Source organism: Sphingomonas sp. Sph1(2015) (assembly GCF_001970915.1).
Taxonomy (GTDB): Bacteria; Pseudomonadota; Alphaproteobacteria; order Sphingomonadales; family Sphingomonadaceae; genus Sphingomonas; species Sphingomonas parapaucimobilis.
The window spans coordinates 1-50,574 of the sequence record NZ_MQUI01000027.1; the positions used below are offsets into that span (position 1 = coordinate 1).

Genomic DNA, 50,574 nt, shown 5'->3' on the forward strand with positions numbered 1-50,574 from the left:
CGAACCGGCCTCGTGCCAGTATCGTCACATGACATCGTCATGGCTGTAGGCCTTGCTGCTATCCAGAAAGGCCAATCCGTCCCCGGTTATGCCGCCATCAGCAAGGTGACCGCGCAACAGCGCTTACACAGAACCAGCGCATCGAGCGTGAAGACCGCTGCATGCATCGCATCGCCGCTATCCATGTCATGTCCGCGTGCCAGAACTACCGCGTCGGCGTTCCGGGCTCGCTCGGTGACGACTTCTTCCTGTCGCCCGACCACACACTGCCATTCGAATGGCGTGTCAGGATGGGCCTGTCTCCACGCAATCACTGCAGCATGAGTGGCGGCTGTCCGCTCAGCCGGTGTTCCTTCGCGCTTCTCACGAAGCTGCTGAAAGTCGATCTCCTCCGGTGACGCAATGATGTGATCGGGATCGACATCGACGTGGAGGGCTTCGATCTGGCAACCAGGCAATGCCGGGGCGGCCAGCGCCGCGGCATCGAGGCAGGCGGACACCGTAGCCGGATCGGTCAGCACGGCAAGCAATCGGTGGGTCATAGCGTCAGTTCCTGAACAGATTGGATGCGGTTGATCCCAGCCAGACCGCGAACAGGCACAGCACGATCGATGCGGCGACGTTGACACCTGTGCTGCGCGATGGCGTTGATGATGCCGTCTGCCTTCGCTGTGCGGATCAGCTTGCGATAGAGCGGCCTTGCGCCCCAGAAGCGGCGCGGGCCGATCTTATCAGACGGCTTCAGATAGATGCACAGCATCCCGACCTCGCGGTGCTGGACGATAAAACGAGCAGGCATGGCAGGGCTTTCGACAGGCAGCAGAAATCAGACGCGCGTGCGTCGGCGGGAGGCGCGGTGTGTGCGGGCATCGCGCAGGGTCACGCCGGATGTGAGGTGTACGGCAGGCACTTTCGGCACGGCGACGCGCTGCGACAGGTAGATGCCGTTGTGACCCGAGCAAAGATAGGCGACGAAGCACGCGACCGCGATCGGCACCGCATAGGCAGCGCCGAATAACTCAATCCCCATGAAGGTGCAGGCGAGCGGCGTATTGGCTGCGCCAGCAAACAGCGCGACGAAACCGATCGCTGCGAACACCCCTGTCGGCACCCCGAACATGGGCGCAAGCGCGTTGCCGAGCGCGGCTCCGATGAAGAACAGCGGTGTCACTTCCCCGCCCTTGAAGCCTGCGCTCAGGGTGACGACGGTGAACAGCAGCTTCAGCGCCCAGCTCCACGGATGCGTTTCGGGACCGAAGAAGCTGGCAATAGTCAGGCCTTCCGGCGTCGCCGCCAGTGTGCCGAGGCCGAGATAGTCGCGCGTGCCGAACAGCCAGACGAGGGCGATCACGGCCAGCCCGCCGATAACAGGGCGTAGCGGGCCATAGGACACCACGCGCTTCAGCCATCCGCCCAGCGCATGATTGGCCTCCGCAAAGACAAGCCCGACCAGTCCGAAGGCGACACCGGCGACACCAGCCTTGGCGATGAGCAGCGCGTCGACGGGCACCAGCGTATCGACCCGGTAGATGCCGTGATGAATACCCGTTGCCAGGCAGGTCCAGTCACCTACCAGCGCGGCGACGAGACATGGCACCAGTGCACGATACTCGACGCGGCCGATCGCCAGCACCTCCAGCGCGAAAACCGCGCCGGCGATCGGTGTGCCGAACACCGCGCCAAACCCCGCTGCGATGCCGGTCATCAGCAGGATGCGTGTCGCTTCCGCATCCAGCTTGAGCACGCGTCCGAACCCGCTGGCGAGGCTGCCACCCAACTGGACGGCGGTGCCTTCGCGTCCGGCTGACCCGCCGAACAGATGCGTTACGACGGTTCCGAAGAAGATGAGCGGTGCCATGCGCAGCGGTACGCCAGCGCCCGGTTCATGGATTTGCTCAACGATCAGGTTGTTGCCGCCCTCCACCGAACGCCCGGTCAGATGGTAGAGCAGCCCAACGACGAATCCGCCGACCGGCAACAGGTAGAAGAGCCAGGGATAGGCGAAGCGGAGCCGCGTCACCGCATCGAGGCTCCACAGAAATGCGGCGCATAGCAGCCCGACCGTCGCTGCCATCGGGACCAGGATCAGCGCCCAGCGCAGAACCGACATCGCATGATCGTGACGATCGCGAACGAAGCCCGCCACATTGAACTGGTCGTAGAGATTGCGAAACGTCGCGCGCACAATTCCTCCTTGCTGCCTTATGGCGCCTGGTAGGAATCATCGGCCCCTGCGAGGGCGGTTCGGCCAGATGGCCCGGCGGAAATCCATCGCCGTGCCCACGCATATGCCGTCTAACCGCAATTTCGTCAATCAGCGCGGAATCTCAGAGCATTCTCCGAATGGAAAGCCTCCGCCGTCTCGCCACGCCCTTCCCTCCAGAGTGAAGGTCTGGGCACCGGGCGGGTGATGCCTCGGTGCCCCCTGACTGCGATATGGGACCTATTGCTCGACCTGCCGCTGAACGACGTTGCTCGGCGCCTCAGGCTGACCAGCAGCAATGACCAGATAGCGACGTGAGCCTGCGGGTGCGGCCGGCGTAACGATCTGCCGCAGCGGTCCGACCGCGTTGACGATCGCGCCGCCTGCGGGGTTGGTCATGAACTTGGCGAGCGGTTCGACCGGGCCGTTACCATCGGGACTGGTAGACAGACCCAGTACGAACGGCATCTTCGGCGGCAGGCCCGCGACGGCGGCCTGGAGGATCTGCACCTGCCCCTGATCGAAGAGCGTCACCTGGCTTCGTCCCGTACCCGAGAGCATCAGCTGAACCTTCTCGCCTGCCTTGGCGAGCGGCTGAAGATTGTCCATGCCGGTGCCGGATGGCACCGCGCCCGGAACATAGGCCACGCCTTGTGGGCCTTGCCCGATCGGGATGGTGGCGATGACCTTGTTCGTCGCAGTGTCGATCGCAGCCACTGCATCGGCATTCTCCAGGCCAACATAGATGCGGCTGCCGTCGCCCGAGGGCCAAAGGCCGTGCGGCAGCGATCCGACCGGGATCGTCGCGACCTGGGCAAAATTATCGGTGCGGAACACCTTCACGACATTTTCGGTGCCGACCGTCACATAGGCGAACTGCCCACGCGGCGTCTTCGCGATGTTGACGTGGTTGGTGATCGCGCCCGTCGCGAAGCTCTTCAGCACCGCGAACGGTGGCTTGGCGTCGAACACCATGACCTTGCCGATGTCCTTCAGCGTCAGCCAGACCTGCTTGCCGTCCGGTGTCGCCGCAATGTCAGGGCAGAAGGGGCTTTCCTGCTTCACCCGACCGACGATCTGCTTCGACGCGGTGTCGATCACGACGGTTTCGGGCGAGAAGCTGGAGCAGACATAGCCGTACTTCCCGTTCGGCGAGAAGATCGTCATGCCGGGGCCGTTGGGAACCGGGATGCGCCCGGTCTCCTTGTAGGTCGCGCCATCGAGGACGGCGATATAGTCCTCGCCGCGCACGCTGACCCAGACCTCCCGGCCATCGGGGCGGAAGAACGCCTCGTGCGGGCTGCGGCCGACATAGGTCGTGTGGCGGACGCTGTTGGTGGCGGTGTCGATGAAGCTGACGGCATTCGATCCGATCGACACGACGGCCAGCGTCCGCCGGTCGGGCGAGAAGCCCATGCCGTGGACCAGCAACTGCCCCCGGTACAGCGGGCTGAGGTTCATCGGCGTCGGATCGCCCAGCTTGATGACGCCGAGCAGGCGGTTGCTCGACGGATCGATAACCGACACGGTGTTGGAGAACTGGTCCGACGTATAGAACCGGTCGCTGGGCGACACGGCCATGTCAGGCTGCGCGTTCGGCACCTGCTGCGCGGTCGCCGCGACGGGGGCCAGCATGGTGCCGACAAGGGCTGCGAGGATCAGCTGCTTCACCGATGGGTTCCTTCCGAATGGTGGGATGGGGGCATGGCGGGGGCACCGCCTTTCTCGTTCAGAATGGCTTGCATCACGGCGATCTCCTGGCGCTGCTCGACGATGATGCCTTGCGCCAGGCGGCGCAGCCGCTCGTCCTTGCCGAAGCGGAGTTCCGCCTCGGCCATATCGATGGCGCCCTGATGGTGGGGGATCATCATCGCGGCAAAGTCGCGGTCGGGATCACCGGTCGACGGGACCGCCATCGCCTGATGCATCCGCTGCATCGCGCCGGCCATCACAGTAGCGAAGTCGCCTGTCTGGGCCAGCGCCGCGCCACTGGACAGAACGGCCGCGACGATGGCCGTCTTGCATAAAATCCTCACGTTATCGGCAACTCCATAGGGTCGGACGCAGCGGTCCATGACCTTGGCTGAACATGAACCCATGTTATTCGATCCGCCCCGGCCCCAATCGACCATCAGGCGATGTGCAACAGGATCAGCAGGGTCAGGCTGATCGCGCCAAGGCCGAGCAGCGACAGCACGACGGCAGCCGTCACCTTGCCACCCGCCTTGGCGACGGTGCGAACGTCGACGCCCAGTCCCAATGCCGCCATCGACACTACGGTCAGCAACGTCGCCACCCGGCCGATCGGTGCGATTGCGCCGGTCGGGACCAGCCCCATCGACCGACAGGCGACCATCACGAGAAAGCCGACGATGAACCACGGGACCAGATGGGCGAGATTGAACCTCTTTGCCGGTGCGGTGCCCGACACGACCTCTCCGGCATTGCCCTCCTGCGGGGCAAGAAGCGGCGCGATCAGTGACAGGACAAGACAAACCGGCCCCAGCATCAGCACGCGGACGAGCTTCACCAGCGTGCCCATCTGCACGGCCGCAGCGCCCAGCGGCGAGGCGGCCGCGATCACCTGCGGCACGGCATATACGGTCAGCCCGGCCAGCGCCCCGAAGGCGATGCCGCTCATGCCGAGCGCGATCCCCAGCAGCGGCAAGCCCAGCACCACGATGACGCCCAGCACGGCGGTGAACGCGATGGAGGCGGCGACATCGTCGCTATCCGCCCCGATCACCGGCGCGACCGCCGCGATGGCCGAATTGCCGCAGATCGAATTGCCGCATGCAATCAGCAACGCCATGCGTGTTGGTAGGCCGAGCAGGCGGCCGATGCCGAAGCTGAGAAGGATCGCACCCGCCACCACGCCGGCAATCCCGACGAGCAGCGGTACGCCAGCGGCCAGGATGGTGGCGGCGCTGACGGAGGCCCCGAGCAAGACGACCGCGACTTCCAGCAGGTACTTGGCGCTGAACGCGATGCCGTCGTGCCATGTGTCACCGGGCGTCCACAGGCTGCGGATTGCGGTGCCGATCAGAATGGCGAGCACCAGCGCCTCCAGCCAGGCTTTGCCAGCCAAGGTGCGCTCGCCTGCTTCCAGGATATAGGCAGCGCCAGTCACGGTCAGGCAGAGACCGATGCCCGGCAGGAGTGTAGCCAGCCTACCCGACCGGGCGATGCATGAGGTAGCGTAGGTTCGGGCAACGGTGGTCACGGCGATGTTCCTTCCGCCGCATCATCTATGCCACCATCACCGATCGTTCCAACGCATCTATATTGTCGTTTCAATCGCCAAATGTGATGATTACAGGTATAGGTGTGGCATGACGCTGGAACAGCTCCGCATTTTTGTCGCCGTGGCCGAGCGGGAGCATATGACCGCTGCCGCCCGTGCGCTGAACGTCACGCAGTCGGCCGCCTCGGCGGCTATTGCCGCATTGGAGGAACGGCATGCAATCAAGCTGTTCCACCGCGTCGGCCGCGGTATCGCGCTGACCGAGGCCGGGCGACTGTTCCTGACCGAAGCGCGCGGGGTTCTGGCACGGGCGGAAACGGCTGAGACGGTGCTGCGCGAATTTGGCGGGCTGGCACGTGGCACGCTCAGGGTCGTCGCCAGCCAGACCATAGCCGCCTATTGGTTGCCGCCTTTCCTAGCGACCTTCCATGCGCGCTATCCCGCGATCGATATCGACCTAGCGATCGGGAACAGCGAACAGGCGGCCGCGCGCGTCCATGATGGCGAGGCGGACTTAGGAGTAATCGAAGGGCAGATCGACGATCCGGCGCTGGCGCATTGGCCGATCGGCGAGGATCGGTTGCTGATGGTCGGGGCCCGGCCGTTCGGGAATGCGTCGATCGACGCCGCCTGGCTGCGTCATGCGCGTTGGGTGCTGCGCGAACCAGGGTCCGGCACGCGCTCGACCTTCGACAGCCACCTGCGCCGCCTGGGCGTCGATCCGGCCAGGCTCGACGTGGCGTTGACGTTGCCCTCCAACGAGAGCGTCCGCACGGCCGTCGAGGCGGGCGCCGGCGTCGCCGTTCTGTCTGCGCTGGTGGTCGAACCAGCCATCGCCGCAGGCACGCTGCATGCCGCCCCGATCGCGTTCGAGCCGCGCCCTTTCTTCGGGTTGCGACATAAGGAACGCTATCGCACGAAGGCCGCAGATGCCCTGTTGGACGTGATCGGGCACAGCCGAGGCGGCCCTTAAGCGGCACGTCCAAGGGCGCGAACGCTGGCGAGATATGCGCATTCCTGTTTCGCCATCTTTCGGGACGCTCGTGAACGGCTGCTCTCGGTTGAACCCGCCGTTCGGCTCGGCCTCCGTAGATGGCGGGTTTGTCCCACAGGCCGACATTGTAGCGATGCGCGAACGACCAACGCGATTGGTTTTGGAAATTGCTAGGACCGCCACATGGCAACGCACGAAGTCGGGGCGATCATATTAATCCCCCGTGCCGTCAAAGCGCGGCGTGTAGATTTCGCCAGGGGTTCGCCAGGTAAGCAGCGCCTCGACAGGATCTTGCCCTCTCAATAGGGCACGGCCGCTTTCTAGCCGTTGTCTTGCAATCTGCGCATCGCGTTCAAGGAGGTCAGCAAGCTGCGTTTCCACGGCATCGAAGAAGCGTCGAATGCTCATCGCTCTGGTCCAGTGCTCGATGACCTTGTCGAGCTGAGAAGCGCTATCGACCTTGGACTGTTCGATCCGCTTCTTGTCCTCAGCCCGATCGCGGGCTTCCAGCTCGGCCAGCCATTTCTTGTGCGCGATCTCGGCGCGGAGCCGAGCCGCCTCGATACGGGCCACCAGTTCGGGGGCCATGTCTTCGACAGCGCGAACGAGGCCGGGTATCTTGGATGCCAGGCTGGCCGAGCCGGCTTCCTGCCATTGGTTGGTCCAGAAGACGTTGTGGTAGGGTGAATAGGCGATGAGCCGCAGGCGGCCTGACGGCATGTCTTTCGCGGTGGTGAAACTGTAGCGGTTCTCCCCTCGCTTGGGCGCCACATAATCGCGTTCGGGAATATAACTGCCATCGATGTATCGCACGGTGATGTTCTCGGACATCTCGACGATCGCGAGGCCGATCGCCACCGACCCGATATAGACGACCGTCGGACGCTGGGGAGACCAAAGACGTCTTGCGCTCCATCGCTCCTTGGGCTGGCCGACGGCTTCGCGCTCATCAGCCGATATGCCCCAGAGCTCCTCGCCTGGCGGTGCCATGACCACCCGATGCCCTTTGGATTCGAAGGCATTGAAGAGGTCATTGGCAAAGGCGAGCGCCCTTTCAAGGCCCGATGCCGAGGCGTTCACGTCAACGAGCAGGCGCTTGTGCGGTTTGAGATGGGAATTCTTGTCGACTGGTCGGCCGCTTTCGAAATGATGCCGTGCCCCGCTGATCATGCGGTGGATGGTCCCTGCCGCGATCCGCATGCGCCGCTTTGCTATTGGCGCAGCCGGCGTACGGGGCCGGGGCGCCGCAGCTTCAGCCGTTGGCCATTGCATATGACGAGACCAAGTAAGCTGATCACCGGGCTGTGCTTCCGGCAGGCATGGAGGCGGCGGAGCCTTGCCGACCGCAAGCTTGGCCCAATAGCCCTGCGGCGGCCTTGGCACATTGAGCATGGCACAGACGCGAGCGAGATAGCTGCCGGATACGCCGAAGCGCTTAGCGGCATGCATCATCGGCTCGGACCAGACGATGTCATAGAGTTCGTCGCGGCCGCAGCCATCACGAGCGGTCATCGGGGCCATGCTCCTTGCAGATCACAGGCAAGATAACATGGTCGGGATGACGGCTCGGTGGCGTCGGACCGTCATCGGGAAGGATTCCAGCGAGAACGCTTCGGCCCGCCGCCGCCGCTTTCTGCCGAAAAGAGCGAAGGTCTCAAAGGGACGGCGGCTATAGGACCGACCCTGCGCCTAGTCGCGCAGGAGTGCGCGGACGATTTCGGGGGCGAGCCGCTGGCGCCGCTGGTGATAGCGGCGCCAGCCGATGCGCACCGCGGCGCCGTCGGCGCACTCGGCCGCCGCCGCAAGCCGCGTAAGTTCTTGGTCGGTATCGGCGATCAAGTTGCCCTCGACGAGGCGGACCGCATGCAGGCGGGCATTGATGTCGCGCATGGCGCGCAGGTGTTCCTCGTTGCCCGATGCGCGGGCAAGCCGCTCGGCGAACGCGGCCGTCGCGACCGCGATATCGCCAGCATGCTCCTGTTCGCGCGTGTCGACGGCAATTCTGCCACCCGTCGATCGCAGGATGATCCCGATGACCTCCTCGTTCCAGCGATAGAGGTCGGCGAGCGCGGGAGCGTCGATCATCGGGACATGGAAGCCCCCACCGGGCCGGGCATCGACCAGCCCTGCGCCACATAGCTGGTTCAACGCCTCGCGCACGGGTGTCGCGCTGGTGGCAAGGCCATCCGCCAGCACGGCCGGGTCGAGCCGCGCGCCGGGTCGCAGGCCGCGCGTCAAGATCATTCGCCGGACCGCGTCATGGACCCGCTCGGTCGTCGCGCCCGCGTTCATCCGCCCGGCCGTTGCCCGGCGACGAAGGCCGCGACCATCTCGGCCTGGTCGGGCCTCAGCGCGTCGACCGCGCCGATCGCCGCGTCGATGTCGTCGCCGAGCAGGATCGAGGGGCATTGGCCCTCGTAATTGCCGAGATTGGGGCGATGCTGGCGATAGCCGACCAGCGCCGCCAGTTCGGGCGTGAAGCTCCGCGCCACCGCCGGTGGATAGGCAAGCCACTGGTTCTCATAGGGCTTGAGCCATCCCAGCGCATAGCCGGCCACCACGCCCCGCCGTACTGCAATGCTCCGGTTCGGCCCCGCGCCGTGCAGCGTCGAGCCGAGGAAGAGCAACGCCGAGCCGGGCGCCATCACCGCCGCGCACGGCGGCGTGGCGGGGTCATGGCTCGCAGCATGCCGGCCGTGGCTGCGCGGCCATACCAGCGTTGCGCCATTGTCGGCTTCGAACGGCGTCAGCGGCCAGATCACGTTGACGAGATACTCCATCGCGCCCGGCTCGACCCGCCACATGTCTTGGTCGCGGTGCGGCACCTGCTGCGGCGCGCCCGGATGGACGGCGATCGCCTGCGCGACATTGAGCTGGATCGTGTCGCACCATGGCGCGAGCAAGCCCTCCACCACCTCGCGCACCAGCGGATGCATGACCAGCGCCTCGGCATGCCGCGACCGCGCCAGCAGGCGGCCGAACCGCTTGGTCGTCTCCCCGTAGAAGCCGCCGCGCCCGAACGGTGTCGCCGCGAAGGCGGGCGCAAGATCCGCGTCCAGTTGGGCAAGCGTCTCGCCCGGCAACAAGTCGGGGATGATGCAATAGCCCTCTCGCAGCAGTTGCACGCGCCAGGCCTCGGCATCCTTGTCAGGCCATGGCGCCACGGCGAGCCCGCTCATGCCGCGACCGCCACGGGCGCTTCCGCCCCGATAATCCCGGTCGCAGCGAGCAGCGCGCGCGTGTCCGGCTCGATCGCGATCTCGAGCGCCGTGACCTGCTCCCCGCCGATCGCCTGCGGAGGTCCAAGCGGGCGGCAGCGCCACCCGAAGGCGAGGATCTGCCGCGACCAGCCGAGCCCGGCGATCGCGCTGTAGCGCGTAATCCCATGGGCCAGGGCGTGGTCGACCAGCGCGACCACCAGCGCATCGCGTGCCTCGCGGCGGGCGCGGGCATCGAGCGACCGGTCGAGGCAGAAGCGCGTGACCTCGAAGATCGCGGGCCCCGTCGGCGGCGCGTCGGCGCACAAGCTGGGGAAAAGCGTGCCGAGCAGATGCGGGCGGGTCGTCGGCAGCAGCCGTGCCGAGGCGCGATGCCCGCCCGCCGCATCGGTCACGACGAGGTAGCGCGCGTCGCCATCATCGAACTGGTCGAGCTCGAACCGGTCGTCGACCACTGGGACGTTCCATCGCAGGAGATCGACGAACACCTCCTTGCGTGCCGCGAACATGCGCCGGAGCACCGGATGCTCCAGCGGCCGTGTGATATGGCGGATCAATTGTATCATGACGGCTCCCCTTGCTGTGCCGCCATGATCATCACGGGGACGGTTGCCGCTCGCCTATCCCGGAAAAGGGGGATGGCCGGGGCGAAGCACGTCCCGGAAGCTGATGGTCCCGTCGAACAGCGTCCGGATAACCAGCGATGTCCGCTTGCTCACCTCGTACCGTTCGCAGGCCTGCCGGACATGGCAGTTGATCGTCTCCTCGCTCACCCCGAGGATTCGGCTGGTCTCCCAGTCGGTCTTGCCACGCGCGATCCACAGCACGCAGTCGCGCTGCCGATCGGTCAGGCTGGGCGCAGGGTCGGTTCGTTCGCCGCGTGCCATCCACAGCCGCCGCGCCGCCTCGAACGCGAACGCGCCGGCCAGCTGGGCGAGCGGCAACGCTTCAGGGGCCATGACATGACCGGTGCCGAGCGCGAACGAACAGGACCCATGCGCTTCGCCGGGGACGTTCGCTGGCACGGTGAAGCCATCGCCGATCCCTTGTTTGCGCCCCAGCGCCAGCGTCCGGCGATCGGCCGCGGTCAGCGGGATCATCGCCGGTATGCGCGACCACTGGAAGCCGACGCTGGTCACATGGCTGGCTCTGTGGACCGGGTCCGAGACGCCCAGCCGGTTCGCCTCGTAATAGTCGACCCATTCCGGCGGATAGTCGTGCAGGAGGATCGCCTCGCCCTGTGCCGCGCGCAGGTCGACATGATGCGCCAGCGCGAAATGGTCGAAGCCGAGATGGCGGGTGATCCGCCTCATCGCGCCAGCCAAGTCGTCGGCGTCGCGCGCGGCGTCCACCAGGTCCATCAGCTCGAACGCCATCGCACGCATCTGCATCGCGCGGCACCCCGGCCCAGGGCGGCGTTTCAAGCCACCGGCGATCCCCCGGCCGTCCTTTTCTTCCCCCTTGCGCGCCTTTCCGGCTTCTCACCCCGGCCGCGCGGCTGCTGCATGAGCCCGGAAGGCTATCACATTCATAACCTTGGCGAAACGAAATACCTTGACCTGCCACCAAGCGGACACCCCCGCCCGGCAACGGCGTGACTAAATGGCCGCATCCGATCGACTGGCGCGATCCCGCGCCCTACCGACGGCTCGCCCGCACCGATCGCGCCGGCCTGATGTGGGAATGGCTCCGCCGCGATCCCGCTTATGTAGCCTGGTATACCCAAGCCAGTCCCGCCACCCGCGGTGCGGTGCCGCCCTCCCCTGGCCTGCAACGCTGGGGGGTGCACTTTTGCAGAGGATCCGGGGATCGGCGCGCCCGCGGCACGGATCCTGTGGCATGAAGCGCTCGATCCCGGCACGCTGTCCGTCACCGTCACGCCGGCCTCCGGTTCGGATCCCGACGCCGTCGACCTCGACCGGCTGGCGCCGTGGCTGACCGTCGTCGAAGGCCGGGATGCGCGCGAGCATGCCGTCCTGTCCGACGGCTGGCGCCGCATCCGGGTCGATGTCGAGGCCGGCACGCTTCGGGAAGGCGGCACCGTCATCCTGGCGTACCGATTGCGCGGGCTATGCTCCACCGAGTCCCGGCTGCTGCCGCTCAGGCGGCTCGTCACCCTGTGCCGGGGCGGCTGCTTTGCCGCGACACTCTTTCCGCCCGACCGGCGCATGCCGCGCTGGATCGAATTCCTGCGGGTCGCCGACGCCCGAGCGAGCGGGGCCAGCTACCAAGACATTGCCGCCGTCCTATTCGGCGAGGCGCGCACCCGACGGGACTGGCATGCCCCCGGACGGTCGCTGCACTCGCAGGTCCGCCGCCTCGTGGCCGGTGCAAGCGCCATGTCCGCCGGGGGGTATCGCGACCTGCTGCGCCGGCGTGGCGCAGGCCAGCGGTCAAACGGGTGCGACATCCGCAGGCCGGAAGACTGAGCCGGCCGGGCGGCTTGGTTCCCATTTCCGCCTGCGCGGGCTAGATTGGCACGCGATGCGAAGCGACCTCGAACACCTGCCGGACAAGAAGCGCCGCGATCTCGACCGGATCGTCGAGGTGCTGTTCGCCGAGTTCGAACAGGCGACGTCGCTGTCGACCCAGAAATGGCGGCGACAGGGCCGCATCCTCAAGGTCATCCTGTACGGCTCCTATGCACGCGGCGACTGGGTCGATGATCCGATCGGCGGCTACCAGTCCGACTATGACATCCTCGTCGTGGTCAGCGACGAGCGACTGACCGAGCCAGGCGAGTTCTGGGCCAAGGCCGACGACCAGTTCGTCCGCGAGGTGACGATCTCTAAGCGCATCTCGGCACCGGTCACCTTCATCGTCCACAGCCTCGCCGACGTGAATAACCAGCTGACGCAAGGCCGGCCCTTCTTCATCGACGCGATCAACCAGGGCATCGCGCTCTACGAGGTCGAGGACTATCCCTTCGTCACGCCCCAGCCGCTTGAACCCAAGGCGGCTTTGGCGGAGGCGCGGAAGCATTTCGACCAGTGGTTTCCATCGGCAACCAAGCGGTTTGAGGGCGCACGCTTCTATATGGAGAAGGGCTACCTCAATGACGCGGCGTTTGACCTGCACCAAGCAACCGAACGCTTCTATCACTGCCTATTGCTGACCCTGACGCTGTACAGCCCCAAGTCGCACAAGCTGAACTTCCTGCGCAGCCAGGCCGAGCCGCTGGTCCACGAGCTCATCGCCGTCTGGCCGCGCGACACCAAGTTCGCGCAGCGCTGTTTCGAACTGCTGCGCCAGGCCTATGTCAACGCGCGCTACTCGCCCCACTACAAGGTGACGCCCGCCGAGCTCGAATGGTTGGCCGAGCGCGTGGCGCTGCTCCAGCAGCTGGTCAAGGATGCCTGCGAGGCACGGCTCGCCTCGGGCTGATCGCCTGATCTCCAGGCAAAGCAGGCAGTTGGCGCCCCGGGCGCTGGCGCACCCGGTCGTGCTCTCGCGGCACGCCGCCGAGCCGCGGGCGCGTCTCGGCCATTCGGCTTCGATCACTGGCGCGAGGGTGCGGTCGCCGCTGGCGCGGCGGCGTCGTGGGTCGGGGCCTCCCCGGTCAGCGGGAGTGGCCGGCGCGCCCTCCTAGGCCCGGCGCGGCCGGCGGCAACCCGCAAGCCTTGCGGGTGCTCCAGTGCCTTTCGCCCTGCGGTGCCGCCGCCCGCTCGAACCGGGCCTTCCGGTCGCTCGTCGCCGCCCACCCCCCGCTGTCCGGGGAGCCATGCTGGGCGGGGGAAAGGAGATCGGGACATGCACAGGAACACCAATGAGCGTCGTGTTTCGGGAGAGCGCCGGGACCCGCGCGAGGATCGCGCATCGCTCTATGACGATGTGACGGGGCGGATCATCGCCGACCTGGAGGCGGGGCATGTGCCCTGGGTCCAGCCATGGGGAACCGACGGATCGGGTATCGGTCCCGGCCTGCCGCGCAATGCGCTGACCGGCCGGCCCTATTCGGGGATCAATATCCTCATTTTGTGGGGCGAGGTCATCGCCAGGGGCTATCCGTCGCAGGGCTGGCTGACCTTCCGGCAGGCGCTGGCGGCGGGTGGCCATGTCCGCAAGGGCGAGGTTGGAACGACCGTCGTCTATGCCGACCGCTTCGTGCCCGAGGTGGAAAAGGAACGCGCGCTCGCCGAGGGTGGCGATGCCCGCGCCGTCCCCTTCCTCAAGCGCTTCACCGTCTTCAACGCCGCGCAATGCGAGGGGCTGCCCGCCGATCTCGCCGCGGATCCGGCGCCCTTGCCCGAGCGCGAGGTCGTGCCGGTCGCCGAGGAGGTCATCGCGGCCTCCGGCGTCGCGTTCCGGGTCGGTGGCGACAAGGCCTATTATGCGCCGTCGCAGGATGTCGTCGTCGTGCCACCGCAACCGGCCTTCTTCGACCAGGTCAATTACTACCGGACCTGCCTCCACGAACTGACCCATGCCACCGGCCATCCCGCGCGCCTGGGCCGTGACCTGTCCAGTGCCTTCGGGACGCCCGGCTATGCCCGCGAGGAACTGGTCGCCGAGATCGGGTCCGCCTTTCTCTGCGCCACGCTCGGCATCGTGCCGACCGTCCGCCATGCCGACTATATCGCGGCGTGGCTCGCCGTCCTGCGTGAGGACAATCGCGCCATCTTCCGTGCGGCCGGGGCCGCGTCGCGCGCCGCCGACTGGCTGCTCGCCCGGCATGCCGAGGCGCAAGCCCGGAGGGCGGCGGCATGACGCTCCTGACCCCCGACCTGCGCTTCGCCCTGCGTACCAACGACCTGGCCCGCCGCGCCGCCGCGCGGGCCGGCCAGGCCGAGCCGGACCCCGTGCCGGTGGTGAAGCTGTTCAATCCGCTCGGCGCCGGAACCTGGCTGGCGACCGAGCTCTGGGAGGATGGCGACACGCTGTTCGGCCTCGCCGATCTCGGCTTTGGCTGTCCCGAGCTCGGTGCCTTTTCGCTGCGCGAACTCGCCTCGCTTCGCTTGCCCTATGGGCTCGGCATCGAGCGCGACATCGGCTTCGAAGGTCGCGCACCGCTTTCGGTCTGGGCGGCAACTGCGCGGAGCGCCGGGTCGATCATCTGGGCGGAGGCGCTGCTGCGGCGGCCCCAGCCTGCCGGACCGGGCGGCGGATGACCCGGGCGAAGGGGAGCCGGTCGCCGTCGCACCGGCTCCCCCGATAGGGCGCGGAGGCGCGGGACATGGCTCGCGCCGCGCTGCCGTGGCGGGAGATTGCGGGCAAGGCAGAAGATCGCGCGCCGCCGCCCCTTTCGGGGACGACGGCGCGCTGAGAAGGAAACGATCGCCCATGGTCGCGATACCCGCCATCGACAAAATGACGGCTTATCGACGCGTACCAGGACGTGCCGCCTCGCGGGCGTCGATGTCTGCCGTGAGTATGACCGGGGCCAGCGCCACGACGATCATCTCGACCTGCTCGGCAAACATGGCGACGGCGGGTGGTGGTAGGCAACGGACCATGCCACCCGGCGCTGACGTATCTGAACCGCATTCTTCCGCCCGTCGGGATGTCACCACTCGGAAGGATCACGGCTCACGCGGGTCGATCAGGCCAATTGGGCGGTCGCTCTCCTCATAGCCTATGGTCTGTCATTCCTAGTCGTCGAACCGCTGCCGGACATGGGGTGGCCGGGCTTGGTAATCGGTCTATTGGCGGCAGGATCGAGGCCTGGGATCACGCCAATGGGGAACTGCCGGGCTGGCGAATCCGGCATCGATCATCACGGCGCTCCCGACCTGTCCGGCGCCTGATCCCTGCCCGCAAGAGCCGCCCTCCCACGGCCTCGCCGACGGCGGGTCTGGCAGGCCCGCTCCTGTTCCCGCGCAACGGCTGCGCCGTCCTCCACGTCCGTTTCGGCCTTCGGTGCGCGTCGTCGCACGCCTGCCGGTCGACCGCCTGTCGAGGCCGCAAGAGGGCGGCTCTCGCGAGCAAGGAGACAGTGACATGGCACAGATCGGCAGCTTCGTCCGTGACGACAACGGCATCTTCGCGGGCACCATCCGCACCCTGACGCTCAACACCAAGGCGACGATCCGCCCCTGCGAACGCGACAACGACCGCGCCCCCGACCACCGCATCCACGCCGGTGCGATCGAGATCGGCGCGGTCTGGACCAAGGCCGCGCGCGAGAGCGGCACCGAGTATCTCAGCCTCAAGATTGACGATCCCTCGCTGCCCGCACCGATCTACGCACAGCTGGTGCAGGGCGATGGCGCCGAGTGGAAGCTCATCTGGTCCCGCTGACCGGCCCAGGGGGTGTCGAAGACCACCGATGCGGTTTCCGACACTCCCGCCGCGAGGCCCAATTCCGCAGTCCTGGGGTCCCAGGCGACCGGTCCCGGGTCGCCGCCTTGCGAAGGACATCGGAAGCATGGACCTCGACGACGAGATCACCCGCGCGGACCGCGCCAAGCGCGGCTCACCCTTCCTCAACACCGACCAGGCCGCCGCCTATCTCAAGCTGTCGGGCCGGCAGTTGAAGCGCCTGCGCCGCGCCGGCAAGGGGCCGGTCTATCGCCGCCACAGCCGCTTCGTCCAATATCATATCGACGACCTCGACGGCTGGAGCCGCGACCATGCCGGGCGGGATTTCGAACGATGAGCGCGCGTCGAACCGGCATAGTCGGCACGCCCTTGCTTGACTGGGGCGATACGCTGCGCGCCGCCAAGGCAAGGCATCGTCGGCGTGTCCGGCGGATCGGAATCGGCGCGGTCGGCATCGCCGTCCTGCTGTCGACCGTCGCGCTGCCGCCCGCGCCCCGCCTCGTCTGGAACGCGAGCGCCAGCGCGCCCATCGGCCTCTATGCGGTCTCCCCGGGCACCGCGGCACGGCCCGGCGACATGGTGGTCGCTCGGCTGCCCGGGCCCTACCGGCGGCTGGCCGCCACGCGCCGCTACCTCCCCCTGAACGTGCCGCTGGTGAAGCGGGTCGCGGCTGCGGCCGGCGACGACGTCTGCGCGGTGGGGCGCCGGGTCTTCGTCAACGGACGGCCGGTCGCCGAGCGCTTGGCCGTCGATCCAGCAGGCCGGCCGATGCCGCATTGGTCGGGATGCCGGCGACTGCGCAGGGAGCAGCGATTCCTCCTGATGGACGCGCCCGCCTCGTTCGACGGACGCTATTTCGGGGTGACCGAGGGGCGCGACATTGTCGGCAAGGCACGGCTGCTATGGGCACGATGAGGCTCTGGATCGCCGCCGCGTCGGCCTTCCATGCCGGGCCGGTGCAGGCGGAAACGGTCGCCGACTGGCGTCCCCACATCGTCGAGGCCTCCAGCCGTTTCGGCGTGCCGACGGCGTGGATCGAGCGCGTCATGCAGGCCGAGAGCGGTGGCCGGACGATGCTCGATGGGCGTCCGATCCGCTCCTCGGCGGGTGCCATGGGGCTGATGCAATTGATGCCCGGCACTTGGGCCGACATGCGCGCCCGGCTCGGCCTCGGCGGCAATCCCGACGACCCGCGCGACAACATCCTCGCCGGCACGCTCTACCTGCGGCTGATGTATGATCGGTTCGGCTATCCCGGCCTGTTCGCCGCCTATAATGCCGGCCCAAGGCGCTATGCCGACTATCTCGCGGGACACGCTCGCCTGCCGGCCGAGACGGCGGCCTATCTCGCCAGGGTCGCGCCGCCTCCGTCCGGCCGGGCTGCGGTGCCGATGCGTGCAGCCGCGTCGCCATCGCTGTTCGCGGTGCGCAGGGATGTCCGAGTGGTCGATCCGGGCCGTGAAGAATCGGCTGTCGGATCGTCGATCTTCGTCGCGCTGTCGAAGGCGGATTGAGCGCGATGAGACTCCCATATTCGCTCCACGGCGCGCTACTCCGCCGCCATCCTTATGGCTGCTCGGCCACCTTGGCGACACGGTTCCTGATTGTGAGGATGATCACGCGGAAGGTCGTCATGAACATGGTCGAGGGCGCAGCTACGGCGTCGAACCACGAGATGAACGCATCGCGTATTTGGGTGAAATGGCCGTATGGACACGGTGCAGGCGAGGCATTGGCGCATCGGTTTTCGGGGGCCGGGGAACCGGCATTGCGCTGGAATACGTGCGGCAAGGAACGCCGGGCCGGGTGCTCGATAACATGCTCGAAGCGCTCTCATCGGGAGCTTTCTTGCGGGAATAGACGGCGGCGGCTCGGCGTCAGTTCCGCCCCATTTTCGAGCCTGGGGGATGCGGAGGAAGGGAAGAAAGGGAAACAAGATAAAGGCAGTGTCTCGCGACCCTGCATAAGTAATTGTCTGCACATCCTTTTTTCAGGAGACAGTACCCTGCGGCTGCGAGACAGTCCTGCAAGGAATGGCGGAAATCTGTCATTTCCGCCCCGAAATCGCGAGACTTTGGGGCATTCCGATGCCTGACGATAATTTCAAGCCCAAGCTGGGCAGGAGCCAGAGCAAGGACGGCAGGCACGCGACGACATATGGCGGGCGCATCCTCGCCGCGGCGCGGCTCGCCGGCACCAAGACTGGCGTGAAGGCGCGACGCTTCGACGGCAGCCGGATCGGGCGCGGCGCGAGCGTCGGCCGGCTGCTTTCGAGCCGCGATCGATTTACAGGCATGCGCGCGCGCCGGGCGGTGGTGAAGGCAAGCCTCATCCGGCTTCGCGGCAAAGGCGGCCAAGCCGCCCGCGCGCACATGCGCTACATCCAGCGCGACGGCGTCACGCGCGAGGGGTTGCCGGGCGAGCTCTATGGTCCGGATACCGACCGCGCCGACGGCGACGATTTCCTCAGGCGCACCGCCGGCGACCGGCATCAGTTCCGCTTCATCGTGTCGGCTGAGGACGGCGCCGAGTATCCCGACCTCAAGCCCTATGTCCGCCGCCTGATGACGCAGGTCGAGCACGACCTCGGCACGAAGCTAGACTGGGTCGCGGTCGACCACTTCAATACCGAGCGCCCGCACACCCATATCGTGCTGCGCGGCGTCGACGATCGGGGCGACAATCTCATCATCGCGCGCGAGTATATCTCTCATGGCCTGCGCGAGCGCGCGTCCGAGCTTGTGACGCTCGATCTCGGCCCCCGCACCGATCGCGAGATCGAGGATCGGCTGCGCCATGATGTCGACCAGGACCGGCTGACCGCGATCGACCGGCGGTTGCTTCGTCGCATGGATGGCGAACGCACCGTGGCGGCGACGGACGATGATCCCTTCCAGCAATCCATAGCGGCGGGGCGATTGCGCAAGCTCAAGGCTATGGATCTGGCCGAAGATCTGGGTGGCGGACGCTACCGGCTGGCGGAAGGGCTTGAGGACACGTTGTGCCGCATGGGTGAGCGCGGCGACATCATCCGGCTCATGCAGCGCGAGCTGACCGCGCGGCGTCTCGACCGGGCAGGCGTCGAGCAGGTGGTGTCGAACGACCTGCGCCTGCCCCTCGTAGGCCGCGTGATCCAGCGCGGATTTTCCGACGAGCATCGCGACCGGCACTATTTAATGATCGACGGCGTCGATGGCCGGGTTCACTATGTCGACATCGGCCGGGGTGACGCGACACCGGCCGTGCCGGAAGGCGCAACCGTACAGATTGCGCCGTCGCGGATGGAGGCGACGCAGGCCGATAGTACCGTCGATGCGGTCGCCCGCGCCAACGGCGGGCGCTATTCGATCGACCTGCACCTGCGCCACGATCCGAACGCCAGCGAGGCATTTGCGGCCAGCCATGTCCGCCGCCTGGAAGCGATGCGGCGCGCAGGTGCCGGGCCGGATCGCCTGGCGGACGGGAGCTGGTCGATCCCCGCTGATCATCTCTCACGAGTTGAAGCCTATGCCGCGCGACAGCAGCGAGACAGGCCCGTCACGCTGTCGGTGTTGTCACGGTCCCCGGTCGCCGACCTGTCCATCAAGGGCGCGTCGACCTGGCTCGACCACGAGCTTGACGAAGGCGGCCATGGCGTCATTCGCGATGTCGGTTACGGGCGGGAGGTTCGGATCGCCCTGGCGGCTCGGCGCCAGTGGCTGATCGAGCAGCAACTGGCCGACGGCGAACGGTCGGCGTTCCGGTATCGTGACGGAGCGATCGACAGCCTCCGCCAGCGAGAGTTGCGCGAAGCCGGCGAGCGGATCGGCACCAGTCTTGGGAAACGCTTCGAGCAGGCCCGGATGGGCGAGCGAATCGAGGGCGTCATTGCGCGCAGGGTCGATCTCGAAAGCGGGAGTTTCGCGGTGGTCGAACGGTCGCGGGATTTTACCTTGGTGCCGTGGCGTAATGTGCTCGAACGGAACATGGGCAAGGCCGCCTCCGGGATCATGCGCACGGACGGCATCAGCTGGCAGTTCGGCCGCGGGCGATCGGCGCCGACGATCGGTTGATGCTCTTCCCCTTTTGTGGGCGAACGGCGAAATCTGCCTCATTCGGCGTCCATCTCCTGGATGCGCCGGCCGAGCGCAGTCAGGACAGCCATGCGCGGGACGAGCGGTGCCTCCTTGCCACCTTCAATCAGCCGCGCCACGTCGTCGGTGAGGTCGGCGCCGGTCGATGCAGCGAATATCAGGTACTCGCCTCCATGCTGGAAGCGTCCCTGGACCAGTCGCTTGAGCCCGTCGGCCTCGATCGGATCGAACTCGCGCCTGAGCATTCGAAGCTTGTCCTCGATGCCGATCGCCTCGCCAACTTCGAGATATCCGGGCGGCAGGCCCAGCAATGCACCCACGTCGTCGAGCGAGTAACCGAGCCTTGCCATGCCCTCTGCCGTCAACGCGACATGAATGCAGCTTTCGTACGGAAACGCCGAACGAAACCCATCGACAACCCCGGAGGTCTTGGCGAGGTGCTCGCCGCATGCCGCGGCAATGTCACGCCCGACAAGCACCATCGGCACTGCTTCTCGGTTGCCGGCAAACCGATACGTCCAGCCTGGCGGATACGGAATCGATCCGCCGACGTAGGACACTGGGCCTTCGTGCTGCGAGATGTTGCGCAGCTCGAGGAAGAAACCCATCGCGGGATCCGCCTTCATTCGTTGCCGCCAGCTGTCGTACCACGCGTCGAAGCCCGCAACCTTCGATAGCGATTTCTGCATCACGAACGTCACGCTTCGACACGCCGCCAGGAATGCGTTCAGGTTGTAGCCGAACTCGGCCCCTTGGCTCCTCGTCATTCCTGCGAGGAAGTACTCGGCCTCGAGAAGCTTCTCGATCGTGGCTTGCAAGCTGGTGAAGCGGTATCTCATCGGACAAGAATGTGAGGTATATCCGATGAGAAGGCCAGCAAGCGGTGCGACCGGCAGGAGCGGCCGCGCAGCTCCTAGCCTCTCGCGCGTCGGTAGGCGATGCTACCCCATGAGATCCATTTCAAAGCTTCGATTCGATGCGTTCGCCGGCTATGCTCGGCTACCGATCTCGCAGATTTTCGGGCGCGAGTTGGAATACTTCGAGGCCGATGGCGGCAGCATCCTGGGCATGCTGATCCAGGACATCGCCGACAATGACTTCTTCGGGATGATCTTCGCGCCCGACGCGCGCCTGCGATATCGCAGCGCGGGCATGACCGAGTTCGTCGAGACCCCGGATGCGGCAAGGGCCGATCTGGCGGCCGCCCTCGCGGCTGCCGAGCACGCGGAGCCAGAAGCGCACCACCAAGGTGACGAGAAGGGCGCCCCGATAGACTTCTTCGCGCCGGTAAAGCCCGCCAGCCCGCTCAACGCGGACCTCGCCATCCTGATGACCGAGGAAAGCTTTTCACCCGCCAAAGGCATCATCGCTCCAATGATGCGCTGGTACGAGGACGTCGACGGCAACTTCATCGAGCAGTTCCAAACTACCGGCTTCGACCAGCGAGTCTGGGAGTTGTACCTGTTCGCTACCTTGATTGAGAATGGCTTCGAACTCGACCGCTCCGACCCGGTACCGGACTTCGTCTGCTCGGGCCTGCGCGGTAGCTTCACGATGGAGGCAGTCACCGTCGGGCCGACCCGCAAGGGCGGGACCGTTGTCCCGCCGCCCGTTCGCGCGACTTCCGAGGACCAGCTGCGCTTCCTAAAGGACTACATGCCGATCAAGTTCGGCAGCGCGCTCTTCAGCAAGCTCGCAAAGCGCTATTGGGAGCGTCCAAACGTCGCCGGCCAGCCCTTCGTCCTCGCCGTTGCCGACTTCTCCGAGCCCGGCTCGATGATCCATACGCGCTCGGCGCTCGAGCGATATCTTTACGGGATCGAGGTGGAGGCCAGCCCCGAAGCGCGCAGTGACGGATCGATCGAGTGGGTTACGAAGGTCATCGAGACGCACAGCTTCGAGGACAAGACGATCCCGTCGGGCTTCTTCCGCCTGCCCGACGCCGCGCATGTCAGTGCGGTTGTCTCCACCACTGCAGGCACCATCGCCAAGTTCAATCGGATGGGTCTCAAAGCAGGCTTCGGGTCCGGCCGCGTCCTGATGATCCGCGAGGGCAACAACGTCGATCACGACCCTAAGGCGCAGCTCCCCAAGATGTTCCGCGTGATCGTCAACGCACCCGGCTACGAGGAGAGCTGGACCGAGGGAATTAGCGTCTATCACAATCCGAATGCCCATCATCCGCTCGCCCCCGACATGTTCCCGGAAGCGGCGCATCATTGCTTAGACCAGGCGGGACGGTTTTGCAGCTTCACGCCGGACTTTTACCCGCTCGGGTCGGTTACGCGTCAGTTCGCCCCGGTCGACGTCGCGAAAGTCCTCGCCGGCGCCAAGGAAGGTACGCACATGATGTGGACCTTGCGCCCGGAGGAATAAGCAGCTCCACGTGCCGTCGGGGCCGCCGCCGCCCTTGAAGGATATAGCTCAAGCCAATCGTCCAATTTCGCCAAGATTCAGGCAATTTCGACCAGAAAGCGATAGGCTGGAGATCCTGTGGGAGGCTGCTCCAAGTTATTGCGCCACGCCTTTGTTCCTTGTATGTTCTCGCAATTGGCGCGACTGCGAGCCCATTCGGACTCGGACCGGCCCATGGCTTTATTGGAGACATCGCGGGCGCCGCTGGCTAGGATGGACGTGCGGTGCACAGTGTTCGGGGGACGATGGCCAGGATGAGCCAGATTAGCTTTGCAGATTTATTCTCCGGTTGTGGTGGCCTGTCGCTTGGCTTGTCGTTGGCAGGATTTTCTGGCCGCTTCGCAATCGAACGCGATCCAATGGCGTTCGGAACATTCTCCGCGAACTTCCTCGATGACCCCGCCGGTCCGTCAGCGTTCTCCTGGCCCGAGTGGCTGGAGCGAAAGGCTTGGGGCATTGAGGAGCTTCTCGAGCGGCACAAGGCAGACCTGCTGGCGCTTCGTGGCAAGATCGACGTGCTGGCGGGCGGGCCGCCTTGCCAGGGATTTAGCTTTGCCGGACGCCGGCAGGAGGAAGATCCCCGGAACATGCTCTTCGAGAAGTATGTCGAGGTGGTGAAGGCTCTGAAGCCGAAACTCCTCGTCCTCGAGAACGTGCCTGGGATGAAGGTCATCCATCATAGGCGCAATGTCGTTGAACTCGTCCCTTCGCCAGAGGCGCCAAGGCGCCAATCCTTTTTCGACCGCCTTGTCGAAAGCCTCGACGAGGCAGGCTACGCGGTCGAAGGCGACCTCGTCGACGCATCGCGCTTCGGCGTACCGCAGCGGCGCGTCCGGCTGATCGCCATTGGCGTCCGCAAGGACCTCTTGCGATGGGCTCCGGGCGGGCCCCGGAGGGCGTTCGAGTTGCTCGAGCTGGCTGGGCCCGCGCAGCTTGCGGAGCTGGGACTCCCGGCGACGGTAAGTAGCGCCGCGGCAATATCCGACCTCGAGGTCGAAGGCGCGAAGCTTGTCGCATGCGAAGACGCGGAGTCTCCGCGTGGCTTCCAGGAGGCATCCTACCGTGCACCTCGAACTGCATACCAGTTGCTGATGCATGCGAACGCGCCGTCTGGGATGAACAGCATGCGCTTGGCACGCCACCGCGGGGACGTGCAGGAGCGCTTTCGCCGCATTATCTCGGAATGTCGCCAAGGCGTTCGGATGGATGATGCGAGCCGCAAGACCTACGGCCTCAAGAAGCATAGGATCTACCCGATGGCAGCCGGGGAGCCTGCACCGACGATTACGACATTGCCCGACGACATCCTCCATTACTCGGAGCCTCGCATCCTGACGGTACGCGAATGTGCTCGACTACAGTCGTTTCCCGATTGGTTTCGGTTCACGGGCAAATTCACGACGGGGGGGGACAGGCGCACGCGCGAATGCCCGCGATACACGCAAGTGGGCAATGCCGTGCCCCCATATCTTGCGCGGGCACTCGGCATTGCGTTGAAAGGCTTGCTTGCTGAAATTGCCGAGCAGCGATCGAAATTCCTGGGTGCGCGCGGCGGGCAGCCGATTGCTGCGATCGCGTAGCCAGGGGAGCGGCATGACGAACGGGGAGTGGGCGCCGGAGTTTCCCGCGCAGCTGGTCAACTGGGCCGGGCACCGGGCGGGTGGAGTTCGGCGGCTCTTCGACGACGAGAGCGGTCGCCCGGGAAGCGTCGTGTTCGAGACGAACTTGCTGCATCGCCTCGAGACCTGGGCCAAGGCCTATGCCAAGAGCGAGCCCGGCACGCCGCGCATCCTACTGCTGGTCGGCGGCCCGGGTAACGGCAAGACCGAGGCGATCGAGTCTACCATACGCTGGCTCGACACCGCGCTGGGAGCCAGATCCAGTCTGGTGTCCACGCTTGCCGAGGCGTTCTCGCCCGAAGACGGCATCGTGCCGCGCGTGGTAGACGTGGGCCTTCGGGAGGTCGGCGGAGGCGAAGTCGCCGGACGGCTATTGGTGGTGCAGGATGCCTCCGTCGTCACGGGCGTCGAGACCCGCACGGCAGCGCAACTGCTTTTATCCGAGATCTCCGCAGCCATCGACGATGTCGATAAAGCCTACCTGTGCTGCGTCAATCGTGGTGTGCTGGACGACGCCTTGATCGAGGCAATGGATACCGGGGCCGCGCGGGGCAGGGAGTTGCTGGAAGCGGTGGCACGTGCCGTGGGGCTGTTCCCGGAAGCCCCGCCATGCTGGCCGCTCCCGTCGTTCCCGCAAGTAGCCGTCTGGCCCATGGACGCAGAATCGCTTCTGGTTAGCCCGTTCGCCGGGGGGCCGTCGCCGGCCAGCGCTATCCTCGCCGCGGCTCTGGACGCGGAGAAATGGGCCGAGCCGGGCTCCTGCGAAGCCGGTGCTGGTTGTCCATTTTGCGGCAGCCGCGAACAGCTCGCCCGCGAGCGGGAACGGTCATCCTTGCTGAAGATACTGCGATGGTATGAGGTGGCCAGCGGCAAGAGATGGAGCTTTCGCGACCTGTTCTCGCTGGCTTCGTACCTGCTGGCGGGCCACCAAGTGTCGTCGCGGAACGCTGGTGTCCCGCCATGTACCTGGGCAGCTCGTCTCATGCAGCATGACGACCTCGCGCGGCGTCGAGGCAAGCCGTCCCGCGACACCTCGATGGCGCTATTCCAGCTGGTTACTGCGCAGTACCAGCATGCGCTGTTCCACCGCTGGGACAAGGAGGCTGGGCCATCGTTGCTTCGTGACATCAAGGAGCTGGGCCTCGAAGACGACAACACCGCCATGGGCCTGCACTGGTTCCTGGCGTCCCGGCGCGTCCAGTATCTCCCGGCGACCATCGGAATGTCCCTCGATGGCCTCGTGGATATCATGGACCCGGCGATGGCGGACCCGGACACCGAAGTTCAGGTGACCCAGCGAGCGACGTGGTGGCTGCGGGACCTCGATGTCAGGTTCAGCCGCTCGATCAGCGAGGGACTCGACTACATACGGAGGTCTCAGGTCATCCCACGAATCGAGATGGAGCTGCTCGACAGGCTCGCCACACTCGACGCGGACCTTTCCAATAGTGCGATCCGGCGTAAGCGCCCCCAGGCCGCCAGCAGGGTTCAGCGCATGTGCCGCGACTTTGCCTGTCGCATCGTCAGGCGAACGATCGGCGCGCGCACGGCCGCGGTGCTGGACGCCAGCATCCTCGCGGATTTCCAAGCCGTGGTCGAGGACAAGGCGGGAAGCGACCTCTACGACGTCGCGCGCGAGGTCGAACGCCTCCTCAACACGAACCAAGACTTCGAGATATCGCTCACCACCACCTTCGGCCAGCCACTTCCCCCGCCGATGCAGCGCGCCACCCTCGTGGTGCCAGCCCGACCGGTTAAGCCCCTCGAAGAGCATGCCGTCGATCGCCCGCGAAATCCGATATCCTTCCTCAAGGTGGGCGCTGGACGGTCGTCCCAGCCAATCGCCCTGACGTTCGAGCTGTTCCGGGCCGTGAAGGAACTCGAGCGTGGAATGTCGGTCGCCTCGCTTCCTCGCACGGTGTTGGCATTGCTTGACACCGCGCGTGCGCGGCTATCCGGGCCGATCGTGCGCGACCGCGACATCCTTGACCGCGCGCAGATACGAATCGGCGCAGGCGAGGTCGTGGTGGAGGAGCGCCGCCAGGGTTTCGCCGCGCATCGCGGAGGGACGGGACGATGAGCCTTGCCAAGTTCCGCGAAGAGCCATGGAAATCTTCCCACGAAGCCTATTCCAGCTCGGTGTTGGCAATGACGCCCGCCCCGGAATATGCGAGTTCCGAGGTCATCCTGGCCTCCCTGTACCGCGTCGCCGGTTTTCGAGGGCTTTCGGAGGGCGCAGTCCCGCAACAGGGACGTGACCTCGACAAGGAAATCCAGAAGTTTCGCAATCGCCGCCGAGAGCGCGATGGAGCGGCGTTGGACCCCGACTCCTTCCACATCATGCTCCATTCCGCATTGGAAAGCCCAAAGCTTCCGAACCAGTCTTCGAAGCGCTTCCTGCAGGTGACTCCGCTCGTGCCACAGGCCGCCGCGTTTTCGGGCTCGGCGCGCCTTGCCGGCAATCCCTGGTCCGCTGGCTCGCTCGTCCGGCGGATGGTATGGCTGGGGTCCGACGACGCAGGCGCCGCACAAGCCATCTGGGCGAGCTTGTTCAGCGCGCTGTCGGTCGACGACGATGATGACGTCTTTGCTCGCTTCCTGCAGCGAGAGATAGGGGCCTGGGTCCCGAGCCCTGAATGGCAGCAAGTGCCGCCGGGGGACGTGGGCTCGCTCTCGCCAACTGATCGCGCTGGCCTGTCTTACCCGGCAAGGCAATTCACGCACGACCTGGTCTCGGTCCTTGGCGCGAAGGGTTCGATGACCCGCCGTCAATGGACCAGCCTGTTGGAGGCAATCCTCCGGATTGGCACGGTCTCCCATGTCGTTTGGCTTTGCGACGTGCATGACCGGGCGTGGGCAGCTGCTCGCGCCGCGCTCACGGGTGGCGGGCCAACCACCATCGAGGAGGCTCAGTCGGCAATGTTCCCCGCCTCGTTCTCGTACCTTTCTTACGGCGACCGGGCCCTGCCGGCGATCAAGGACAGGGCCTCGTCCTTCCTGCAGTCGCGGATCGGCATCAATGCGGTGCTGTGGGCCCTCGAGGACGCGGGAACGGCATTCGAGGGGGACCTCGGCTCCGCGGCAGGGCTGCTCGCCCTATGCGAGGCGATCAGGCGGGCACCCACAGCATTGAACCGCCCTGGCCTCCTCGAGACGGTAGAGGAGGTGCAGGAACGGGAGAACCGAGCGATACTGTGCCGAAAGGGGATTGGGTCGAACATCATGGAATTCGCCAGGCACGTCCTTGGCCAGCGGCAAGCCGCGAGCGACATCCTCCGCGGCTATGACCAGGGGTACGCGCTACGCAAGAAGGGGCCGAGCAAATCGAGCCCGTGGGTGGTCGGCCTCGGGCCAGTCGCCGTCCTCGCGCTCGTGCATTGCTCGCTGGCTGGGACGACCGGTCCGAGGTCCGTGCGTCGCCTTGCGCAGCACCTCGCGAGCTACGGCATCTCGATCGACCATCGCGACATTGCCCAGAACGACCTCGGAAGCCAGCTGCGGATGCTCGGGCTCGTCCTCGACAGCCCCGATGCCGAGAGCGGCATGCTGCTCGTGCCGCCCTTCGCGGAGCCCGCGGCATGAACCGGCTCGCTGCCGCGCTAGCGACGATCGTTAGGTCTAGGCTTGACCAGGCCGTGGCCGACGAAGGTGCCGAGGTACGCCTGATCTTCCACGGCCCCCCGCTAGAGATACTCCGGGACGTGTTCGACATGCTCGTGGACGGGAGTGGGCACGACGGCCCTCCGGTACCGATCCTGCTCCAGGTGCCATCGCTCGCCATGGGCCAGGTCAACCCAGCTGTCGGCGCATCCGGCCATTGCGACGAGACCCACCTGTTGGTGCTACGGAATTCCCCGGCACGCCCCACCTACGTAGCCCTCGTCCCACCCGGACAGCACAGCAACAAGTCTGTCTCGACGACAACGGACGAGTTCGGCATGCTCGCAGCGAACAGCGCCGGCAACGTCCCCTTCGAGGAGTGGTGGGCCGACGAGTTCCTGCAGGAAGTCGTCGGCATTGGCATTGCGCAAGCGGGCGTCCCGGAGGAGAGCCGAGAGAGCGCACGAGTGCTGGTCGAGCATGCCGCGAGTGCCTGCGACGAGGTTGACAGGGATCGGACCCAGCGCGCCTCGGCATGGCGCGTTGTGTCGCGCGTTTTCTCTGCCTACCCGGTCGGCGACGACCTCTCTCCGGCGTCCCGCCTGAGCCTAGCATGTGGGCTGCCGCCGATGCAGTCGGGTGGCCTTTCGCCAAGGGAGCAAGTGTCGACCCTGGAGAAGGTCGCCGATGCCCTTGCCGACGGCTTCAATGCCGGCGTGGCACGTGCCCAGGAATCGGCTGCCGACGAGGACATCGCCGCGCTTAGCGACTTCCTGGCCCATCTCAGGGTCGCCTGCGACCGCCCGACGGCCTTCGAAAGGGCCGCTGCTGCCTACTACGCCCCTGCTTTCGGGTTGACCGTCATCCCGGCCCCTGCCTGGTGGACCAGTCTGACGGTCGAGAAATGGTCAGAGTTGCTTGCCGAGGAGGCGTCAGCAACGGGCGACATCATCATGGTATGCTCCAACGGCATCGTCCCGCTGGGCAAGGGCATGCCGGTCCTCGTCGAAGAGCAGGTGGAACTCCAGTTCGAGACAGTCGGGATCGATGCCTCGAACGCGGTCGTCACGATCGAGCGGACGCCGGGCGGTCGCTCCGGGAAGGAGGTTGGCCAAGTTCGCGCAGACAGCGGCCGAACATTCCAGGACGCGGCGCCGCCGGTCCACCGGACTCCCATGCGATACGTGGCATCGGCGGAGCACTTCAAGCCTGGCGCCATCAAGGTGGTCTCACTCGCGACCTGGGCGCCGGGCATCTTCGTCGCATGCCGCCTTGCCCGCAAGTTGACGCCGCCCAAGCGCCGGAAGGGCAAGGGGAGGCCTGAGTATGAGGCCAGCCTGTTGCTCCCGGGAGCCGGCCGCTACGAGTTGCTAGTCTTTTGCTCGCCGGGAATCTCGCTCGACGAGACCGCCGCTGGCAATCCTGATGATGCCGCGGAGCGAGGGGATGCCGCCGCGACACTGGCCGTGCGAACGATCCGGCCGCGGCAATACCAGGTCGAGGTCGAGCTTGACGGCAACTACCAACTCGACATCGGCTTCGAGCGCGAGGCGCCCGACGGCACCGTCTCGCACGAGGCTTGTAGGGCATTCCTGTCGATCGAGGAGTTCCAGCAGCAAGGCTGTCGCAGCGAGTTCGAGCGGCTCATCCGTGCAAACCGTCGCGTCTTGCAGCCCACGGAGGCACGGGCAATCGTGCAGCTCAACCGCAATGCAAGATCGTCGAGCCTTCAGGATTGGATGCTGTCGGCCGACCTAGCTGCCCGGTCCTACATGCCGGTCATCATCGCTGATGACTACGTTGGGTCATGGGTGCAGCCGAGCTGGTCGGAAGCCAATGGCCCAGTGTTCTCAAGCGGGCGCTTCCTGAAGGATCCGCGTCCCGCGCCCTCGGAGTTCCTGCCACCCCCCGGCTTCGTCGAGGCTCGTGTGGCCTTGGCGGATCGCATCCGGGGCGGCGGGGACGAAACGGGCCTCGTCGAGTCCGCGCAGCTCGGGAAGTGGCTCTCGACTGACGAAGCGTTCCGCGGCCTGCTGGAGCAATACTTGTCCTCCTACCAAGCCTGGCTAGCCGCAGAGCCGGACGTGGCATGCTGGGTGGACGTCATCGCGGTGACCTCGCTGCAACAAGATGGACGGACGCTCTCGCGGGTGCCAGATGCCGTCTTGTTGTCTCCGCTCCACCCCACACGCCTCGCGTGGCAAGCGATGGCGCAGATGGTGCTTCTGGAATCGGACGAGGCCGACAAGCCCTGTCCTGCCGCGAGCGTCCTGGACCCGGATTGCATCCCCGACATCCTTTCGATGGCCCTCCGCTCGCCGGCGGGCATCGACCATATTGACTTCGTCGCCGTCGAGAACGGCACGGACTATTGGTCGGTTCTGTGGAACGGGCGCCAGCTTACTGGCCTCCCGGCACGGTCCCAGATGGCCCCGTTCGGCGATGGCTTCGGCGTATCCGTTGGCGGCATCTCGGTCGGGTTCAGCGCTGCGCAGGTTGGCCGCGCGCTGGATGACGTCTCGGATCTCCTGGCCGCGAAGCCGGTCGTCGGGATCGCTGTGACCAGCGCGGGAGGAACGACTGATGCTTGCAACGAGGGCCTGATCGGCTGGTGCGCGAGCCGGTACCAGGAAGATGAGGGACGTCCCGTGCGACAGTCGGTTGGACACCGCCACGTCAACATCTTCGATGACCGCGACATCGCGTCGCGACCGGACGACGCGCGCATTGCAAACCTGTCCGAGGACACCGGGAACAAGGTCCGCTGGTTCGACGGCCAGCCAGCCGGGGTAGTGCCGGACCTGGGCATCATCGCGCAGCTAGACATGTCCGAGCCCGGTGCCTCCCGGGTCGAGAATCGCACGCCGCTTGGGCATGCAGGCCTTATCCGCCATCGGATCCGGAGGCAGCTCCCCGGGGCGTTCATCAGCGAGTCCCGCCAGGGCATCGCCCCGGCAATGTCCGGCGACGCCCTCGCCGACAAGATTGCTGCCTGCATCGCGACGATGGAAAACCTTGGAGCAGAACGTGCGGGCCTAAGCTTCGCGCCGAACGTCAACGCGATCCACGACATGCTGGAGAACCGAAGGACCGACTTCGTCGCTGTTTCCTCGTCGGCGATCGATCCAGCCTGCTTTCTCGGCGGGTGGCTAGAGGGCACGTATCTCTGGGACTACGACCTGCCATCCTATTCCCACCGGGCAGGCGATACCAACGGCTACTACCTCCTGTCGAGGGTCAAGGACGCAGACCGCGAGGCCTTGGGCAAGGCGCTCGCGAGGCTGCCGGGATGCGCTGGGATGCCCGCGGACAAAGTCCAGGAAGTCTTGCTCGAAGTGGCCCGCCGGGGGATCCCGACCATCCGCGGGCTTGCCGGCGATGATGCTGGCGCGACTGGCGATCTCGGCCTCTTCCTCGCGGTCAGGTTGCTCCAGGATCGGTTCCGCGCCATCGCCGACGTCGAGAGCCTTCTTCCAGTGATCGGCGGAAGCGGCGATGACGCGCATATCGCGATCATCGTGCCGGTCGATCCCTTTCGCGGGTACATTTCCGACATCGCCAGGACCTTGCGCAAGGCGAAGGAGGCAAGTCTCTCTCGTCCAGACCTCCTCGTCATCGGGGTCCGCCTGTCCGGCGAATCGGTGCGCATCCACCTTACGCCAATCGAGGTGAAGTGCCGGCCCGGCTCCAGCTTCCCAGCGACCGAAGTCGCCGACGCGCTCGAGCAGGCCCAGACCATGTCCCGGCTTCTCGAGTCGATGCTTCCCCATGAGGGGCAGCCGCGGGCGTGGTCTCTCGCATTCCAGCACCTCCTCCTTTCCCTCGTCGGCTTCGGCATGAGGGTCTACAGCCAGCATCCCGACGTCGTCGACCAGGAACGCTGGTCCACCTTCCACGAGCGAGTTGCCGCGGCGGTGCTGGCCGAGAATTGCCCGGTCTCGATCGACGCGCGCGGAAGGCTCATAATCGTCGACGATAGCCCTAGGAGCAGCGCGCGAGATCGCGATGGCGACGGCTTCGACGAGACCATCACGATCGGGATGCAGGACGCTGGATGCATCGTGGGCGGGGACGCAGCGCCCTTCTACGACAGCGTTCGCGCCAAGGTTGGAGACTGGGGTCTCTTGCCGACGATGGCGGCCCCGCCCACCGAAGCGCCCCCTGCGTCGGCGGGGGAATCGGCACCCGCCCCGGCGGAGTCGCTACCAGCATCGGCTGGGGCGGCATGCGCGTCCACGGCAACCCCGGAAGTAGGACAAAATCCCAAAATCGAGGAGGAGGACGCGCTTGCACTCCCCGCCAAGGCCCATCCCGCCCCGGTGGAGGAAAATGCGAGCAACGGCGTCGTACTCGAGGTCGGCAAGACCGTCGATGGCTTCCAACCACGAGAGGTATCGCTCAACATCGGCGACACGAGGCTCAACCACCTGAACATGGGCGTGGTAGGCGATCTCGGCACGGGCAAGACGCAGCTGTTGAAGTCCCTGATCCTCCAGATTTCGGAATCGACCGAGGCGAACCGGGGCATCCGACCCCGCTTCCTGATCTTCGACTACAAGCGGGACTATAGCAGCCCCGAGTTCGTGGCAGCGACCGGGGCGAGGGTCGTCCGGCCGGAGCGCCTGCCTATCAACTTGTTCGATACCAGCACGATGGAGGAGATGACTGCCCCCTGGTTGCACCGCTACCGCTTCTTCGCCGACGTGCTGGACAAGATCTACTCGGGCATCGGCCCGGTGCAGCGCGACAAGCTAAAGAAGGCCGTGCGCGCCGCGTACGATGCTTCCCTGCCGGGTTCGCCCCCGACGCTCTACGACGTCCACTCCATCTACTCCGAGATGCTGGAGGGCAAGTCGGACTCGATCATGGCCATCATAGACGACCTCGTCGACATGGAGGTATTTGCGCAGGATACGCGATCGACCATCCCCTTCGACCAATTTCTCGACGGCGTGGTCGTGATCTCCCTCGACGCGCTTGGGCAGGACGATCGCAGCAAGAACATGCTCGTCGCCGTCATGCTCAACCTATTCTACGAGAACATGCTCAGAATTCCGAAGCGGCCATTCCTGGGAACCGCCCCCCAACTCCGCGCGATCGACTCCTACCTGTTGGTCGACGAGGCGGACAATATCATGCGCTACGAGTTCGACGTGCTGCGTAAGCTGTTGCTGCAAGGACGCGAGTTTGGCGTCGGCATCATCCTCGCCTCGCAATATCTCCGCCACTTCAAGGTCAACGCAACTGATTATCGGGATCCGCTCCTGACTTGGTTCGTACACAAGGTGCCCAACGTCACTCCTGCCGAGTTGTCCGCGCTTGGGCTCACCGGATCGCTTGCGGAAATGGCGGAGCGCGTGAAGTCCCTCCAGAACCACCAGTGCTTGTACAAGTCCTTCGACGTCCCGGGGGAGGTCATCCGAGGGCTGCCATTCTTCGAGTTGGTCCAGCGGGACCAGAAAGGCTGACAGGGTGGATGGTCGACACCCTCACCCCGGCGGAGCGTTCCGAGCGGATGTCTCGCATCAGGTCTCGAGACACGTCGCCAGAAGTGGCGCTGCGGAAGGCGCTCCACGCCCTCGGCTTCCGGTTTCGCCTCGACAATCGAAAGTTGCCAGGCAAGCCCGACATCGTGCTTCCTCGCTACAAGACGGCGATTTTCGTCCATGGTTGTTTCTGGCATCGCCACGAGGGCTGCAAGGTCGCCACCACGCCAAAGTCAAACACGCAGTTCTGGATCGACAAGTTCGAGCGAAACGTCTCGCGGGACGCACGCGTCATTGGCGAGCTGCAAGCAACGGGCTGGCGCGTGCTCGTGGTATGGGAATGCGAGCTTGGACCCCGGGGCAAGGTTGCTGCGCGCGCCATGGAACTTGCCGCGTCGATCCGCGAAGGGGCGCCCTAGCGCACCCAAGGTGGGCCAGCTCGAATGGCTAGTCCGGCCAACAAGCCATTGTCGTTCATCGACGCCTTCGCGGGCTGCGGCGGCCTTAGCCTTGGATTAAAGCGAGCGGGGTGGGAATGCCGCGTCGCGATCGAGAAGGACACGTTCGCGTTCGAGACATATCGCGCGAACTTCTTGGTGGATGATGCGCCGCTGCGCATGACATGGCCGGCAGGCGTCGCTGAGCAAGCATGGGACATCGCCGCGTTCCGCGAGCAATGCCGCGACTTTGTCGACCAGATGCGTGGCAACGTCGACCTGATCGCTGGTGGTCCGCCATGCCAGGGTTTCTCGCATGCCGGGAGGCGACAAGCCGACGACCCCCGCAACCGACTATTCGAGGAATACCTCGCGATCGTCGACGAGATCCAACCACGGGCAGTGCTCATCGAGAACGTCAGGGGATTCACGTCTGACTTCGGGCGAGGGATGCCAGGCGAAGGCCGCAACTTCGCGGCGGAACTGAAGGAACGGCTGTCCACTACCTACGAAACCGTGGACACGATCCTCGTGGCCAGCGACTTTGGCGTCCCGCAGGCCAGGCCTCGGTTCTTCCTGATCGGGATACGCCGCGACATCGCGGCTAGCCTAGCGGTCGACTCCTTCTTCAGGCGATTGAAGGGGACCGCGAGCAGGTTCCTGGCATCAAGGGGCTTGCCGTTGGGCACGACATCGCGCGATGCCATTTCCGACCTGGAGGTCGGCAGGGCAGGTACCATCGATTGCCCCGATTCCTTTGGGTACAAGGCGATAGCCTACGGTGGTCCGATCTCTGCGTTCCAGCGCGCCATGCAACAGGGGTACGGTCGCCAGCCCAGCGACACACGCCTCGCCAGGCATGCGCCGGAAATAAGCACGCGCTTCGCGGATATTATCCGAAGTAGCGGGGAGGACGGCAGGCTGAACCAGGTGATCTCGCCAGAGCTGCGGCGCAAGCATGGGCTCAAGAAGATCGCGGTTCGGGTCCTCGACCCGCTCGCGCCAGCGCCGACCATCACGAGCATGCCCGAGGACTTGTTGCACTACCGTGAGCCAAGGACCTTGACCGTGCGCGAGAACGCGAGGCTCCAATCATTCCCCGACTGGTTCGCGTTCAAGGGTAAATACACGACGGGTGGCCTGTCGCGGCGGACCGAGATCCCTCGGTTCACGCAGGTAGCCAACGCCGTTCCCCCGCTTCTAGCAGAGCAGATCGGCGAGTGTCTGGCTGGAGTCCTTCGGACTGGCTAGGCGGGGCAGGCGCCATGAATCGCCTCGCAGATCGTCCGTAGCGCATCGCGCTGCCGTGTTAGCTGGCCGCGGAACTCGACCATCCACGCATCATCGATCTCAACGTCCGGCTTGCCTTGGCGAATGGCCCGCAAGGAGGCATTGTTCCCGTCGTCCGTCGTTGCCCGGGCGTGTGCGAGCAAGTTGCGCTTCGCTATGACTTGTGCCTCGTAGTCGGCGAAGACCTTGCAGGCATCATGGTTCTTGTCGAGAGCCATCTCGCCGAGCTTGGAAACTGCTTGCCACTTGTAGGTTGATCCAAAGATCATGTTGTCGGTCACGATGCCGACGACGTCGCTGCGACCGATGAGTTTCTCCAGCGCCGCAATGTTTGTCCGTTCGTTGTCGAGGAGCTTTTCGACGCGCTCCCGGCCCTTGGCGACAAAGGCATCATTTTTTGACGCAAAGGCCTTGGCGAGTATTTCCTCCATTAGCAGGTCCATCTCCGCCACCTCGGCCATCGCGATGCCTCGCATGTGGTTGAGATCGACCGCCTTGCCGACGATCGTGTCGGCAACGCCGCGCAGCACGTCGTCGAGGTCATTCGCTCGCGAGGCGATGAACACGCCATCGACGTGGTGCTCGGCCATCCTGGCCGCAAGCTCGTCCCGTGGACTTGTCGAGTAGAAGATGATGTCGGTGTATTTCAGGCGGCGGCGGACGGTGCTCGCCGCGAGGGCGCCATCGAAGTCGCCCTCGCCAAGCTTATAGTCGACGATGGCCAGATCGATGTTCCGTCCCTCGGACTTGCAATACTCGTCGATTCCCTTGGCCGAAATATCCTTGGCAATCTCCACCTCGAGCCGGAAGCCTTTGTCCTCCAGTTCCATGCGCAGCATCTCGATCGCCTCCTCGATCTCGCTAGGCTGGTCGTCGATGACCAGAAGCCGGAAGTCTAACCTCATGCCGGCAGCCTGATGCGAATGTGGGCTCCCGGGTGTGCGTCGTCATACGGTTCGGGCATCGCTTCGATTGTCCCCCCCATCGTGCCGACGACCTGCCGGACATGGTGAAGGCCAAGGCCCGATCCCGCCTTTCCCGTCGTGACACCCATCTCGAACATTGAATCGAGCGGCTTCAGCGACTTGTTCCAGCCAACGCCGTCGTCCGCCGCATCGATCACGAGCACCTGCTTGCCATCCCGCTTCTCGACTGACAGCGCCAGCAAGAGCGAGGATGCTTCCGCCTTGCCTGCGTTTGATACGAGGTTGTCCACGATGATGCCCACCTCGATCGGCTTGAACGTCCGCTCGAACCCCTTCTCTGCTCCCTTGACGGTCGCGCTCAAGCCGGCGGGTGCCCACGAATTTGCGATTGCGTCGGTGTAGTCCCGGATGAACTGAGCAAGGTCGTCCTTCCGGGACGACGCTTGCTCCTTGTAGCCCCCGCGGCTTGCGAAACGCGCTGCCGTCAGGATCTGGCTGTTTCGGAAGGACACGGACTCGAGGAAGCCAAGCACGTCCTCCTTCTTGACCTCGGCAGCACGTCGCAACTTCCCCGACATGAGCTTGATGCTGTTCTGGATTGCGGCGGCGTGAATGCCAATCTGGTGATGAAGGTTTAGGATCGTGTCCTTGTCTAGGGCCGCGGCCGACATAAGGAAGCTGTTACGGCCGCGCTCGTCGTCGAGCATGCCTTCCAGCGTTGCTACTTCGCCTTCCGCCTTCAAGGCGCGCGCCTCGGCACGCTGCTCGGCCTCGCGGGCCTCGGCCTCGGCTACTTGCAACGCCTCGATGCGCGCGCGGGCGACGTCGACGCTGGACAGCAGCTTCTTGTTGCCTGTCTTCTCCGCGAGCAACTCCAGCGCCCGGAAGGAATCTAGGAATGACTCCGAGCGCTCGTCCACGATGCGCACGAGGTCAGGATTGTAGTGAACGACTTCCACGCCTTCAGTAGCCGCGAGGCGCGAGACGAGCTGCGCAATCTTCGCACTGCTCGCATCGAGGCGCATCCGGGAAGTGCCGGCCTCATCCTTGTCGAAGTCATCCTTCCAGGAGATGTCGACGACATAGCGCTCGAGCCGCTTGATGCACTTGTCCACCACGGCCTCGACCAGCTGGTCGACGTGCTTCGTCTGGATGAAGCCGCCAGCCCTGCTGGTGGCCTCGTCGAACCCGGGCACCCCCAGGACGTCGACCCGTCCAACCAGCTCGCGAGTGCCAAGGAAGCGCCTCTGGCCCTGTTGCTTCCGCTTGTTGAGGCCGAAGAAATCGTCGTCCTCATTCCCTATCGGGAACACGCGGAAGCCGTTCCGGAATGCAAAGATCGAACCGAAGTTGATCGATCTCACGCCCATTCGGCGGGTGAACGTCACCTTCGCGCTGCGATTGAGGTAGTAAACGTCGGCAGAGAACCCTGCGTCCTTGAGGTGCTTGTACGGATTTGCCTCTCGTATCCTGTAGACGATGTCCCCGCGGTCCTCGAGTTCCGTCTCCAGCCGATCGCCACTCTCGATGGCCTTCACGCGAATGACGGTCGTCCGCTCGGCGAGCGCCTTCAGGATCGAGTTCTCGATAATCCCATTGACGACGAAGCCCGCGGGGTCCTCGGGATCGCGCTCGGCGTTGAGGGCCTCGATCTCCGCGTCTTCCTCGGCCTCTGCCGCGGCGACGATTTCGATCGTGAACTTGTCGCCCTTGGTCGAGAAGGGATTGATGAGCTTGCTGAGGGCCCGCCGAAGGTCGAGTAGCTTCTCCCGGTCCCATTCGGATCGAAGGCGGCGGATGACGAGGCTCGTCCCAAGGCCCGTCGGGGAATGATACGCCTCGGGCGGGAAGACGTTGGCCGAGCCCAACCTGACGCCTACTTTGGCAAACTCCTTCTTCGGGTCCTTCTCGTAGTCGCGCCAGTCGACCTCCAGGGTCTGGATCTCCTGGCCACGGGCGCGGCTACACAGAAGGAGGGTTTCGCCAAGGCTATCGCAGGAGAACCGGCCTACTCCCTTTGCTCCCGCGTAGACCCTGCGCGCCTCGCCGATTTTGTCGCGATAGTCCTGATCCTCCGTCCCATCCCGCTTCGCGGAATAGGCGACGAACAGCCATTTTTCGAGGACGTCGGCTCGGCTCATGCCCTTGCCGTCGTCAGATATAACGATCGCATCCTCCTCGAACGCGACGACGACCTTCCTTGCACGTGCGTCGAATGCGTTCTTCACGAGTTCGAAGACCGCGACGAAGTCGTCGGTGATGAGGTCGCGCCCGATCAGGTCCTTGAGGCCAGTACTGATCCTGAAATGCTTCAGGACAGGCTTTGCAGGGGCCTTTGCGGCGGGTTTTCGGATCGTTGTCCTCGTTGCCATCCTGTACCTGCCAAGTCCTAGACAGGGGTCCGCCGCCCACGCCAGGTGCCGCCGGTACTGACTCGCCTCCCACGCACTTACTGATTGCGCTGGAATGCCCCCAATTTACGTCGTGCCATGATGACGCGGCATCATCGAATGGGCAAGTTCCGATGTCGCCAGCGTTCATTGCCCGGCGGCCAACAGCTCCGCGCCGAGTTCCGAAGCCAGGTCGACGTAGAAGTGCTCCGGCATGGCACGCCAGATCTCGTGCATGAAGCGAAGCCGGCTGAACTCTCCATCCGCGACTGCTTCGAGTAGCGGTTCGTATCCCTGGTAGGCGACGGAGAAATGGAGCAGCTCATCGCTCAGGAAGTAGAGCTCGTCATGCACAAGCCCGCGCTTCGTCGCATCGTCCATTAGTATCCCGAACAGGAATGACCATTCTTCCTGATCGTCTCCCTGGGCGGCACCCATCGGCAAGGCCGGATTAGGGCGACCGTTGAACATGGCATGCACCAGCTTGTGGCACGGCCGACAAAGCGAAATGCCATTTCCAAGCTCGAGCCCCGCGAAGGGCACAAGCGTCCGGCGCATCACGTGGTGGGCTTGGATTCCGTCTTTCTGCCCGCAGTTCAGGCATCGGTCGCCGTCACGCGTCTTCACGAAACGGCTCCAGAGACGATGAAGCCATCCAACGGAGCGGCCCCCGGCTATCGCCCGTTCGAGCGCCGCCCGGCGACGGATGATCTCGCTATCGCCTTTCTGGATTTCCGACATGCCCCCTTATGACCGAAGCTGCCGACATTCTGTATTGCAGATCGTGGCTATTTCGCGTCCGTTGCGACGAGCGACGACGGGAATCGATGGAAGCCTGGAAGATCTATGAGCGCATGATCGCGCAACTGTTCGCCGACCAGATTTCGACAGGGCTGTGCGTCACGCCTAATGCACGCATCATGGGATCGCGGAGTGGCGTCCTGCGACAGGTCGATGTTCTCATCGAGCCGCGGCATACTCCCGACGCCCTCCGTCGATCGATCGTCGAGGCGAAGCGGATCGAGCGAAAGATTCACGTCAAGGACGTGGAAACGCTTCTCGGCATGATGGACGATGTCGATGCCCGGCACGGCTACCTCGTCTGCCCGACTGGTCATTCCGATGCGGCCTTGCGGCGCGCTCAGGACACGGTGCGCATTTGCTTGGTCCCCCTCGACCGTATCGCGGATTTCGACCCGACGGAGTGGCCGGAATGCCTTGGGCCATGCAAGGGCGGCAGGATCTTCTGGGATGGCTTTCCCCAAGTGGAAATGAAAGCGGCCCAAGCCGATGATCCCCTCGGTCGCGTCAGGCTGCTCGCCTATCCGCAGAAGGTCGGCAAGTGCGACGTCTGCGGTGCCTTCCATGTCCATTGCCTCAGTTGCCGTGACACGCTGCTCGTTGCGCACGAAGTTGGCGAGGAAGACGTTGGACATCAGTGCTCGTGCCGGCTTCCGTGGTTCTGGCTGGGGTCGGTCGAGCCGGACGAACTCGGCCGGCGATCCGCAGAGCTTCATCTCATACTTGGTTCGGGAGACGTTACCACTGTCAACCGGCGGCCGCTCTGAAGCCCGGAGGACGAGGCCGACCTTGATCCTGCTCGCGGCCATGCTCTGGGCTTGCGTGCCGGCAATGCCCGATGGCTTATTTGCTAAGTGGCGCTCACCAAGATGCCAACGCCATGCCGCTGAAGGACGTTGAGATATCGGAGAGCCTGCGCATCGTTCATTTGCCGCTCCGCCCGCTCGAAAAGTCGGAATGCGACGCCGATCGCTAGCCCACCTCCAACGCATAGGAGCATATGCTTGGGCGACACCGCGGCAATCATGGCCCCCGGGGCTGCCGCCTTGACACTGTCCTTGAACGCGTCCTTCAAACTGTCCTTTAATGACGCGCCGGCCTCTTCGCCGAAGATCTTTCGGAAGGACGGCAGGCTGTTCCGCTTAGTCGCCTCCCACCGCTCGACCACGTACTGGGCGCGCTCGGTAAGGTGTTGCGAGATGACTTTGGGGTCCGTCATCTCGGTCGGGATGGTTCTGGCGAATTCCTCCACGCTGTCCCGGAAGTCCGAGAGAGCCTCGTGCTCCTTGCTAAGCATCGCCAAGCTTCCGGCATCCAGTCGCGACAGATCGCAATGTCGAAATATGACCGCCTCTGCGAGTAGTTCGCCTTTGCGGCTGAGGACCGACGGCCGCTCGCGAATAGGCCTCGCGGTGACGCCCGAAAAGATGTCGCCAATAGGGCGCTTAATGGTCTGCGCGTAGAGATCGGGGAATTCCGTCACGAGCCGCATTCCGCGAGCCTGGGCGGCAGCGAAAGCAAGCGCAGACATCACGGCGTCACCGATGACGCGGTGCATTTCAACATAACCCCCGTAGTCCGGTTGGTCCGGCTCCCAAGCGAGTCCGTTCTCGCGCAGCTCATGAAGAAGCCGCGGCGCGAACTTTTCGTGGTGCACCTGCGTGGTTCCGCGCATGCGCCTTGCCCAAATGTCGCCTTCAAATCCGCGGCCCTCTAGCTCCAGTTGTGTCGCGGATCTGCCGAAACGGCGGCGCAGCGCCTTGCCTTCCCGAGAAAGTGCTGCCTGCACGTGATCGAGGAGATCCTCCTGAAGATGAGGCGGGATGTCGTGGGGATGTATCGAGCACAGGAGAGCTTCATCCCTCGCACCGATAGTGTGCGCGAAGACATCGATCTCTGGGTCGTCCTCGGGGGCATCGTAGGGCCGTATGCGAGCAACGTGAGGAAAGAGCAGCAGAGTGCTCTTCAACCAGTCGACGTCGCGGACTCGGATGTAGGGATAATTCAGCGCGTCATGGATTTCAGCCACGTGCTCCACTCCCGTCATTTGCGTCGTTCAGGTCTGGATGCGGTCTCTCACTTGTCCGAAATTTGTAGCCGTATTTCGGACAATCCAGCCCGGCCCAACCGACATTGGATTTTATGCCATGGATATACCATGCGCTTGGCTCAGTCATAAAGATTGAGGCCATTACTCGACGCATGGAGATCCTCGCGCGCGCATGGTCTAGGATCGGGCATCGCTCGAGCCGGGCTTGAGTAGAACGTCCATCCAAGTCCAGCCTTTTCCACGGATTCAGATCGTGCTGATGATGCCTTTGGCGACTTCACAAGTCTATGATTTTACTGCGAAATCAACCGCTTAGCTGCCCAGCGATCAAGCTCTTCTGGGCATCCGTTTCCGACCTTGAGATTGACGGCAAGCTGGCTGCTTTTCCGAGTTAGCTGGTAGCCGGGCGACGAAAGGGGAAGGCACGCCGAATCGCCACTCTCATTAGGTCGAAGAACAATGCACGGTGTTCCAGCCGGCATTGGTTCGACGCCAAAAAAGGGACCGAATTTGGTGTGGGCCACGCAGGGGCCACGGATTAAAATGCTGGCCAAAAGCTAAGCTTTTCTGCGGTCTGCATGAACAATTGTGAGTCCTGTAAGCGCACCATCTCTCTCCATGAAAAGTATGATTTTACAGAGGGTTAGTCCTCCTCGTTGCCGGAGCGCTCCCCTACCCGTTCCCTCACAGCAAGTTCATTAGAAGCTGTTGGCGGCGGGTTCAGATACTCGACTCCGGGGATGGCGAGGCATAGTCTCCAGATGGAGGAGACATTGATGTCCGAAAAGGCGCCTTCATCTCGCACTGGTAATAGCGCACGGCCACCTGCTCCGCCATGCGACGCAGGTCTCGGTCAATTCTCAGCCCGACCAGCTGCTCCACCTTTGTCAGCTGCTGCGCCGCCGCCGTCGAAACCGCGTCGCGGATGAGCGGTCTCCCTGTTTTGCAGGCAGGATGCAAACCAACAGTCGGAAAGGGGATTTATGCCGTACGAAAATAAAGGAAATATCGGCTCACTCGAGCAGCGTAGTGCGCGCCCCTTATCTCCGCGAACTGATGCTGCCCGGGATGAGGCAAGCACCCGGCCAGCGCCCCCACCCACGACCGGGTCAGGTGAGCAGCCAGCTAAGCCCAGGCGATAAGCGTGGGTCAGCGACCGACTTACATCCCGGATACGTCTAGGCCGTTGCCTCCCCCGCCGGCTCCGTCGTCTCCACCGCCCCCGGCGAAGCCCGCCCGTTAGCCTCGGTCCAATAGCGGATCTCTACGCGCTTTACTGCTGAGGCAGGAATGTATGTGATTTTGTCGCCCTGCGTTGGGTGACGGACGTCCTGATGATCAATCCATTCCCCGTCACGAAATTCGGACGTGACATAGAATGCTACGCCGCCATCAGCGCCAAAAATGCAGGGGCCGTGCGGAGCATCGGCGTAAGGGCGGGTATCGTCACACATCAGCGTCCGCCCACCTTCGACGTCGATCACCACTTGGGACGGCCTGTACCTCGTATCGGTCGCCGTAATTGATAGCCACGCCGTTGGTATGTCGTCTGACCAGCTGACCCGCGAGTTGCGCATAACCGATTGCCAAGCCGCCATTCCAAATAATCGCCAGCAAATGCCCGCTACGAGGCTCAGGGAAAGCGCTACCAGGGGTGTGAAAACGGGATGCTGATAACCCCACTTCATGATCGCGGTCGCAAATAGGCCAAACGCGAACGACTTCAGCACGGTATCTGCCGCAGTGTGATGCTGCCGGATGCCGGTATATGCGATCAGGTATGCGAGGTAACCACTGACAATCGAAACCTGAACGGCCACCGAAAGATTAAACAATGCGGTTGGATCAGTTGGCACTTTTTACCCCGTCAGTCGGTATAAGATAGATTTCGCCATCCTGTCACTCACCCGACTTATTAGGTCCAAAGCGCCACCAACTTTTTGATGGCGCAACCGGTGGTTCTACTGCCTCCGCTGCGGTTGGGCGCTGCATGTGACCTATAAGTTGAGCGACCTCAAACGCCTCTAAATCCAAATAGGTTGGAGCCGGGACATCGATCATCGGCCTAGGCCCTTGATTATACCAAGACAGAGCAACGCCGTCTTTCTTTCTTTTCCCTTTTTGAAATATATCTCGATAACGAAATGGCGAGATTCCCAAAAATGGCATGAACGAGACTCTAGTCATGCTTTCTCTCTCAATCTCTATCTCATGTTCATGTAGCTCCTTCGCCTTACTTTTTGGGTAAGGCTCCATATAAATTACTTTTGCGATCCCAGACGCTAAGACATGTTTAGTACAATTGTGGCAAGGAAATGTGGTGCAGTATAGTGTTGCGCCCTTAACAGGTCTCCCAAGTCGGGCGGCATCACAAATCGCACACATTTCAGCATGCACGACTCGCCCGTACTCTGTTAAATCTGTCACGGAAGCCCCGTGCAATGCTCCAGTTCCAATAGGTGAATCATCTACAGGAGATTTTTTTATAAGCGCGTCTACGATCTGCGCAGAGCTTCCATACGCCCTTGCTTTTTCTGATAGCAATTCCGCACGATCTAAACGCTCGAGAAAATCCCTAATCACCTCACGTTTCAAAACATCATTTGGGTCATGCCCGAGCTTAACGTCACGATGATCGGGATCTTCACCGTCCCAATATGTACCGCCGAACGCCTTCGGCACTTCATTACACCCCTGAGTTATAAGCTCACCTTCGTTGGTGAAAATTGCCGCACCAACCTGCCTCGAAAGATCGCTAGACCGAAGCGACGCTGACTTCGCGGCATACATCCCATACTCTGCCTTCGTCGGAGCAATGTCATTTCGGCCGAAAAGCGCTTCGACAAAGCGGACGGTCTTAGCGTCCATTTCGGCCTTATTGATCCCATCAATAAAAACGTCGGCTAGATGAAATGTCTCGCGAAGATGCTGGCCATGCGCATCGCCATCTTCATTCATGTCCCGAAACATAAGGCCGTCCGCTTTGGCACTGATGACATGATCCAAAACATCGAGCTGCAGGCTGCGTTTTAATTTTGTTTCAATAATTCTCTTCCGGCTTTCCGCTGATCCATATGCCGATATCAGTATAAACTGACTACCGTAAACTCTACGCAGCAATTCGACTTCTTCGGGACGCTTAAGCTGCCTAATTATATAGGCTGTCTTCGGTAAAACTTTGAACGTACGGGAATTATCCGGAGAACTCGCGAATCTCGAGCCGTCATTAAGTTCATCATCACTACTAGCGGTTGCTCGATAATTTATAATGGCTCGTATAGCCATTCTCATTAAAGTGTCGGGGGCGTGATTGACGCGACATACGGCACTCGCATGATCCATCTTGTATTTCATAAGAGCTTCGTAATCTGGGTTAACCGGAATTGGGACCTCGGTCGCCTCGTCCTTAATTTCATCTGTGATACGAATTGTTACGGTCTTGTAGTCAACGGCATCCAACGAGTGTTCAATCGTACGAGATATTTCGTCGATATCGATGCCGATGGGACCTGCGATGCCAATCACGAGTTCTGGATAGCGTATGGCACTCGACTCGACTGACATTCGAAACCTCCCCGCATTCTTTGCTGGCGAAAAGAACGCGGTTCAGGCATCGAAGGCAAGCGGATTTAGGGGAGACGTTTCATGGCTAACACGGATCAGCGGACGCTTCTGGTTGTCCATGAGGTTTCCCGCACTGCCAGCCGCTTAGCCGAACGGATGGGCTGCGAATACGTTTTGGACGGTAAATGGCGTCAAGCGCTGGATGAAAAGCGGGGATTTGCCGGGCCGAGCGAGAAGCCTCGAATCCCGGCCTGAAGCCCACAAAACGCCTACCTTACACGACCACCATCGCCTCGATGATCGCCTAAATGGGCACGCCGTGACGCAGGTGCCGCGTCGTGCGGCAGCGGCGCTCCGCTCTCGGCATAACTCAGCCCGGTCACCTGCTCTTCGCCAGCACGAACGCGATGAGTAAGCCGCCCACGGCGATTAGACCAGAATAGTCGCGCGTCGTCTCGGTCGCCCCCAGAATCATGCCGCGTCGCTGCTAGCTACGACGTCGCCCGCTCGGCAAAGCTTTCTCCTCACTCCGAAGAGCAGCAATCACTCGATCTGCCTCAGCTTGCCGCTCAACCTTCCGTTTGGTGTCGTAGAGGCCGTACTGCTGCTCTGCGTGTCGCTTCGCATCGGTCATGGAAACTCGGCCACCCGAAGAGAGCACCACCCGTCCAAGGGATTGGAGTTGCCGATCAAGCAGCTGCTTCGCATCTCGCATCATGACAAGGCGACCTATGTCTGCCTGATCCTCGAATATATCAAGCAAAATGGTAGTGAGCCGGTTAAGCTCCTTTATCTCCGCATCGCCTAAATAATTCTTTGATACCACTACATCGTTCTTACGAATATTATCGTGAGGCCAATTCGTGAGGCCCATGTCAGGACGATTGGAATTTGCTCGGTCTTTAATTAGTTCGGCCGGCGTATGAGAGGTTACCGCGTAGACAATCTTTGCCTGCGTGGTACGATAGAAGTCGCGCCAACCCTCAGACTCGCCGTCATAATCTTGGCACATCGCACAAATTTTGCGCAATTCACGATATACGTTAGCCTCGTCGGACCGAATGTCGCGGATGATCTCGCGGAGCTCAGCGATTCGATCGACGTTTTCCGGCTGCTTGAGCCGCACGGCATCGATCACGAACCCCTTCGTCGCGAATTGAACCAGCTTATCAGTCGCCCATCGCCGAAAGAGAGTCGCCTGAGCCGACGACACGCGGTACCCGACCGAGATCACCACATCTAAGGTGTAGTGCTCAATCTGGCGCTCAACCTGTCTCGCCCCCTCCTGCCGAACTTGTGCGATTTTTGCACTTGTTGACGGTGCATCAAGCTCGCCCTCGGCGTAGATGTTCGCAATGTGTTTGGTGATCACCGATCGGTCGACGCCAAAGAGGCCCGCCACCTGCGCCTGCGTCATCCACAGCGCATCGCCTTCATAGCGGATGTCGAGTCGAAGCCCCTTGTCCGTGCTGTAGACAAGGAAACGGTCTCCAGTCCCCTCATCCTCCTGCAACGTCACAGGCTCTAACTCGACCATCTACGTCTCTCTCATCGATTCGCGGGGATGGAACAATCGATGAACGGGATGACGAAAACAAGCCGTGTTAGCCGACTTGGCTAGCTTACAAACATCGCCTCAACGATCGCCTGCATCAACACATGACGCGGCACCGGCACCCCCACCGACACATAGCCGGGGTTCTGCGCTGACCGCGTCCCGTAGAGGTTGATCCACTTCCGCCCATGCTGCCGCCAGGCACGCTGGAGAGGCACGACAGGCAGTAACAAGCACATCCCGGCAGGGGCATAGGCGTACCCGATGAAGTCCGCGGCCAAGGGCTTCTGAATCCACCCCGGCACCCGGCGCGCTTCGTCCGACCAACGCTCCAGCAGGACATCGGGCCAGTCGTGCATCCGCACCTTCTCGTCGACGGTATAGGTCCGCCCGCAGGACAGGGTGAGCAGCCGGTCTATCCCGCCTCGCTGCGCCCATCCATCTTCCCGCACGGCCACCGCTGACACCATCGTCGGGAAGGCGCGTCGGTAAAGTGGCAGCCACCAATCCGCGTCCACGAATCTCTCGGACAGCGCCAGGCTATCCCGGAAGCGATGCACACGCGGAGAGCCCGCCGCTCGACGATCGCGAGCGACGGGCCTGTGTTCCATGCGCCGGGACGGGACCGGCGGCGTGATCGGTTCAGGAGTGAACGTCATCCGCCTCCGTGGGGTCGTCTTCTTCCAGATCCTCGGGCTCGAGGTCCGTATCACCGTCCAGCTCGTCCATGCGATCAATCAGCCGTTCGGTGATCCGCGCCAGTTCGGCACGGGGCAGGGAAGGGATGGTGGCTAGCACTGCGTGAGGTGATGCGACCCGGTCCAGCCGATGCCAGGGACGGCGGCGCGATCGGCGCCAGGGCATCGCGCGGTTGGCGCTGAGTGGCGGGGTGACAGCTGCATGTCCCATCATGCCGCCTCCCCGTAGTGCCGCTGTTCGATGGTCTGACGCACCGCTTCAGCCCGGTCAGGATGCCCGACGATCTGTGCCGTGAGCGGCGTCAGGTCATCGGAGGGGCAGTCCTGAATGACCAGCCACAGCTTGCGGTCGGACGTCAACGCATAGCCGCCGCCGATCTGGACGAGGCTATGGAGCCAGGCAGTGGGGTTGAACGGGGCGGGGTAGATAAGGGTGGCCATGTCAGTCATCCTCCCCCCGGAGGCGGGCAAAAGCTCGCATGAGGTCAAACTGCTGGCCAAGGTTTAGATTGCTCGCCTGAACGGTCGCGACGGCTTGGCGATGTGCGGCGCTGCCCGCCACCACGCCGGGCGCCAGTTGCTCCAGTATCTTGCCGATCAAGGCGGGCTCTAATGAGCGAAGGATGGCCGAGACAATTAGCAATTCGGGGGTTTGAGAGATTGCGGACAGCTCGGCCGCCAATCGGTTAGCTTCACGCTCCTGATGATGCTGGTATCGTCCAGAAAAGAGGCCGTTCTTACGTGCTGCCAGCGATGCTTGTCGCTGTTCAGCAAACCGAGAGTTCACGACCTTGCGGGGGGCAGCAGTCGGCAGGGCAACAACATTTCCTGATGCCAGGACAGCTTTTGATAACCGCGCCATGATCATGCTTCCCCAGTCAGGCGGCGGACATCCGCCGTGATGGACGCCAACACGAAGTCCGGGTCGCCCTCGCACCCGACCCGATCGACAAATTCGAGCTTGGTCAGGATGTCGGCCATGCTGCTTGCGGGCATCGCTATGGCCGCGCTGCGCAGGGCATAGGATCGATCGGCAAGCGTCGACGACCGAGCAGCAAGGCGAGCGACCTGATGACGCTCGACAATCTCGGCTTCGCGGGCCTCCCGACGCGCGGTCTGTGCTGCGACGATAGCATCACGCTCATCAGCAAGGGCAACAAGTTCCAGACGCGCCTGACGCCATTCGGGATAGTCCATGTCGCTGGGCTTGGGGTCTCGGACCATCTGGCGGGCAGACGCGACCGAGCTGGCCCGTGCCGTGCTCAAGCGGACGGGTTCACCGAACAAGTTCACATAGGTCGTGGCCACCTCGCGATGGGGCGGGGCTTCCTCGACCGGGAGCGCTGCCTTTTCGGCGGTGCAAGCCTTGCGTGCAGGCATTTCCACTTCCTCGTCGAAGCGGTCGCATTCGGCTTCTGCGCGATCCCGCAGAACGATGGTATGGAGCAGTCGTGGGTTCACCCCGTTGTTTGGTGCGAGGTCGTGCCGCGCACCAGCGACAGCCGGGACGGCGGCGGCGAGCGCGACGAGGCCAGCGCTCCCGAACAGGGCGCGACGGGTGGTTTCCGTGGTCATTGTCCTGCCTCCATCGGCTCGGAATAAGTCGACTGAAAAAGACCGACGATGCGGCCCATGAGACGTTCGCGCAGAGCCTCGGTCTTATATCCGAAGTCGCACCAACGAGCTGGCTGCGCGCCAGCAGCGATCGCTTCCTTGACCCATTCAGGCTGCGCAACAGGGCCGACGCACCAGCCCGTGATGCCGGGCCTGAAGAACGTCTCGTTGACGCTGTAATGCCCAGGCGAAGAACGCCACTCCATCAGAAACAGCTCGCCTTCACACGGATCGGTGTCGGACGGATCGATGATAGCGAAGTCCCCCATGTGGAGATGGGGTGCGTTGCGGTCGTCCGTGATAGGATATGCCGCGAGGCCCGCAGGTACGCGGTCATAGACGATGAACGAGCGCAGGCCTGGCTGCTGAGGGGCGCTGGTCATGCGCTCTGCTCCTGCGAGATGCTGGAAATCTCTGCCTCGATGGCATGCAGACGCAGCTGAAGCTGATGAAGCAGGGTCGCCCCGTCGTTGTGTGCGTCGTGAAGACGCGGGTCAGCCGGTAGATGGCCAAACGAATCCATGGCGTCGATCGCGCGGACGGTCGCCAGCGATAAGTTCAAGGCGTCCTGCAAAAGGCCGCCGATTGCAGTGGTGCGGGGATCGGCCATCGGTCAGCCTTCCCGCGCCATCAGGCAGCCGTTCGACGGGTGCCGGGTGAAAAGGCGCTCGCAGGCGTCGGCCGCGATGACAGCTTCGATCGCACGCTGCTGACGGGCATTGGTGGCGCGGTGTTCACCTGCCAGCGAACGGGCATAGGCGCCGGGGTTCCCGGTGCGCAGATGCAGGCGGGCCATATCAACCACGCGCGAAGTGATCTTGCTCAATGCCATGATCAGGCCTCCATCGCTTGAGCGAGGGTCTCGACCCGCGTCAGGCCCAGATGCGGCTGGAACTGATAGAAGCGGTTAGTCGAGGGCTGCCACAGCGCCCAGATGTCAGGACGCCCGTCACCGGGGGTCAGGACGCGCGCCTTGACGACGAGGCCTTTGATGAAGCCGACATTGACGAGTTGGCCGGCCTCCCAGCGCTGCTTGGCCGGACGCATGCGAGAGGATATGGAGGAATAAGCCATTTTCGATCCTTCCGTGATCGTTTGTGGTCAGGCCGGGGCGGAGAGGTAGGATTCTCCGCCTCAGCCTACTGATAGTTTTCATATCACCAGTAATTCTGGCAATCAACTCAAAAGTGATCTAATAAATATCACATGATGACCGTTGAGCAGTGCCGGGCCGCGCGATCCCTCCTAGGTTGGTCCGCTCAAGAACTTGCTGACCACGCTGGCATCGGGGTCGCCACAGTGCGCCGCTATGAGGGCGGAAGCCCGATTGCCGACATCTCGCTCCATGCAATGTCTGGAGCTTTCACAGGCGCTGGGGTGGCTCTGATCGATACCGACCAAAAATCGACAACTGGCGGCGTTGGCGTCCGTTTGGCGAAAAGTATCAAGGCATGACGTCAGATTCGCTACTAGGCTTAGCGAATTGGGTGGCCTCAAATTTATTTCGTCAAGTCGCTGAGGGGGGTATGGCATATTCCGGCGCCGTCAGCGACCATATTGCCACAACGGGGTATGTGGCATGGCAAAGCACTATGGCGTTCTGACGTTCGACAATCGCGGTCCTATTAAGTCGTGGAAGCGGATGGCGTCTGTCCAAAGGCATAACGCGCGGACAGAGGAACTGCCCCATTGCGATCCGGCGGCACCGGAGCCCTTTTTCCTCAGGGGCTCGGCAAGCCTGGTTCAGGACGCGCAACACGAATTGTGCTCGCGCGGGCTCGATCCGCAAGCTCTTCGGGCCAACGGCGTCATCGCCCATGAGGTAATCCTGACCGCGTCACACGAGTATTTCGCGCAGGGTGACGAAGCGGAGCGAAACCGGCGCCTGTGGCATTGGGTTGCCCGCGCCTATCTGGCTGCTATCAAGATCTGGCGGAAAGTGACCATCGTGCAGATGGTGCTCCACCTCGACGAATACACGCCACACATCCACGTTGTACTTATGCCGCTGGTTAGAACCCGACCGAAAATTAGGTTGAGCGATTTCAGTCAGTTGTGATTCACCGGGTTTTGCGAAGACCTTGGAGAGCACATGGGCTGGACCGAAACCGCTCGTCGCGAGCATGACAGAAGTAGGCT

General features: G+C 63.7%; 49 protein-coding genes, 1 pseudogene and 1 riboswitch. Of the genes and pseudogenes, 21 read left to right on the forward strand and 29 right to left on the reverse strand.

What is annotated here, in order from left to right:
* Nucleotides 1-86 precede the first annotated feature (86 nt).
* The 6 genes from BSZ14_RS11895 to BSZ14_RS11920 form a co-directional block, all read right to left on the reverse strand.
* Nucleotides 87-542: a hypothetical protein gene (locus BSZ14_RS11895; protein ID WP_076711075.1), complete on the reverse strand. Its 456-nt coding sequence runs from the start codon at nucleotides 540-542 to the stop codon at nucleotides 87-89.
* Nucleotides 539-799, reverse strand: coding sequence for a hypothetical protein (locus BSZ14_RS11900; protein WP_076711076.1), 261 nt, complete (start codon nucleotides 797-799; stop codon nucleotides 539-541). Before BSZ14_RS11900 ends, BSZ14_RS11895 begins: the two co-directional genes overlap by 4 nt.
* 27 nt (nucleotides 800-826) lie before the next feature.
* Entirely contained in the window at nucleotides 827-2,185 is a 1,359-nt protein-coding gene (locus BSZ14_RS11905) for a voltage-gated chloride channel family protein (RefSeq protein ID WP_076711077.1), read from the reverse strand.
* Nucleotides 2,186-2,208: 23 nt separating this feature from the next.
* Nucleotides 2,209-2,285, reverse strand: a riboswitch (Fluoride riboswitch).
* A 158-nt stretch (nucleotides 2,286-2,443) separates the two neighbouring features.
* Nucleotides 2,444-3,874, reverse strand: a complete 1,431-nt coding sequence (locus BSZ14_RS11910) for a YncE family protein (protein ID WP_076711078.1) — start codon at nucleotides 3,872-3,874, stop codon at nucleotides 2,444-2,446.
* Entirely contained in the window at nucleotides 3,871-4,278 is a 408-nt protein-coding gene (gene copM, locus BSZ14_RS11915; protein ID WP_083748226.1) for a CopM family metallochaperone, read from the reverse strand. The genes BSZ14_RS11910 and copM overlap by 4 nt, the downstream gene beginning before the upstream one ends.
* A 56-nt stretch (nucleotides 4,279-4,334) precedes the next feature.
* Nucleotides 4,335-5,426: a YeiH family protein gene (locus BSZ14_RS11920; RefSeq protein ID WP_241823737.1), complete on the reverse strand. Its 1,092-nt coding sequence runs from the start codon at nucleotides 5,424-5,426 to the stop codon at nucleotides 4,335-4,337.
* 109 nt (nucleotides 5,427-5,535) lie between these two features.
* Between BSZ14_RS11920 and BSZ14_RS11925 the strand changes: the two genes are divergently transcribed.
* The gene (locus tag BSZ14_RS11925; protein ID WP_076711080.1) at nucleotides 5,536-6,420 is read left to right on the forward strand and encodes a LysR family transcriptional regulator; all 885 of its coding nucleotides are present in this window, start codon (nucleotides 5,536-5,538) and stop codon (nucleotides 6,418-6,420) included.
* Between the two features lie 234 nt (nucleotides 6,421-6,654).
* Here the strand turns inward: BSZ14_RS11925 and BSZ14_RS11930 are convergent, their stop codons facing one another.
* From BSZ14_RS11930 to BSZ14_RS11950, 5 genes are all read right to left on the reverse strand, one after another.
* Nucleotides 6,655-7,953, reverse strand: a complete 1,299-nt coding sequence (locus BSZ14_RS11930; protein ID WP_139330423.1) for a hypothetical protein — start codon at nucleotides 7,951-7,953, stop codon at nucleotides 6,655-6,657.
* Between the two features lie 177 nt (nucleotides 7,954-8,130).
* Nucleotides 8,131-8,733: a GntR family transcriptional regulator gene (locus BSZ14_RS11935; RefSeq protein WP_076711082.1), complete on the reverse strand. Its 603-nt coding sequence runs from the start codon at nucleotides 8,731-8,733 to the stop codon at nucleotides 8,131-8,133.
* On the reverse strand, nucleotides 8,730-9,620 hold the full coding sequence (locus tag BSZ14_RS11940; protein WP_076711083.1) for a phytanoyl-CoA dioxygenase family protein: 891 nt from the start codon (nucleotides 9,618-9,620) through the stop codon (nucleotides 8,730-8,732). The genes BSZ14_RS11935 and BSZ14_RS11940 overlap by 4 nt, the downstream gene beginning before the upstream one ends.
* Nucleotides 9,617-10,225, reverse strand: a complete 609-nt coding sequence (locus BSZ14_RS11945) for an acyl-homoserine-lactone synthase (protein ID WP_076711084.1) — start codon at nucleotides 10,223-10,225, stop codon at nucleotides 9,617-9,619. Before BSZ14_RS11945 ends, BSZ14_RS11940 begins: the two co-directional genes overlap by 4 nt.
* A gap of 54 nt (nucleotides 10,226-10,279) precedes the next feature.
* Nucleotides 10,280-11,083, reverse strand: a complete 804-nt coding sequence (locus BSZ14_RS11950) for a LuxR family transcriptional regulator (protein WP_241823738.1) — start codon at nucleotides 11,081-11,083, stop codon at nucleotides 10,280-10,282.
* Between the two features lie 251 nt (nucleotides 11,084-11,334).
* Between BSZ14_RS11950 and BSZ14_RS20320 the strand changes: the two are divergent.
* From BSZ14_RS20320 to BSZ14_RS11970, 5 genes and pseudogenes are all read left to right on the forward strand, one after another.
* Nucleotides 11,335-11,391 (forward strand): annotated as a pseudogene (locus BSZ14_RS20320) (transcriptional regulator domain-containing protein); the annotation flags it as partial.
* Nucleotides 11,392-11,404: 13 nt separating this feature from the next.
* Nucleotides 11,405-12,088 carry a DUF2285 domain-containing protein gene (locus BSZ14_RS11955; RefSeq protein ID WP_076711086.1) on the forward strand — a complete coding sequence of 228 codons (684 nt, stop codon included), beginning with the start codon at nucleotides 11,405-11,407 and terminating at the stop codon, nucleotides 12,086-12,088.
* Between the two features lie 55 nt (nucleotides 12,089-12,143).
* Complete coding sequence (locus BSZ14_RS11960; RefSeq protein ID WP_076711087.1) at nucleotides 12,144-13,043, forward strand: HEPN domain-containing protein; 900 nt, start codon at nucleotides 12,144-12,146, stop codon at nucleotides 13,041-13,043.
* A 366-nt stretch (nucleotides 13,044-13,409) separates the two neighbouring features.
* Nucleotides 13,410-14,366: an ArdC family protein gene (locus BSZ14_RS11965; RefSeq protein WP_076711088.1), complete on the forward strand. Its 957-nt coding sequence runs from the start codon at nucleotides 13,410-13,412 to the stop codon at nucleotides 14,364-14,366.
* Nucleotides 14,363-14,767 (forward strand): DUF2958 domain-containing protein, encoded by a 405-nt coding sequence (locus BSZ14_RS11970; RefSeq protein ID WP_076711089.1) that lies wholly within the window; start codon nucleotides 14,363-14,365, stop codon nucleotides 14,765-14,767. The genes BSZ14_RS11965 and BSZ14_RS11970 overlap by 4 nt, the downstream gene beginning before the upstream one ends.
* A gap of 207 nt (nucleotides 14,768-14,974) precedes the next feature.
* Here BSZ14_RS11970 and BSZ14_RS19660 read toward each other — a convergent pair whose 3' ends face one another.
* Entirely contained in the window at nucleotides 14,975-15,112 is a 138-nt protein-coding gene (locus tag BSZ14_RS19660; protein WP_158069204.1) for a hypothetical protein, read from the reverse strand.
* 484 nt (nucleotides 15,113-15,596) lie between these two features.
* Here BSZ14_RS19660 and BSZ14_RS11975 point away from each other — a divergent pair, with 484 nt between their 5' ends.
* The 5 genes from BSZ14_RS11975 (at nucleotide 15,597) to rlxS (ending at nucleotide 19,969) form a co-directional block, all read left to right on the forward strand.
* A complete protein-coding gene (locus BSZ14_RS11975; protein WP_076711090.1) occupies nucleotides 15,597-15,896 on the forward strand; it encodes a DUF736 domain-containing protein in 300 nt (99 codons plus the stop codon).
* Between the two features lie 127 nt (nucleotides 15,897-16,023).
* Nucleotides 16,024-16,254 (forward strand): helix-turn-helix domain-containing protein, encoded by a 231-nt coding sequence (locus BSZ14_RS11980; protein WP_076711091.1) that lies wholly within the window; start codon nucleotides 16,024-16,026, stop codon nucleotides 16,252-16,254.
* Entirely contained in the window at nucleotides 16,251-16,832 is a 582-nt protein-coding gene (locus BSZ14_RS11985; RefSeq protein WP_076711092.1) for a S26 family signal peptidase, read from the forward strand. The genes BSZ14_RS11980 and BSZ14_RS11985 overlap by 4 nt, the downstream gene beginning before the upstream one ends.
* Nucleotides 16,820-17,431, forward strand: coding sequence for a lytic transglycosylase domain-containing protein (locus tag BSZ14_RS11990; RefSeq protein WP_076711093.1), 612 nt, complete (start codon nucleotides 16,820-16,822; stop codon nucleotides 17,429-17,431). The genes BSZ14_RS11985 and BSZ14_RS11990 overlap by 13 nt, the downstream gene beginning before the upstream one ends.
* A 519-nt stretch (nucleotides 17,432-17,950) precedes the next feature.
* Nucleotides 17,951-19,969 carry a relaxase/mobilization nuclease RlxS gene (gene rlxS, locus BSZ14_RS11995; RefSeq protein WP_198930504.1) on the forward strand — a complete coding sequence of 673 codons (2,019 nt, stop codon included), beginning with the start codon at nucleotides 17,951-17,953 and terminating at the stop codon, nucleotides 19,967-19,969.
* A gap of 38 nt (nucleotides 19,970-20,007) precedes the next feature.
* On the opposite strand, the gene BSZ14_RS12000 is transcribed toward rlxS, so the two are convergent.
* Complete coding sequence (locus BSZ14_RS12000) at nucleotides 20,008-20,829, reverse strand: hypothetical protein (protein WP_076711095.1); 822 nt, start codon at nucleotides 20,827-20,829, stop codon at nucleotides 20,008-20,010.
* Between the two features lie 109 nt (nucleotides 20,830-20,938).
* On the opposite strand from BSZ14_RS12000, the gene BSZ14_RS12005 reads away from it, so the two are divergent.
* The 7 genes from BSZ14_RS12005 (at nucleotide 20,939) to BSZ14_RS12035 (ending at nucleotide 34,798) form a co-directional block, all read left to right on the forward strand.
* A complete protein-coding gene (locus BSZ14_RS12005; RefSeq protein WP_076711096.1) occupies nucleotides 20,939-22,366 on the forward strand; it encodes a hypothetical protein in 1,428 nt (475 codons plus the stop codon).
* Between the two features lie 293 nt (nucleotides 22,367-22,659).
* Entirely contained in the window at nucleotides 22,660-23,985 is a 1,326-nt protein-coding gene (locus tag BSZ14_RS12010; protein WP_076711120.1) for a DNA cytosine methyltransferase, read from the forward strand.
* A gap of 13 nt (nucleotides 23,986-23,998) precedes the next feature.
* A complete protein-coding gene (locus tag BSZ14_RS12015) occupies nucleotides 23,999-26,104 on the forward strand; it encodes a hypothetical protein (RefSeq protein WP_076711097.1) in 2,106 nt (701 codons plus the stop codon).
* Complete coding sequence (locus BSZ14_RS12020) at nucleotides 26,101-27,606, forward strand: hypothetical protein (protein ID WP_076711098.1); 1,506 nt, start codon at nucleotides 26,101-26,103, stop codon at nucleotides 27,604-27,606. The genes BSZ14_RS12015 and BSZ14_RS12020 overlap by 4 nt, the downstream gene beginning before the upstream one ends.
* Nucleotides 27,603-33,092: an ATP-binding protein gene (locus BSZ14_RS12025; protein ID WP_076711099.1), complete on the forward strand. Its 5,490-nt coding sequence runs from the start codon at nucleotides 27,603-27,605 to the stop codon at nucleotides 33,090-33,092. Before BSZ14_RS12020 ends, BSZ14_RS12025 begins: the two co-directional genes overlap by 4 nt.
* An 8-nt stretch (nucleotides 33,093-33,100) precedes the next feature.
* A complete protein-coding gene (locus BSZ14_RS12030) occupies nucleotides 33,101-33,529 on the forward strand; it encodes a very short patch repair endonuclease (protein ID WP_076711100.1) in 429 nt (142 codons plus the stop codon).
* Between the two features lie 24 nt (nucleotides 33,530-33,553).
* Entirely contained in the window at nucleotides 33,554-34,798 is a 1,245-nt protein-coding gene (locus tag BSZ14_RS12035; RefSeq protein WP_076711101.1) for a DNA cytosine methyltransferase, read from the forward strand.
* Here BSZ14_RS12035 and BSZ14_RS12040 read toward each other — a convergent pair.
* From BSZ14_RS12040 to BSZ14_RS12050, 3 genes are all read right to left on the reverse strand, one after another.
* On the reverse strand, nucleotides 34,795-35,742 hold the full coding sequence (locus BSZ14_RS12040) for a response regulator (protein WP_076711102.1): 948 nt from the start codon (nucleotides 35,740-35,742) through the stop codon (nucleotides 34,795-34,797). The two genes, BSZ14_RS12035 and BSZ14_RS12040, sit on opposite strands and share 4 nt — an antisense overlap.
* Nucleotides 35,739-38,135, reverse strand: coding sequence for an ATP-binding protein (locus BSZ14_RS12045; RefSeq protein ID WP_083748228.1), 2,397 nt, complete (start codon nucleotides 38,133-38,135; stop codon nucleotides 35,739-35,741). The genes BSZ14_RS12040 and BSZ14_RS12045 overlap by 4 nt, the downstream gene beginning before the upstream one ends.
* Nucleotides 38,136-38,300: 165 nt before the next feature.
* A complete protein-coding gene (locus BSZ14_RS12050) occupies nucleotides 38,301-38,894 on the reverse strand; it encodes an HNH endonuclease (RefSeq protein WP_076711103.1) in 594 nt (197 codons plus the stop codon).
* An 8-nt stretch (nucleotides 38,895-38,902) separates the two neighbouring features.
* Between BSZ14_RS12050 and BSZ14_RS12055 the strand changes: the two genes are divergently transcribed.
* The gene (locus BSZ14_RS12055) at nucleotides 38,903-39,721 is read left to right on the forward strand and encodes a restriction endonuclease (protein WP_083748229.1); all 819 of its coding nucleotides are present in this window, start codon (nucleotides 38,903-38,905) and stop codon (nucleotides 39,719-39,721) included.
* An 83-nt stretch (nucleotides 39,722-39,804) separates the two neighbouring features.
* Here the strand turns inward: BSZ14_RS12055 and BSZ14_RS12060 are convergent, their stop codons facing one another.
* The 3 genes from BSZ14_RS12060 to BSZ14_RS12070 all read right to left on the reverse strand — a co-directional run bounded on the left by BSZ14_RS12060 (nucleotide 39,805) and on the right by BSZ14_RS12070 (nucleotide 44,529).
* Nucleotides 39,805-40,983, reverse strand: coding sequence for a hypothetical protein (locus BSZ14_RS12060; RefSeq protein ID WP_139330425.1), 1,179 nt, complete (start codon nucleotides 40,981-40,983; stop codon nucleotides 39,805-39,807).
* Nucleotides 40,984-42,182: 1,199 nt separating this feature from the next.
* Nucleotides 42,183-42,839, reverse strand: coding sequence for a hypothetical protein (locus tag BSZ14_RS12065; RefSeq protein ID WP_158069205.1), 657 nt, complete (start codon nucleotides 42,837-42,839; stop codon nucleotides 42,183-42,185).
* 64 nt (nucleotides 42,840-42,903) lie between these two features.
* Nucleotides 42,904-44,529: an anti-phage dCTP deaminase gene (locus BSZ14_RS12070; protein WP_241823739.1), complete on the reverse strand. Its 1,626-nt coding sequence runs from the start codon at nucleotides 44,527-44,529 to the stop codon at nucleotides 42,904-42,906.
* Between the two features lie 120 nt (nucleotides 44,530-44,649).
* On the opposite strand from BSZ14_RS12070, the gene BSZ14_RS19665 reads away from it, so the two are divergent.
* The gene (locus tag BSZ14_RS19665) at nucleotides 44,650-44,823 is read left to right on the forward strand and encodes a hypothetical protein (RefSeq protein ID WP_158069206.1); all 174 of its coding nucleotides are present in this window, start codon (nucleotides 44,650-44,652) and stop codon (nucleotides 44,821-44,823) included.
* Nucleotides 44,824-45,055: 232 nt separating this feature from the next.
* On the opposite strand, the gene rhuM is transcribed toward BSZ14_RS19665, so the two are convergent.
* The 10 genes from rhuM to BSZ14_RS12120 all read right to left on the reverse strand — a co-directional run bounded on the left by rhuM (nucleotide 45,056) and on the right by BSZ14_RS12120 (nucleotide 49,482).
* A complete protein-coding gene (gene rhuM, locus BSZ14_RS12075) occupies nucleotides 45,056-46,105 on the reverse strand; it encodes a RhuM family protein (protein WP_076711108.1) in 1,050 nt (349 codons plus the stop codon).
* 80 nt (nucleotides 46,106-46,185) lie between these two features.
* A complete protein-coding gene (locus BSZ14_RS12080; protein ID WP_241823740.1) occupies nucleotides 46,186-46,581 on the reverse strand; it encodes a hypothetical protein in 396 nt (131 codons plus the stop codon).
* Between the two features lie 184 nt (nucleotides 46,582-46,765).
* On the reverse strand, nucleotides 46,766-47,035 hold the full coding sequence (locus tag BSZ14_RS19670) for a hypothetical protein (protein WP_158069207.1): 270 nt from the start codon (nucleotides 47,033-47,035) through the stop codon (nucleotides 46,766-46,768).
* Nucleotides 47,032-47,262, reverse strand: coding sequence for a hypothetical protein (locus BSZ14_RS12090; protein WP_076711110.1), 231 nt, complete (start codon nucleotides 47,260-47,262; stop codon nucleotides 47,032-47,034). The genes BSZ14_RS19670 and BSZ14_RS12090 overlap by 4 nt, the downstream gene beginning before the upstream one ends.
* Before the next feature lies 1 nt (nucleotide 47,263).
* Nucleotides 47,264-47,689 carry a hypothetical protein gene (locus BSZ14_RS19335; protein WP_139330429.1) on the reverse strand — a complete coding sequence of 142 codons (426 nt, stop codon included), beginning with the start codon at nucleotides 47,687-47,689 and terminating at the stop codon, nucleotides 47,264-47,266.
* Nucleotides 47,686-48,396, reverse strand: a complete 711-nt coding sequence (locus BSZ14_RS12100; protein ID WP_076711112.1) for a hypothetical protein — start codon at nucleotides 48,394-48,396, stop codon at nucleotides 47,686-47,688. Before BSZ14_RS12100 ends, BSZ14_RS19335 begins: the two co-directional genes overlap by 4 nt.
* Nucleotides 48,393-48,818 (reverse strand): hypothetical protein, encoded by a 426-nt coding sequence (locus BSZ14_RS12105; RefSeq protein ID WP_076711113.1) that lies wholly within the window; start codon nucleotides 48,816-48,818, stop codon nucleotides 48,393-48,395. The genes BSZ14_RS12100 and BSZ14_RS12105 overlap by 4 nt, the downstream gene beginning before the upstream one ends.
* Nucleotides 48,815-49,045, reverse strand: a complete 231-nt coding sequence (locus BSZ14_RS12110; protein WP_076711114.1) for a hypothetical protein — start codon at nucleotides 49,043-49,045, stop codon at nucleotides 48,815-48,817. The genes BSZ14_RS12105 and BSZ14_RS12110 overlap by 4 nt, the downstream gene beginning before the upstream one ends.
* Nucleotides 49,046-49,048: 3 nt before the next feature.
* A complete protein-coding gene (locus tag BSZ14_RS12115; RefSeq protein WP_076711115.1) occupies nucleotides 49,049-49,267 on the reverse strand; it encodes a hypothetical protein in 219 nt (72 codons plus the stop codon).
* A gap of 2 nt (nucleotides 49,268-49,269) precedes the next feature.
* The gene (locus tag BSZ14_RS12120) at nucleotides 49,270-49,482 is read right to left on the reverse strand and encodes a hypothetical protein (protein WP_076711116.1); all 213 of its coding nucleotides are present in this window, start codon (nucleotides 49,480-49,482) and stop codon (nucleotides 49,270-49,272) included.
* A 532-nt stretch (nucleotides 49,483-50,014) separates the two neighbouring features.
* Between BSZ14_RS12120 and BSZ14_RS12130 the strand changes: the two genes are divergently transcribed.
* Nucleotides 50,015-50,494 (forward strand): plasmid recombination protein, encoded by a 480-nt coding sequence (locus BSZ14_RS12130; protein ID WP_076711118.1) that lies wholly within the window; start codon nucleotides 50,015-50,017, stop codon nucleotides 50,492-50,494.
* Nucleotides 50,495-50,574 lie beyond the last annotated feature (80 nt).

Coding starts and splice junctions, on each gene's coding strand:
- BSZ14_RS11895 (WP_076711075.1), bottom strand. CDS start 542: ATGACCCACCGATTGCTTGCCGTGCTGACCGATCCGGCTACGGTGTCC.
- BSZ14_RS11900 (WP_076711076.1), bottom strand. CDS start 799: ATGCCTGCTCGTTTTATCGTCCAGCACCGCGAGGTCGGGATGCTGTGC.
- copM (WP_083748226.1), bottom strand. CDS start 4,278: ATGGACCGCTGCGTCCGACCCTATGGAGTTGCCGATAACGTGAGGATT.
- BSZ14_RS11925 (WP_076711080.1), top strand. CDS start 5,536: ATGACGCTGGAACAGCTCCGCATTTTTGTCGCCGTGGCCGAGCGGGAG.
- BSZ14_RS11930 (WP_139330423.1), bottom strand. CDS start 7,953: ATGACCGCTCGTGATGGCTGCGGCCGCGACGAACTCTATGACATCGTC.
- BSZ14_RS11935 (WP_076711082.1), bottom strand. CDS start 8,733: ATGAACGCGGGCGCGACGACCGAGCGGGTCCATGACGCGGTCCGGCGA.
- BSZ14_RS11940 (WP_076711083.1), bottom strand. CDS start 9,620: ATGAGCGGGCTCGCCGTGGCGCCATGGCCTGACAAGGATGCCGAGGCC.
- BSZ14_RS11945 (WP_076711084.1), bottom strand. CDS start 10,225: ATGATACAATTGATCCGCCATATCACACGGCCGCTGGAGCATCCGGTG.
- BSZ14_RS11960 (WP_076711087.1), top strand. CDS start 12,144: ATGCGAAGCGACCTCGAACACCTGCCGGACAAGAAGCGCCGCGATCTC.
- BSZ14_RS11965 (WP_076711088.1), top strand. CDS start 13,410: ATGCACAGGAACACCAATGAGCGTCGTGTTTCGGGAGAGCGCCGGGAC.
- BSZ14_RS11970 (WP_076711089.1), top strand. CDS start 14,363: ATGACGCTCCTGACCCCCGACCTGCGCTTCGCCCTGCGTACCAACGAC.
- BSZ14_RS19660 (WP_158069204.1), bottom strand. CDS start 15,112: ATGGTCCGTTGCCTACCACCACCCGCCGTCGCCATGTTTGCCGAGCAG.
- BSZ14_RS11975 (WP_076711090.1), top strand. CDS start 15,597: ATGGCACAGATCGGCAGCTTCGTCCGTGACGACAACGGCATCTTCGCG.
- BSZ14_RS11980 (WP_076711091.1), top strand. CDS start 16,024: ATGGACCTCGACGACGAGATCACCCGCGCGGACCGCGCCAAGCGCGGC.
- BSZ14_RS11985 (WP_076711092.1), top strand. CDS start 16,251: ATGAGCGCGCGTCGAACCGGCATAGTCGGCACGCCCTTGCTTGACTGG.
- BSZ14_RS11990 (WP_076711093.1), top strand. CDS start 16,820: ATGGGCACGATGAGGCTCTGGATCGCCGCCGCGTCGGCCTTCCATGCC.
- rlxS (WP_198930504.1), top strand. CDS start 17,951: ATGGCGGAAATCTGTCATTTCCGCCCCGAAATCGCGAGACTTTGGGGC.
- BSZ14_RS12000 (WP_076711095.1), bottom strand. CDS start 20,829: ATGAGATACCGCTTCACCAGCTTGCAAGCCACGATCGAGAAGCTTCTC.
- BSZ14_RS12005 (WP_076711096.1), top strand. CDS start 20,939: ATGAGATCCATTTCAAAGCTTCGATTCGATGCGTTCGCCGGCTATGCT.
- BSZ14_RS12010 (WP_076711120.1), top strand. CDS start 22,660: ATGAGCCAGATTAGCTTTGCAGATTTATTCTCCGGTTGTGGTGGCCTG.
- BSZ14_RS12015 (WP_076711097.1), top strand. CDS start 23,999: ATGACGAACGGGGAGTGGGCGCCGGAGTTTCCCGCGCAGCTGGTCAAC.
- BSZ14_RS12020 (WP_076711098.1), top strand. CDS start 26,101: ATGAGCCTTGCCAAGTTCCGCGAAGAGCCATGGAAATCTTCCCACGAA.
- BSZ14_RS12025 (WP_076711099.1), top strand. CDS start 27,603: ATGAACCGGCTCGCTGCCGCGCTAGCGACGATCGTTAGGTCTAGGCTT.
- BSZ14_RS12030 (WP_076711100.1), top strand. CDS start 33,101: ATGGTCGACACCCTCACCCCGGCGGAGCGTTCCGAGCGGATGTCTCGC.
- BSZ14_RS12035 (WP_076711101.1), top strand. CDS start 33,554: ATGGCTAGTCCGGCCAACAAGCCATTGTCGTTCATCGACGCCTTCGCG.
- BSZ14_RS12040 (WP_076711102.1), bottom strand. CDS start 35,742: ATGAGGTTAGACTTCCGGCTTCTGGTCATCGACGACCAGCCTAGCGAG.
- BSZ14_RS12045 (WP_083748228.1), bottom strand. CDS start 38,135: ATGGCAACGAGGACAACGATCCGAAAACCCGCCGCAAAGGCCCCTGCA.
- BSZ14_RS12050 (WP_076711103.1), bottom strand. CDS start 38,894: ATGTCGGAAATCCAGAAAGGCGATAGCGAGATCATCCGTCGCCGGGCG.
- BSZ14_RS12055 (WP_083748229.1), top strand. CDS start 38,903: ATGACCGAAGCTGCCGACATTCTGTATTGCAGATCGTGGCTATTTCGC.
- BSZ14_RS19665 (WP_158069206.1), top strand. CDS start 44,650: ATGGCTAACACGGATCAGCGGACGCTTCTGGTTGTCCATGAGGTTTCC.
- rhuM (WP_076711108.1), bottom strand. CDS start 46,105: ATGGTCGAGTTAGAGCCTGTGACGTTGCAGGAGGATGAGGGGACTGGA.
- BSZ14_RS19670 (WP_158069207.1), bottom strand. CDS start 47,035: ATGATGGGACATGCAGCTGTCACCCCGCCACTCAGCGCCAACCGCGCG.
- BSZ14_RS12090 (WP_076711110.1), bottom strand. CDS start 47,262: ATGGCCACCCTTATCTACCCCGCCCCGTTCAACCCCACTGCCTGGCTC.
- BSZ14_RS19335 (WP_139330429.1), bottom strand. CDS start 47,689: ATGATCATGGCGCGGTTATCAAAAGCTGTCCTGGCATCAGGAAATGTT.
- BSZ14_RS12100 (WP_076711112.1), bottom strand. CDS start 48,396: ATGACCACGGAAACCACCCGTCGCGCCCTGTTCGGGAGCGCTGGCCTC.
- BSZ14_RS12105 (WP_076711113.1), bottom strand. CDS start 48,818: ATGACCAGCGCCCCTCAGCAGCCAGGCCTGCGCTCGTTCATCGTCTAT.
- BSZ14_RS12110 (WP_076711114.1), bottom strand. CDS start 49,045: ATGGCCGATCCCCGCACCACTGCAATCGGCGGCCTTTTGCAGGACGCC.
- BSZ14_RS12115 (WP_076711115.1), bottom strand. CDS start 49,267: ATGGCATTGAGCAAGATCACTTCGCGCGTGGTTGATATGGCCCGCCTG.
- BSZ14_RS12120 (WP_076711116.1), bottom strand. CDS start 49,482: ATGCGTCCGGCCAAGCAGCGCTGGGAGGCCGGCCAACTCGTCAATGTC.
- BSZ14_RS12130 (WP_076711118.1), top strand. CDS start 50,015: ATGGCAAAGCACTATGGCGTTCTGACGTTCGACAATCGCGGTCCTATT.